At 37.8% G+C, this 57,671-nt stretch carries 53 protein-coding genes, 1 tRNA gene and 1 riboswitch (2 of these 55 only partly in view); of the genes, 37 read left to right on the top strand and 17 right to left on the bottom strand.

The genetic code is table 11. The features are described from left to right. Window positions 1-387 carry the 3' portion of a hypothetical protein gene (locus tag ACSLUO_RS04230; RefSeq protein WP_448246490.1) on the top strand. It extends 297 nt beyond the left edge of the window, so 387 of the gene's 684 nt are visible here — the last part of the coding sequence; its start codon lies off the left edge, out of view; the stop codon is at window positions 385-387. Here the strand turns inward: ACSLUO_RS04230 and ACSLUO_RS04225 are convergent. Continuing rightward, window positions 370-1,263 (bottom strand): GGDEF domain-containing protein, encoded by an 894-nt coding sequence (locus ACSLUO_RS04225; RefSeq protein WP_448246489.1) that lies wholly within the window; start codon window positions 1,261-1,263, stop codon window positions 370-372. The genes ACSLUO_RS04230 and ACSLUO_RS04225 overlap by 18 nt on opposite strands. A 248-nt stretch (window positions 1,264-1,511) precedes the next feature. On the opposite strand from ACSLUO_RS04225, the gene ACSLUO_RS04220 reads away from it, so the two are divergent. Continuing rightward, window positions 1,512-3,482: a monovalent cation:proton antiporter family protein gene (locus tag ACSLUO_RS04220; RefSeq protein ID WP_448246487.1), complete on the top strand. Its 1,971-nt coding sequence runs from the start codon at window positions 1,512-1,514 to the stop codon at window positions 3,480-3,482. Window positions 3,483-3,517: 35 nt separating this feature from the next. Here ACSLUO_RS04220 and ACSLUO_RS04215 read toward each other — a convergent pair whose 3' ends face one another. From ACSLUO_RS04215 to yhbY, 3 genes are all read right to left on the bottom strand, one after another. Continuing rightward, entirely contained in the window at window positions 3,518-4,666 is a 1,149-nt protein-coding gene (locus tag ACSLUO_RS04215) for a patatin-like phospholipase family protein (RefSeq protein WP_448246485.1), read from the bottom strand. A gap of 185 nt (window positions 4,667-4,851) precedes the next feature. After that, window positions 4,852-5,208 (bottom strand): DUF3718 domain-containing protein, encoded by a 357-nt coding sequence (locus tag ACSLUO_RS04210; protein ID WP_448246483.1) that lies wholly within the window; start codon window positions 5,206-5,208, stop codon window positions 4,852-4,854. 88 nt (window positions 5,209-5,296) lie between these two features. Then, window positions 5,297-5,383, bottom strand: a riboswitch (cyclic di-GMP riboswitch). Window positions 5,384-5,631: 248 nt separating this feature from the next. Continuing rightward, window positions 5,632-5,925: a ribosome assembly RNA-binding protein YhbY gene (gene yhbY / locus ACSLUO_RS04205; RefSeq protein WP_448246481.1), complete on the bottom strand. Its 294-nt coding sequence runs from the start codon at window positions 5,923-5,925 to the stop codon at window positions 5,632-5,634. Window positions 5,926-6,050: 125 nt separating this feature from the next. Here yhbY and rlmE point away from each other — a divergent pair, with 125 nt between their 5' ends. The 7 genes from rlmE (at window position 6,051) to ACSLUO_RS04170 (ending at window position 12,332) form a co-directional block, all read left to right on the top strand. Next, on the top strand, window positions 6,051-6,677 hold the full coding sequence (gene rlmE / locus ACSLUO_RS04200; protein ID WP_448246479.1) for a 23S rRNA (uridine(2552)-2'-O)-methyltransferase RlmE: 627 nt from the start codon (window positions 6,051-6,053) through the stop codon (window positions 6,675-6,677). 88 nt (window positions 6,678-6,765) lie between these two features. Beyond that, a complete protein-coding gene (ftsH, locus tag ACSLUO_RS04195) occupies window positions 6,766-8,706 on the top strand; it encodes an ATP-dependent zinc metalloprotease FtsH (RefSeq protein WP_448246477.1) in 1,941 nt (646 codons plus the stop codon). Between the two features lie 89 nt (window positions 8,707-8,795). After that, entirely contained in the window at window positions 8,796-9,617 is an 822-nt protein-coding gene (gene folP / locus ACSLUO_RS04190; RefSeq protein WP_448246476.1) for a dihydropteroate synthase, read from the top strand. A 17-nt stretch (window positions 9,618-9,634) separates the two neighbouring features. Beyond that, window positions 9,635-10,972 carry a phosphoglucosamine mutase gene (gene glmM, locus ACSLUO_RS04185; RefSeq protein ID WP_448246474.1) on the top strand — a complete coding sequence of 446 codons (1,338 nt, stop codon included), beginning with the start codon at window positions 9,635-9,637 and terminating at the stop codon, window positions 10,970-10,972. A gap of 100 nt (window positions 10,973-11,072) precedes the next feature. Further along, a complete protein-coding gene (gene tpiA, locus ACSLUO_RS04180; RefSeq protein ID WP_448246472.1) occupies window positions 11,073-11,828 on the top strand; it encodes a triose-phosphate isomerase in 756 nt (251 codons plus the stop codon). 7 nt (window positions 11,829-11,835) lie between these two features. Further along, complete coding sequence (gene secG / locus ACSLUO_RS04175; protein WP_448246470.1) at window positions 11,836-12,231, top strand: preprotein translocase subunit SecG; 396 nt, start codon at window positions 11,836-11,838, stop codon at window positions 12,229-12,231. Between the two features lie 16 nt (window positions 12,232-12,247). After that, window positions 12,248-12,332 (top strand) — tRNA-Leu (locus ACSLUO_RS04170). A 522-nt stretch (window positions 12,333-12,854) separates the two neighbouring features. On the opposite strand, the gene ACSLUO_RS04165 is transcribed toward ACSLUO_RS04170, so the two are convergent. After that, a complete protein-coding gene (locus tag ACSLUO_RS04165; RefSeq protein WP_448246468.1) occupies window positions 12,855-13,553 on the bottom strand; it encodes a 3-keto-disaccharide hydrolase in 699 nt (232 codons plus the stop codon). A 215-nt stretch (window positions 13,554-13,768) separates the two neighbouring features. Beyond that, window positions 13,769-16,555, bottom strand: coding sequence for a M16 family metallopeptidase (locus ACSLUO_RS04160; protein WP_448246466.1), 2,787 nt, complete (start codon window positions 16,553-16,555; stop codon window positions 13,769-13,771). Window positions 16,556-16,809: 254 nt separating this feature from the next. On the opposite strand from ACSLUO_RS04160, the gene ACSLUO_RS04155 reads away from it, so the two are divergent. Further along, on the top strand, window positions 16,810-17,334 hold the full coding sequence (locus tag ACSLUO_RS04155; protein ID WP_448246464.1) for a VC2046/SO_2500 family protein: 525 nt from the start codon (window positions 16,810-16,812) through the stop codon (window positions 17,332-17,334). A gap of 38 nt (window positions 17,335-17,372) precedes the next feature. Here the strand turns inward: ACSLUO_RS04155 and ACSLUO_RS04150 are convergent, their stop codons facing one another. The 3 genes from ACSLUO_RS04150 to rne form a co-directional block, all read right to left on the bottom strand. Beyond that, window positions 17,373-17,846 carry a YchJ family protein gene (locus ACSLUO_RS04150; protein ID WP_448246462.1) on the bottom strand — a complete coding sequence of 158 codons (474 nt, stop codon included), beginning with the start codon at window positions 17,844-17,846 and terminating at the stop codon, window positions 17,373-17,375. 81 nt (window positions 17,847-17,927) lie between these two features. After that, window positions 17,928-18,338 carry a hypothetical protein gene (locus ACSLUO_RS04145; RefSeq protein WP_448246460.1) on the bottom strand — a complete coding sequence of 137 codons (411 nt, stop codon included), beginning with the start codon at window positions 18,336-18,338 and terminating at the stop codon, window positions 17,928-17,930. 360 nt (window positions 18,339-18,698) lie between these two features. Further along, window positions 18,699-21,749, bottom strand: coding sequence for a ribonuclease E (gene rne, locus ACSLUO_RS04140; RefSeq protein ID WP_448246458.1), 3,051 nt, complete (start codon window positions 21,747-21,749; stop codon window positions 18,699-18,701). A 649-nt stretch (window positions 21,750-22,398) separates the two neighbouring features. On the opposite strand from rne, the gene rluC reads away from it, so the two are divergent. The 3 genes from rluC (at window position 22,399) to ACSLUO_RS04125 (ending at window position 24,511) form a co-directional block, all read left to right on the top strand. Continuing rightward, window positions 22,399-23,358 (top strand): 23S rRNA pseudouridine(955/2504/2580) synthase RluC, encoded by a 960-nt coding sequence (gene rluC, locus ACSLUO_RS04135; protein ID WP_448246862.1) that lies wholly within the window; start codon window positions 22,399-22,401, stop codon window positions 23,356-23,358. Between the two features lie 39 nt (window positions 23,359-23,397). After that, window positions 23,398-24,045: an HAD-IA family hydrolase gene (locus ACSLUO_RS04130; RefSeq protein ID WP_448246456.1), complete on the top strand. Its 648-nt coding sequence runs from the start codon at window positions 23,398-23,400 to the stop codon at window positions 24,043-24,045. 61 nt (window positions 24,046-24,106) lie between these two features. After that, complete coding sequence (locus tag ACSLUO_RS04125) at window positions 24,107-24,511, top strand: hypothetical protein (protein ID WP_448246454.1); 405 nt, start codon at window positions 24,107-24,109, stop codon at window positions 24,509-24,511. A gap of 68 nt (window positions 24,512-24,579) precedes the next feature. Here ACSLUO_RS04125 and ACSLUO_RS04120 read toward each other — a convergent pair whose 3' ends face one another. Continuing rightward, a complete protein-coding gene (locus ACSLUO_RS04120; RefSeq protein ID WP_448246452.1) occupies window positions 24,580-25,170 on the bottom strand; it encodes a Maf family protein in 591 nt (196 codons plus the stop codon). Between the two features lie 115 nt (window positions 25,171-25,285). Here ACSLUO_RS04120 and yceD point away from each other — a divergent pair, with 115 nt between their 5' ends. The 14 genes from yceD to ACSLUO_RS04050 all read left to right on the top strand — a co-directional run bounded on the left by yceD (window position 25,286) and on the right by ACSLUO_RS04050 (window position 36,231). Beyond that, window positions 25,286-25,798: a 23S rRNA accumulation protein YceD gene (gene yceD, locus ACSLUO_RS04115; RefSeq protein ID WP_448246450.1), complete on the top strand. Its 513-nt coding sequence runs from the start codon at window positions 25,286-25,288 to the stop codon at window positions 25,796-25,798. Window positions 25,799-25,837: 39 nt separating this feature from the next. After that, window positions 25,838-26,008, top strand: coding sequence for a 50S ribosomal protein L32 (gene rpmF / locus ACSLUO_RS04110; RefSeq protein ID WP_448246448.1), 171 nt, complete (start codon window positions 25,838-25,840; stop codon window positions 26,006-26,008). Between the two features lie 14 nt (window positions 26,009-26,022). Next, entirely contained in the window at window positions 26,023-27,051 is a 1,029-nt protein-coding gene (gene plsX / locus ACSLUO_RS04105; protein WP_448246446.1) for a phosphate acyltransferase PlsX, read from the top strand. A gap of 8 nt (window positions 27,052-27,059) precedes the next feature. Continuing rightward, window positions 27,060-28,019, top strand: coding sequence for a beta-ketoacyl-ACP synthase III (locus tag ACSLUO_RS04100; RefSeq protein ID WP_448246444.1), 960 nt, complete (start codon window positions 27,060-27,062; stop codon window positions 28,017-28,019). Window positions 28,020-28,067: 48 nt separating this feature from the next. Next, complete coding sequence (gene fabD, locus ACSLUO_RS04095; protein WP_448246442.1) at window positions 28,068-29,003, top strand: ACP S-malonyltransferase; 936 nt, start codon at window positions 28,068-28,070, stop codon at window positions 29,001-29,003. A gap of 9 nt (window positions 29,004-29,012) precedes the next feature. Next, window positions 29,013-29,747 (top strand): 3-oxoacyl-ACP reductase FabG, encoded by a 735-nt coding sequence (gene fabG / locus ACSLUO_RS04090; protein WP_448246440.1) that lies wholly within the window; start codon window positions 29,013-29,015, stop codon window positions 29,745-29,747. Between the two features lie 164 nt (window positions 29,748-29,911). Then, complete coding sequence (gene acpP / locus ACSLUO_RS04085) at window positions 29,912-30,145, top strand: acyl carrier protein (RefSeq protein WP_448246438.1); 234 nt, start codon at window positions 29,912-29,914, stop codon at window positions 30,143-30,145. A gap of 139 nt (window positions 30,146-30,284) precedes the next feature. Then, window positions 30,285-31,514, top strand: a complete 1,230-nt coding sequence (fabF, locus tag ACSLUO_RS04080; protein ID WP_448246436.1) for a beta-ketoacyl-ACP synthase II — start codon at window positions 30,285-30,287, stop codon at window positions 31,512-31,514. 102 nt (window positions 31,515-31,616) lie between these two features. Next, complete coding sequence (pabC, locus tag ACSLUO_RS04075; RefSeq protein ID WP_448246434.1) at window positions 31,617-32,411, top strand: aminodeoxychorismate lyase; 795 nt, start codon at window positions 31,617-31,619, stop codon at window positions 32,409-32,411. Then, complete coding sequence (mltG, locus tag ACSLUO_RS04070) at window positions 32,405-33,400, top strand: endolytic transglycosylase MltG (protein WP_448246433.1); 996 nt, start codon at window positions 32,405-32,407, stop codon at window positions 33,398-33,400. The genes pabC and mltG overlap by 7 nt, the downstream gene beginning before the upstream one ends. Window positions 33,401-33,419: 19 nt before the next feature. After that, complete coding sequence (gene tmk / locus ACSLUO_RS04065; protein ID WP_448246431.1) at window positions 33,420-34,043, top strand: dTMP kinase; 624 nt, start codon at window positions 33,420-33,422, stop codon at window positions 34,041-34,043. A 65-nt stretch (window positions 34,044-34,108) separates the two neighbouring features. Next, entirely contained in the window at window positions 34,109-35,089 is a 981-nt protein-coding gene (locus tag ACSLUO_RS04060; RefSeq protein WP_448246429.1) for a DNA polymerase III delta subunit-related protein, read from the top strand. Further along, window positions 35,082-35,408, top strand: a complete 327-nt coding sequence (locus ACSLUO_RS04055; RefSeq protein ID WP_448246427.1) for a PilZ domain-containing protein — start codon at window positions 35,082-35,084, stop codon at window positions 35,406-35,408. Before ACSLUO_RS04060 ends, ACSLUO_RS04055 begins: the two co-directional genes overlap by 8 nt. A gap of 52 nt (window positions 35,409-35,460) precedes the next feature. Then, on the top strand, window positions 35,461-36,231 hold the full coding sequence (locus ACSLUO_RS04050) for a TatD family hydrolase (RefSeq protein WP_448246426.1): 771 nt from the start codon (window positions 35,461-35,463) through the stop codon (window positions 36,229-36,231). Window positions 36,232-36,356: 125 nt separating this feature from the next. Here the strand turns inward: ACSLUO_RS04050 and ACSLUO_RS04045 are convergent, their stop codons facing one another. Both ACSLUO_RS04045 and ACSLUO_RS04040 read right to left on the bottom strand, forming a co-directional pair. Next, window positions 36,357-36,908 carry a manganese efflux pump MntP gene (locus ACSLUO_RS04045; protein ID WP_448246424.1) on the bottom strand — a complete coding sequence of 184 codons (552 nt, stop codon included), beginning with the start codon at window positions 36,906-36,908 and terminating at the stop codon, window positions 36,357-36,359. Window positions 36,909-37,105: 197 nt separating this feature from the next. After that, entirely contained in the window at window positions 37,106-38,107 is a 1,002-nt protein-coding gene (locus ACSLUO_RS04040; protein WP_448246422.1) for a LacI family DNA-binding transcriptional regulator, read from the bottom strand. A gap of 147 nt (window positions 38,108-38,254) precedes the next feature. Between ACSLUO_RS04040 and ACSLUO_RS04035 the strand changes: the two genes are divergently transcribed. The 4 genes from ACSLUO_RS04035 to ACSLUO_RS04020 all read left to right on the top strand — a co-directional run bounded on the left by ACSLUO_RS04035 (window position 38,255) and on the right by ACSLUO_RS04020 (window position 43,171). After that, window positions 38,255-39,298, top strand: a complete 1,044-nt coding sequence (locus ACSLUO_RS04035) for a UDP-glucose--hexose-1-phosphate uridylyltransferase (RefSeq protein ID WP_448246420.1) — start codon at window positions 38,255-38,257, stop codon at window positions 39,296-39,298. A 70-nt stretch (window positions 39,299-39,368) separates the two neighbouring features. Continuing rightward, window positions 39,369-40,529, top strand: a complete 1,161-nt coding sequence (gene galK / locus ACSLUO_RS04030; protein ID WP_448246419.1) for a galactokinase — start codon at window positions 39,369-39,371, stop codon at window positions 40,527-40,529. 88 nt (window positions 40,530-40,617) lie between these two features. Further along, complete coding sequence (locus tag ACSLUO_RS04025; protein WP_448246417.1) at window positions 40,618-42,180, top strand: sodium/sugar symporter; 1,563 nt, start codon at window positions 40,618-40,620, stop codon at window positions 42,178-42,180. A gap of 82 nt (window positions 42,181-42,262) precedes the next feature. Then, window positions 42,263-43,171, top strand: a complete 909-nt coding sequence (locus ACSLUO_RS04020) for a sugar kinase (protein WP_448246861.1) — start codon at window positions 42,263-42,265, stop codon at window positions 43,169-43,171. A 214-nt stretch (window positions 43,172-43,385) separates the two neighbouring features. Here ACSLUO_RS04020 and ACSLUO_RS04015 read toward each other — a convergent pair whose 3' ends face one another. Next, window positions 43,386-44,678 (bottom strand): Na+/H+ antiporter NhaC family protein, encoded by a 1,293-nt coding sequence (locus ACSLUO_RS04015; protein WP_448246416.1) that lies wholly within the window; start codon window positions 44,676-44,678, stop codon window positions 43,386-43,388. A 175-nt stretch (window positions 44,679-44,853) separates the two neighbouring features. Here ACSLUO_RS04015 and ACSLUO_RS04010 point away from each other — a divergent pair, with 175 nt between their 5' ends. The 6 genes from ACSLUO_RS04010 (at window position 44,854) to greA (ending at window position 52,129) form a co-directional block, all read left to right on the top strand. Further along, window positions 44,854-45,474 (top strand): FKBP-type peptidyl-prolyl cis-trans isomerase, encoded by a 621-nt coding sequence (locus ACSLUO_RS04010; protein WP_448246414.1) that lies wholly within the window; start codon window positions 44,854-44,856, stop codon window positions 45,472-45,474. Between the two features lie 63 nt (window positions 45,475-45,537). Beyond that, on the top strand, window positions 45,538-45,972 hold the full coding sequence (locus ACSLUO_RS04005) for a DUF6841 family protein (RefSeq protein ID WP_448246413.1): 435 nt from the start codon (window positions 45,538-45,540) through the stop codon (window positions 45,970-45,972). 26 nt (window positions 45,973-45,998) lie between these two features. Next, window positions 45,999-46,802: a 4-hydroxy-tetrahydrodipicolinate reductase gene (dapB, locus tag ACSLUO_RS04000; protein WP_448246412.1), complete on the top strand. Its 804-nt coding sequence runs from the start codon at window positions 45,999-46,001 to the stop codon at window positions 46,800-46,802. Between the two features lie 277 nt (window positions 46,803-47,079). Then, on the top strand, window positions 47,080-48,216 hold the full coding sequence (carA, locus tag ACSLUO_RS03995) for a glutamine-hydrolyzing carbamoyl-phosphate synthase small subunit (protein ID WP_448246410.1): 1,137 nt from the start codon (window positions 47,080-47,082) through the stop codon (window positions 48,214-48,216). A 37-nt stretch (window positions 48,217-48,253) separates the two neighbouring features. Continuing rightward, on the top strand, window positions 48,254-51,469 hold the full coding sequence (gene carB, locus ACSLUO_RS03990; RefSeq protein ID WP_448246408.1) for a carbamoyl-phosphate synthase large subunit: 3,216 nt from the start codon (window positions 48,254-48,256) through the stop codon (window positions 51,467-51,469). 183 nt (window positions 51,470-51,652) lie between these two features. Next, window positions 51,653-52,129 carry a transcription elongation factor GreA gene (greA, locus tag ACSLUO_RS03985; protein WP_448246406.1) on the top strand — a complete coding sequence of 159 codons (477 nt, stop codon included), beginning with the start codon at window positions 51,653-51,655 and terminating at the stop codon, window positions 52,127-52,129. A gap of 149 nt (window positions 52,130-52,278) precedes the next feature. Here the strand turns inward: greA and ACSLUO_RS03980 are convergent, their stop codons facing one another. The 4 genes from ACSLUO_RS03980 to sodB all read right to left on the bottom strand — a co-directional run. Beyond that, complete coding sequence (locus ACSLUO_RS03980) at window positions 52,279-53,835, bottom strand: SpoVR family protein (RefSeq protein WP_448246404.1); 1,557 nt, start codon at window positions 53,833-53,835, stop codon at window positions 52,279-52,281. Window positions 53,836-53,849: 14 nt separating this feature from the next. Next, window positions 53,850-55,127 (bottom strand): YeaH/YhbH family protein, encoded by a 1,278-nt coding sequence (locus tag ACSLUO_RS03975; RefSeq protein ID WP_448246402.1) that lies wholly within the window; start codon window positions 55,125-55,127, stop codon window positions 53,850-53,852. 45 nt (window positions 55,128-55,172) lie between these two features. Next, on the bottom strand, window positions 55,173-57,107 hold the full coding sequence (locus ACSLUO_RS03970) for a PrkA family serine protein kinase (RefSeq protein ID WP_448246400.1): 1,935 nt from the start codon (window positions 57,105-57,107) through the stop codon (window positions 55,173-55,175). A 301-nt stretch (window positions 57,108-57,408) separates the two neighbouring features. Next, window positions 57,409-57,671: the end of a superoxide dismutase [Fe] gene (gene sodB / locus ACSLUO_RS03965; RefSeq protein WP_448246399.1), read on the bottom strand. It continues 319 nt past the right edge of the window; the window shows 263 of its 582 coding nt (coding positions 320-582); its start codon lies off the right edge, out of view; its stop codon occupies window positions 57,409-57,411.

Raw genomic sequence — 57,671 nt, 5'->3', positions numbered from 1 at the left:
AATAGTGAATTTGAAGGCGGCAATTTTGAAGGATTTAAACGTAGCGCTTGGTTTATGTATGAAGTGGCCAAAATGCGCGTTAACTTTAAAGGCTGGCCGTTAGTTTTATCTGGTTTGTATATTGAAGCCGTTGATGAAAAAGAAGCTTTTATTTTTGATGGGGTAAGTTATCCCTCGGTTGATGAAGCAATTGAGCAATACACCAAAAACTTTGATTTACCAAGAGGCTACTTAAAACAAACTCTGCATAGTTTAGGTGTTGAACAATTTTCTAGGGCGGTGCGTTTTTGTCGGTTAATGGTTGGAACAACGCCTGCTGAAAGAAAGCAGGCGTTAAGAGAATTAGTGTTTACCGACGAGGTTATTCGCTCATTTAATCAAACGTAACTCAGCAGCACTGGCGGTTTTACGTTGATATAAAATACTATCAGCGCGCTCAAATAAACTATGCTCGTTGTCAGCTCGGGTCATAAACGTACTACCTAAACTACAAGCAACGCCATATTCTTTTAATGTTGGATCAATCGTTAATGCATGCTTAATTCGACACTCAATGAGCTCTAATGCATTGTTACTGGCTTGTTCAACAATAATGGCAAACTCATCACCACCAAAACGAAATACGCTGTCAGAATCACGGATACTTGAAAGCAACGCCTTCGCAAATTGGATCAAAATGGTATCACCCACTTTATGACCATGAGTATCATTAATTTGCTTAAATTTATCTAAATCGGCAACTATTAAACCAACATGCGTTTGTTGACGGTTAGCTTGATGCATAGCTCGTTTTAATTGCTCATCAAAATATCGGCGATTACCTAAACCGGTTAAAGCATCTTCCATAGCAAGCTGAAGTGCTTGATGATACATGATGGCATTTCTCATCGGGTAAGCTAAATAAGCATGTAGCTCTTTCAGTACTTTATGATGAGATAAACTGATCGGCGAATTAATGGCATAATTTAACACCCCAATAAACTCACCATTAATTTTTATATCATATTTACGTTCATTTTTTGCCGGTCGACTGCCAGGCATGGCAACTTTTAGCCCTGCTTTTTGAAAATACAGACCGCTAAAATCGGCAAATTTTGACGCTTGCAGAGCAAAAATATGTAATAGTTTACCTATATCTAATGTACTTTGAAGTTGTTCAAGTAACTGTTTTCCATGCTTTAATTCACCATTCTCGTGTTTATCAAAAACCCGAAAAGCGTTAAATTGTGAAAACTCGTTATCAAATATATTTAATGTTTGCATATGATCACCCGTATTATGAATACAGTGGTACAAAGCAATATATATGCCTATTGAATAAATAATCTTTTATTCACTATTAATCTATTGATTATTAGTAAAAAAATAAATGATGTATGTGTTTATTACGTCGTAAAACCTCGTCAAATAAATGTCATTCGATTTCATTTCATCGTAAAATAGTGTAGTTTTAAAGTATCTGTAGCGTAAGTTTTCGCTATGTTAATTACTTCACCTGATTAAGGAATTCTGTGACTAGTAATTTTGAAATATTAGCCATTTTAACTAGTGCCGTTGTGTTTGTTTTCTTATTTAGAAAATTAAACTTACCGGCTATTTTAGCTTATTTAGTTGCTGGCACTTTAGTTGGCGAGCACGGCTTAGCTTTGGCTGATGGCCACATTGATTATGATCATTTTGCTGAATTGGGCATTGTCTTCTTATTGTTTACTTTAGGTTTAGAGTTCTCTCTACCCCGCTTAATTGCGATGCGGCATCTGGTATTTAGTGTTGGTGGTAAACAAGTTTTAATTTCCCTTATCGTATTTACTTTAATTGCTATGTTGGTTGGGCAAAGTTTTGCTAGTGCTTTTGTCATTGCCGGTATTTTAGCCTTGTCATCAACGGCAATTGTTATTAGACAACTAAGTGAAAGCGGGGCGATGAAACGAAAATCAGGCCAAATCTCGGTTGCTATTCTACTGTTTCAAGATATTGCAGTTGTTCCCTTATTAATTATTATCCCTATGCTAGCGCAAGATGTTGGCCATGCCATGATTTATGAGCTGCTTTTTGCCTTGATCAAAGGCATATTTGTTGTAGCTTTATTAATGTTTGCGGGTAAATCTTTATTACCTCGTTTATTTAATTTAATTGCGCAAGTGCGTACTGATGAACTGTTTGTTTTAACCACTTTATTGGTGACGTTAGTGGCGGCAGCATTAACGCAATGGTTTGGTTTGTCGATGGCCTTAGGCGCTTTTCTCGCCGGTATGATGTTAGGTGAAAGCCAATATAAACATCAACTAGAAGCCGACATTCGGCCTTATCGAGATATCTTATTAGGTTTGTTCTTTATTACCGTTGGTATGAAGCTGGACGTTCGCTACCTTATTGATTCACCTTTGTTGATCTTAGGTGTCATGGTAGGTTTTATGGCGATAAAAATTATTATTATTAAGTTTTTAGCCGTTTCCGCTGGAGAAAGAGCAAAAGATGGTTTTGCCAGCGGCATTATGCTTGCGCAAATGGGCGAGTTTGGTTTTGTCTTAATCGCATTAGCTAATCAAGTTAATGTACTACCGGCGGAAACGGCATCTGTGCTGTTAGGTGCGGGGATTTTGAGTATGGCACTAACGCCATATATGATCGAAAACGCAAGGGCTTGGTCGTTGAAATTGACCAACGAAGAAGCAAAAAATAATGATGAAGCGTTACAAACATTGCCGGAAAATAAAGAGCTAAAAGATCATGTTATTATCTGTGGTTTTGGCCGGATAGGGCAAACGGTAAGCCGATTTTTAAAACAAGAAAATATTGATTTTGTTGCTATTGATATTGACCCTTTAAGAACGACTAAGGCGCGTAATGCTGGCGAAAATGTGTTGTTTGGTTCGTCTCGTCAATCAGAGTTATTACATGCGGCTCACCTTGATAAAGCTAAATTGGTGGTCATCGCTTTTGGTGAAGACAAGCAGTCGTTGGAAGTGATACAAAAAGTAAGGTCGTTAGCTCCAAAAGTGCCTATTTTGGTCAGAACACGTAATGATGATCAATTAGCTAACCTTAAAGCCGCGGGGGCTGATGAAGTGGTGCCTGAAAGTTTAGAAGGTAGCTTGATGTTAGTTTCACAAGTGTTATCTCTTACTGGCGTGCCTTTTTCTCGCATTGTTCGCCGTGTGCAAAATGAGCGAAAAAGCCATTATAATCATTTACATGGTTTTTTTCAGGGAGAGCACACCGATATGAGCCCTGATGCCATTGAGAGGATTGAATTTGCTCATGCGACATTGATCACCAGTAATTGTTATGCGCTTGGTAAAAGTATTGGTGAATTAAACTTAGCCCTTAAAAAGGTCCATGTGGTTGCTTTAAAACGTGCGGGCATTGAAACCGAGTCACCGGATGATTCCACAGTGTTAGAGCTTCAAGATACTTTGATTTTCCGTGGTAAACCAAGACGAGTAGAAAGAGCCGAGCGTTTTTTACAAGAAGGTATTTAACCTTAACTTGGGTTATTCAAATAACTCAAGCTATTTTATAGCGATAAAAATGCGCGAATTTCAGCTTCTTTTGCCATAGTATCTTCGAAACCTAATTGGATAAGATGCTGGCAAAAGCGTTTTTCGAATAATAAATAACTCACTAAACTTGAATCTGAGTCGTTAGTAATACCGATAGAGCGCAATAAAATTCGAATAGATAAAGGCAAATCATAAAAGTAATCGACAGCGATGTTATTAAAATCGTGACTTGGATTTAACACTAAGCTATCTATTTGTTTTAAGCTATGCGTTTTTTTATCTTCATTGTTAATTAAGGATAAAGTGTCATTTATTCTATTCATCCGTTCGAGATCACTTTGCAAGGTATCAGCAAAAATAGTATCTAATAAATGCCCTGCAATAGTGGACGTTGTTGGTGGATGAGGATTGTTTTCCATCTGATGCATTGGCTCTTTAGGTTGCTCAACCCCAATGATTAATAATTTTTCTGCTCCTAAATGAATTGCTGGGCTTAAAGGTGATAATTGGTGAATTGAGCCATCACCATAATGCTCTCGATTGATTTTAACCGATGGAAACACTAACGGGATTGCTGATGACGCTAATAGTATATCGCTATTAATTCGAGAACGTTTACCTATGCGCTTAGCACGTTGCCATGGCTTTATATCATTATTACCGTGATAAAAACTTATAGAATCACCACTTGAATAACTTGAAGCGGTAATTGATATTGCGGATAAATAACCTTTAATAATATTTTCATCTATTTTTCGATAGTTAAATTCGGCATTTAGTAATGCGCGTAACGGCGCATTGTTTAATAAACTACGGGCGGTTTTATTGGCATAATCGGCTTGAAAACTCGCCAACATACCTGAAAAAATATGACCAAAGGCACGAATACCATCAGAGCAATAAATTTTATTTGTTTTTAGATTTTTCCAAAACCACTCTAATTTTTTGACTCCAAGATGAAAGCAAGATGCATAACAAGCTAATGCGGTTGAATTAATTGCGCCAGCAGATGTACCACAGATAACAGGAAAGGGGATCCCATGATTACGTGGTATAAACTTGGTTATAGCTGATAATGCACCAACTTGATAAGCCGCGCGGGCACCACCACCGGTAAGAACAAGACCATGCTTACTGTTAATATAACTATTTTTATTTGGCATTAATGTTTATATTTTTTAACTGCTTACTATCAAATCTATAATTATGAGTGTAACAAATATGTAAGGGAATAATAGTAGGGAAGTGTCTTATTTGTGCAATAAAAAAAGCCAGCAATGCTGGCTTTTTAAATTGACAAAAATTATCAACCAGTAAAAAACTATTACTAGTGTCTACTGTTTAACAATTAGCTACTTACACGTTCGTTAGCAGCATCAAATAAAGGTGTGCCTGATTGAAGAAGCGCCAAGTTAGCAGAAACAACTTTCTTTGGTAATTTTGAAATCATCAAAGAACCTGTCTCAACTGAACCTGCAGTTTGCGCAAATTCTAACAAGTTCTGACCATTACATTGAATTCCATCAAAAATACTACGTATCTTTAATTTGTTCGATTTTAAGAATGAACGCATACGTTTTTTATCATCTGCTGCAACATACTCACAAATGCTCTGAGCAATATTGTTAGCCTGTGCAACCGGTGCTGTAAATGCAGACGTTAAAGTTAAAACTGTTATGGTAGAAGCTAGTAATAATTTTTTCATTTTATGAACCTTAATAAATAGGAGGATAAAAAAGAAAAAACCACAGTACCTTTTAACTAAATCCGTTTACGAAATAACATCCTGTCGGTTAGGTGACTCCGCTGTCATAGGTTAAAAAACCCTTAGACCGGTGGTTTTGCGTAACACATTTTCACGTGTCTTGCCTTTTCTTGTCACTTTCATTATTAACCGAGTAAAAGCTAATAGCAACCTTTTTTGCACAATTATGAGACAATTTGTAAAAATTAATGTCATTTGTTGTTTAAAAAAAATTCGGTTTGAGAGGGGGAACACTGATAAATAAAGGTATGTGAGGGATATGATGCGCTAACACATTAGTTGAAAAAAATTAATGTGTTAGCGTGAAAATAATTGTCTCATATAGTTCATACGTTAGTAGATTAACGTATCTGAATAATGATGTTATTTTGGAATTATTATTTTACGTTCTTCAGATTGACGGTAAATAATTAAGGTTTTTCCAATAACCTGAATCTTTATTGCATTTGTTTCTCGGCAAATGGCTTCTACGATCAGATTTTTTACTTCTTTATCATCCGTAGGGATTTTTATTTTGATCAGTTCGTGATGACCTAATGCATAATCGATTTCCGCAACAACCGCTTCGGTTAAGCCATTACTACCTAATAACACAACAGGTTTTAACGCGTGAGCTAAACCTTTTAAGTGCTGGATTTGTTTTTTATTTAAGTTCATTAACAATTTTCGTTACAAGTTTCTTGAATTCTCCCTATTTTACCCTCATCTAGTTTGTAATACTATGATTTGCTAAGTGCAATCGTAAATAATTATCAATAAATTAAAGGTTCAAAGGTTACCCATTGAGTAAAAATAAACACACCGCGAGTAGCACACGTTGGTTAAATGAACATTTTGAAGATGAATATGTAAAAAAAGCTAAAAAATTAGGCTTGCGTTCGCGTGCGGTTTTCAAAATTGAAGAAATTAATAATAAAGATAAATTAATTAAATCAGGCATGAAAGTTGTAGATTTAGGTGCTGCTCCTGGAGGGTGGTCAGAATACGCAACAAAAGTTGTTGGTGACTCAGGCCAAGTCATTGCTTGTGATATTTTGGCGATGGATCCCATTGCTGGTGTTGAGTTTCTTCAAGGTGATTTTCGAGAAGAAGCTGTGCTTGAGGCATTATTAAATAGAATTGATGGCAAAAATATTGATGTAGTTATGTCTGATATGGCCGCTAACTTTACCGGTAATGATAGTGCTGACTCAGCAAGAAGTATGTACCTTGTTGAATTAGCATTAGATATGTGTCATCAAGTATTGAAAAAAAATGGCGCATTTGTTGTTAAAGTGTTCCAAGGTGAAGGCTTTGACCAATTTATGAAAGATGTAAAGTCAGCCTTTAAAGTTGTTAAAACCCGTAAACCTGAATCTTCTCGTGCGAGATCAAGAGAAGTTTATCTTGTTGCTACCGGCTTTAAGTAGCTAGTACCGAGATTTTATAGTAAATTAGTCCCAAATAATTGGTCGCACCCAAAGTATTAAGTAACAAGAGGTTGTTAAATTGAGCGATATGGCAAAAAATCTTATTTTATGGTTGGTTATTGCAGTTGTGTTAATGTCTGTTTTCCAAAGTTTTAATCAAGGAAACAGTAACGAACAGCAAATAAATTACACAACGTTTATTGATGATGTTCGTTCAGGACAAGTTCGAAAAGCAAGTGTGGACAGAAACGGTGTTATTACCGGTGTGACTCGTAGCGGCGAACAATTTGTTACGTTAATTCCTGGTGGTTATGACCGCGATTTAATTAATGATCTCGTTAAACAGGGCGTTGATGCTTCAGGTAAAATGCCAGAAGAGCAAAGTTTATTAACGTCTATCTTAATTTCTTGGTTCCCGATGTTATTACTTATTGGGGTGTGGATTTTCTTCATGCGCCAAATGCAAGGTGGTGGCGGTAAAGGAGCTATGTCTTTTGGTAAATCTAAAGCACGTTTATTAAGTGAAGATCAAATTAAAACGACTTTTGCTGATGTTGCCGGTTGTGATGAAGCCAAAGAAGAGGTTTCTGAATTAGTTGACTATTTAAGAGACCCAACACGTTTCCAAAAACTTGGTGGTCGTATCCCTTCAGGTGTTTTAATGGTTGGTCAACCAGGTACAGGTAAAACTTTATTAGCAAAAGCTATTGCTGGTGAAGCTAAAGTGCCATTTTTCAGTATTTCGGGTTCTGATTTTGTTGAAATGTTTGTTGGTGTTGGTGCTTCACGTGTTCGAGACATGTTTGAGCAAGCTAAAAAAGCAGCACCATGTATCATCTTTATTGATGAAATTGATGCTGTAGGTCGCCAACGTGGTGCTGGTATGGGGGGTGGTCATGATGAACGTGAGCAAACCTTAAACCAAATGTTAGTGGAAATGGATGGCTTTGAAGGTAATGAAGGCGTTATTGTTATTGCCGCAACTAACCGTCCAGATGTACTTGACCCTGCACTATTAAGACCTGGCCGTTTTGACCGTCAAGTAACGGTTGGTTTACCGGATATCCGTGGTCGTGAACAAATTTTAAAAGTACATATGCGTAAAGTACCATTAGGTGACGATGTTAAAGCTGAAGTAATAGCTCGTGGTACACCAGGCTTTTCAGGGGCTGATTTAGCTAACTTAGTAAATGAAGCCGCGTTATTTGCCGCTCGTGGTGATCGCCGTTTAGTATCTATGGAAGAGTTTGAAAAAGCGAAAGATAAAATACTTATGGGTGCTGAACGTCGTTCGATGGTAATGGATGATGCAGAAAAAGAAATGACTGCTTACCATGAAGCGGGTCATGCAATTGTTGGCCGTTTAGTACCTGATCACGACCCAGTTTATAAAGTGTCAATTATTCCACGTGGTCGAGCTTTAGGTGTAACGATGTACTTACCTGAAAAAGACAGATTCAGCCACAGTAAAGCACATTTAGAAAGTAATATTTCATCATTATATGGTGGTCGTATTGCTGAAGAATTAATTTATGGTTTTGACAAAGTCTCTACTGGCGCTTCAAATGATATTGAACGTGCTACTCAACTAGCGCGTAAAATGGTAACACAGTGGGGCTTATCAGAAAAAATGGGTCCTATGCTTTTTGCTGAAGAAGAAGGCGAAGTATTTTTAGGTAGAACCTCATCTAAGTCATTAAATATGTCTGATGAAACTGCTCGTGCGATAGATGCCGAAATTAAAGAGTTTGTTAATCGTAACTATCAACGTGCTGAAAAACTACTTAAAGAAAATATGGATATTCTTCATGCGATGAAAGATGCGCTTATGCATTATGAAACGATTGATGCGTTACAGATTGATGATTTGATGGCTCGTCGTGAAGTACGTCCACCTTCAGATTTCCATGGTGATAATTCTAATAAAAAGAATGAACCACCTAAGGCAAGTACTAAAAAACCAACGGATGATGTTAAACCGGAAGTAAAACCGGATTTAGACACACCGAGTGACGCTTCCGCAGAATAAATTAAAAGCCCCGTCAGTCGGGGCTTTACTTTATGCTCTTTATATATTCAAACCAAGTGCCAGCTAAAGTCAGCTGTTAATTTATTGTTATGACCGAACACAACACTTCTTTTATTCAAATGCCCAAGGTGATGGGGATTTTAAATGTTACGCCAGATTCATTTTCTGATGGCGGTAAGTTTTTCAACACCAATGATGCCTTAACTCAAGTAGAACAAATGATTGAACAAGGCGCGAGCATTATAGATATTGGTGGTGAATCAACTCGCCCAGGCGCGGTAGAAGTTTCTATACATGACGAGATTAATCGCGTTATTCCGCTTTTAAAAGCAATTAAACAGCGCTTTAACATTCAAGTTAGTATTGACACCAGTAAAGCACAAGTTATGGCCGAAGCCATAGCGTATGACGCTGATATTATTAATGACGTACGGGCTTTACAGAATGAAGGCTGCTTAGATGTTTTAGCACAAAGTAATGTGCCAGTTTGTTTAATGCACATGCAAGGTTTACCAAGAACAATGCAAGTAGCGCCAAAATATGAAAATTTAATTGAAGATATTAAAAGCTTCTTTGAACAGCGTATTTGGGCTTGTGAACAAGCGGGGATTAATAAAAAACGCATTATTTTAGATCCTGGCTTTGGCTTTGGTAAAACCCTAGAACAAAACTATCAGTTATTGGCGCATTTAAGTGCCTTTGATTGTTTCAAATTACCGCTATTGTCAGGTACTTCAAGAAAATCAATGATAGGTAATTTACTTAATAGACCTGTTGACGAACGATTAGCGGGTAGTTTAACTACCGCTATTGTAGCTGCTCAACAAGGGGCAAGTATTATTCGTGTTCACGATGTCAAAGAAACCGTGGATGCCTTAAAAGTTTTACAAGTTTTAGCTGTTAATCGCTAACGTTACAAGGAGATATTATGTCAGCAAGAAAATACTTTGGTACAGATGGTGTACGAGGTTTAGTTGGGAAAAGTCCTATATCACCTGATTTTGTTATGAAGCTAGGTTATTCCGCAGGAAAGGTTTTAGCCGGTCAGGGCACCAAGAAAGTATTAATTGGTAAAGACACGCGTATTTCAGGCTATATGTTGGAATCGGCATTAGAAGCAGGCTTCTCTGCGGCAGGGATTGATATTGGCTTAATGGGGCCAATGCCAACACCTGCGGTTGCATATTTAACCAAAACATTTCGTGCTGAAGCGGGCATTGTTATCAGTGCATCACATAATCCGTTTTATGATAATGGTATCAAGTTTTTTTCAACCACGGGTGAAAAATTACCTGATGATATTGAGTTAGCGATTGAAGCTCAAATTGATGAAGAAATGGAATGTGTCCATTCAGCAAAATTAGGTAAAGCGGTTCGAATTGACGATGCTGCGGGTCGTTATATTGAATTTTGTAAAAGTAACTTTCCCTCTGAATTATCACTCAGTGGTTTAAAAATTGTTGTCGATTGTGCCAACGGGGCTACTTATCATATTGCGCCAAGTGTTTTTAGAGAATTAGGCGCAGAAGTTGTTGAATTTGCTTGTTCACCTAACGGTATCAACATCAATGACGAATGTGGTGCCACCTCAATGAAAAATATCAGTAAATTGGTACTAGAACACCAAGCTGATTTAGGGATCGCGTTAGATGGAGATGGCGACCGTTTAATGATGGTAGATCAAAACGGTGATGTGATTGACGGTGATGAGATTATTTTTATCATTGCTAAAAATGCCCAAGAACGCGGTAAATTAACCGGCGGTGTTGTTGGCACATTAATGAGTAATATTGGTTTAGAGTTAGCCTTAAAAGAGCTAAATATTGACTTTGTTCGTGCTAAGGTGGGTGACCGTTATGTTATGCAAGAGCTAAAAGCATATAATTGGCAACTAGGCGCTGAAAATTCAGGTCATATTATCAACCTTAATTGTACGTCTACCGGTGATGGTATTATTGCCGCCTTGAATGTTTTAGAAACTATTTGTTATAGCGGTAAATCTCTTGCCCAATTACGCAAAGGCATGAAAAAACTGCCACAAATTTTAGTGAATGTTCGTTTTAGCGGTGATAATGATCCTTTAGCCAATGAAGCTGTTTTAGCAAGCGTTAAAACGGTTGAAGCGGAGTTGGCTGGCAAAGGTCGAGTACTGTTAAGAAAATCTGGTACTGAGCCGTTAATTCGTGTCATGGTTGAAGGGCCAGACCTTGAAACAGTCACGCTTTTAGCTAATCAAATTGCTGATAAAGTGAAAGAAGTTTGTTAGCAGGTTGTTATTTGACCAACTAATCAGCTTATTTAGGGAAATGCTTGTATCTTTCTTACAGGTTCGTTAATATCTCGCCGCTTTGAGATAGGAAAGTTTGATGAAAAGAAATGCTATTGTTGTAGCCAACTGGAAAATGAACGGCAATTTAGCCTTCATTAACATGATGGCGGAACATTTAAATAGCCTAAATATTCAATCAAATGTAAAAGTATTACTGAGTCCTAGCTCGCCGTATTTACAATTTTCTGAGCGTATATTTAACCATCAGCAAATTAGTATATGCGCACAAAATATGAGTGAATTTAACTCAGGTGCGCATACTGGTGAAATATCAGCTGAAATGTTGAATGATCTCGCCGTTAATTATGTTATTTTAGGGCATTCAGAACGCCGTAGTCTTTATCAAGAAACGAGCGAGTTGGTTGCCAAAAAAGTAAAAACAGCTTTAGCTGCTGGTTTAAACCCCATTCTTTGTATTGGCGAAACCGAAACAGAGCGTGCAGCAGGGCAAACAGAACAAAAATTAACTTCACAACTTCAAGCGGTTATTGATGTTGTTGGAATTGCAGGTTTTGAAAATGTGATTGTGTCATATGAGCCTCTTTGGGCAATAGGCACAGGAAACACCGCATCACCTGAAATGGCACAAGAAACTCATCGTTTTATTCGTGGTTTCTTAGCGCAATTAAATAGTGATATTGCTATCAAACTTCCGATATTATATGGCGGTAGTGTTAACGGTAGTAATTTTAAAGAATTATTTGCTCAACCTGATATTGACGGTGCGTTGATTGGTGGAGCTAGTTTAAAAGTTGACGAATTTTCTATGATTTGTTCAACAGTCAAAGGATAAGCTTAAAATGTTATATGAAATTTTAATTGTAGTGTATTTACTTGTTGCTCTTAGTCTTATTGGCTTAGTGTTAATTCAACAAGGTAAAGGTGCTGATATGGGCGCATCATTTGGTGCTGGTTCATCTGCTACCATTTTTGGTTCAAGTGGCTCAGGTAACTTTTTAACCAAGTCTACTACTTACTTAGCAGTTGCATTTTTTATCATCAGTTTAGTTTTAGGTAACTTAACAGCTAATCGTGTAAAAGCGACTGACGAGTGGAATAACTTAGCGCCAGGTGCTGAATTATCTATTCCTGATGAAAGTGCTGAAGCTGTTGTAACAGACTCGTTACCAGCGAATGATGACGTACCTGCCTCATCAGAGCAAAAAGTTACTGAGCAAAACGACGTACCACAGTAACAACATACCAAATATTGCGGATATGGTGGAATTGGTAGACACGCCATCTTGAGGGGGTGGTGCTTAACAGCGTGCGAGTTCGAGTCTCGCTATCCGCACCAACACAAGGTTCATTAAGAACCAATAAAGACCGGAAAGCCTTTAAAAGTAAAGGATTCCGGTTTTTTTATGTCTATAATATGGCAATATAAAGTAACGTCATTTGAAATTTTAGAGGTACAGTTAGTAGTACTAAAAAGTATTTAGAAAGTTGCTACCACTAAAATAGGTATTTTAGTGGTTTGAGCTAGAACTCGCCTGTGGAAGACTGAGCTAATACTTGACGTTGCTATTAAAGCTTCAAATTGACAAAAAGGGGAAACATTTTAACTATTTTCTTTTCCTGCTATGGCCGCTTTTATTTTAGTTTGTTTCTATCTAGGGAAAGTATGGTGATGTTAAGAAGGAAGAGCTGGCGTTCAAGTTTAACTGTGATGTAGGGGCTTAGGCTGTTAACACATTATCTTAAATAGTGATTAAATATTGTCTTAATAGGTTTTGTGAGTATTTTACTTTCACGCCACGTCAAATAAGCATTGAAGTGGCGTGAAAGGTGTCAATTTATAAGTTAACGTGACAATTTTTTATAGTTCAGTCACACGAATATTTCTAAACTTAATGGTGTTTTTTCTACTACCTGTTTGCTTAAACTCTTTACTGCCATGATGTTGAATACCTATATAGCCTTCGCTATCTTTAACATCAATAACATGTGTGGTGAGTACATTATTTACATAAATTTTAATATCACTTCCTTGAGCGACTATGCGGTAAGAGTTCCATTGTAAATGTTTGTAAGCGTTTGATTTTTCAGGTGTCCATTGCGGTGATTTGTTTTCTTTAAAATCGGCATCAGGGTTTGAACGTTTTTCATGTAATGGGTTTAACCATTGACGACGACCTTGATCGTATAGTCCACCACTCCATTTTCGGTTACTTGGATCAACTTCAGCTTGGTAGCCATAGGCTTCTTGTGCTGTGCCTTTTTTGTTTGGACGAACTTGTGCTCTAAAAATAAAACCTGAATTTGAGTATTCAGTAACGTCAGGCATTAAAATGTCAGCTTCAAAAATAAAGTCGCTATACTTTTTCTTCGTTAAATAAAACCAATTGCCTGTCGAAATAAGGTGAATTTCGTTATCAACTATTTTGGCTTCACCATCATTATAAACATTTTGCCAATTTAATAAGCTAGCGTTTAAGTTTTCACTGCTTTTGTTATCGGTTAATGCACAAGCCGATAAAATAGTGAATAAGGAGATTAAAAGGATATTTTTTATCATGATATTATAGGTATTCCTGGTAAAGTGGTAAGGTAGATTATCCTATTCTCTGACAATTTATAAAAAAATACCAGTTATCTATAATTTATTTTGTTATATAAACTACAGACAGCTGGTATTTTATTAACTTTATCGAGCCGCTTTATTTTTACAAAACGGCTTTTCAATTAGCTATATAAGTTACTTATTGCTAATTAGTTGATGATTACTCGCTATTATTGAGCAAGCTTGGCAAAATCGCCGGCGGTAAAAACATTTATTTTTTTATCGGCAATATGCTTAATAAATGCTTGGTTAACTTCGCTCAACGTTAGGTTTTTTACCGCGTTAAGTTGCTCTTCATAATAATCTAAATCATGTTGATATTTTTGGCTGTCAATTAACACGCCGGCAATTCTGCCATCTTCGGCCCACTGGCGAGCATGCTTATTGATAAAGCCTTCAATAGCGTTATCTAATTCTTGTTGAGTGAAGCCGGTATCAACCACTTTTTGTACTTCTTCTTGGTAGGCTGTGATCACAGAGGCCATATTTTCAGGAGCGGCAATTGCTTGTGCGTAAAAGATACCTTGTTGCTCATCTTCTGAAATTTGTAAGCCTGAGCCAACCGAGTAACTAAAGCCTTCTTTAACGCGAATACGAGCGCCAATTCGAGAAGTGAAAGGATCACTACCAAACATTTGATTAGCGATTGTTAAGGCTAAATAATCAGGATGGCTTTTATTCATGCTGAGCACATTGACAATAAATAGCTGAGCGTTGGCTTTATCAGGTGTTTCGGCACTAATGTTTAATCCTTGCTTGTTGTGGTACTGGCTTTGAATTTTTTGATAATTTGTATCAAGGTTGAATTGTTTAAGTGCGGCATGTAACTGCTGTGAAATGTCATCGCTATTAACATCACCAATAACGGCAATATAGCCATCAGTGATTGATAAATGTTTTTGATATATATTTTTCAGGGTTTTACTGGTTAATTTTTTAATCGCGTTAATTTTTTCATCGGCTGATAATGCTTCATTAGGATGACCAGCAGGGTAGTTGTAGAGTGCTTTTCTTAAATTATTCAGTGCAACAGAACCTGGGTCTTTACGGTTTGATTCAATGGAAGCAATACTGCTACGTTTGAGTACCGCTAATTCAGTTTCAGGGAAGGTTGGGTAAGCTAACAAGTCGTTTAATAACGTTAAGGTGTCGGCTAAATGTTTTTTATCGGTTTTGATATTAATATGAAAGGTACCTGCATCGGTAGAAAAATCAATGCTACTTTTAAGCTCATCTAATTTGCCAGAAATAACTTCCTTGCTATATTTTTTGTTGCCTAAATCTAACATTGGCGCAATATAATCAAAGGCGGTACCAGCATTGGTTAATGAGTTAACATTACCTGTTGGTAAGTTAATTTTAATTAAAATTTCTTCACCGCGACGTTTTTTCGGGTAAATACTGAGTTTTGTACCTTCAGGCCAAGTAGTTGTTACTAAACGTTGTTTAATATTTGCTACCGTGTTGTCATAAACTTCACCTTCGCTGACCGTGGCTTTGCCAATATAATCTTTTAGTAGTGTATTTAAATCAGGGGCTGGTGGTAATTCAGCTCTTTTAGGTTCATCGGTTGGAATAAATCGGCCTAAGGTTCTATTACTTTGAATTAAATATTTTTCAGCTGCGGCTTGTACTTGGGCTGTGGTCACATTTTCTATTTGATCCCGAAAATAAAAGTTATGTCGGTAGTCACCTTTGGCAATATATTCAGATAATGCCATGCCAATGCCGGTAACATTGCGCATTGCTTGCTCTGAGTCTTTAGCTAATTTTAATTTAGCGAGTTTTACTTCTTCATCTGTGACTTTGTTGTTTTTGATATTTTCGGCGATGTCTAATAATTTAGCTTCCATTTCATCGGTAGCTTGGCCTTTGGCACCTTGAGCAATAAAAATAAATTGTGAGCTATCTTTTAGCATGAATGAAAAGGCGCCGGCACCGGTTGATAATTTGCTTTCAACTAACTGTTTCTGTAAGCGGCCACGAGTGTAATCTGACATGATAACTTGAAGAACTGTCATGGCTGCCGCATCTGGGTGTAAACCTGAAGGTAAGTGATACATTAAGCCGATAACTGGAATATCACCACTGCGACGTAGATTAACGATACGTTCACCATCTTGGGTGGGTTCTTGGGTATATAAAGGTTCAATTGCTTGTTGTGGTTTTTCTAATACACCAAAGTTTTGTTCGATAAGTTTAATGGTTTGTTCTTTATCAAAACGTCCTGCAATGGTGAGAACGGCATTATCAGGTCGATAATGTTTTTTGTAAAACGCACGTAGTTTGGCAAAAGGAAAATTTTCAATATCAGAACGAGCGCCAATGGTTGAGTTACCGTAGTTATGCCATAAGTGCGCCATTGATGACATTCTACTGATTAACATCCGCACAGGATTATTTTCATTTTTTTCCATTTCATTTCTAACAACCGTCATTTCGCTTTTTAATTCAGCTTCGGTGAATGTTGCGTTTACCATGCGGTCGGCTTCCATACCTATGGTCCAAGCTAGTGTTTCTTCATTAGCATCAAAAACACCAAAATAATTAGTGCGATCTAACCAAGTTGTAGCGTTTGTTTGCATTCCGCGTTTTTGAAATTCAGTGTCAATTTTTGGATAGTTTGTTGAGCCTTTAAATAACATATGCTCTAACAAATGCGCCATGCCGGTTTCACCGTAATATTCATTTACTGAGCCTACTCGATAAGTAATATTCACTAAGGTTTTAGGTTGGGCTTGATCTTGAACGAATAAAACTTTTAAGCCGTTTTCTAGCTGGTATTCTTCAATGCCTTCAACGGTACGAACATAAGTTAAGCTGTGATCAGCGGCATTGGTAATAGCGGGCTGCTGATTTTCTTGGTTTATTTGTTTGGGTTGAGAGCTAACACAACCGGTCAATAAAGTGGTTAATGCTATTGAGATAGATAATAAAGCGGGGCGAGTATTATTCATATTTTTCAAATTCCTTGAAATTTGTTCGGAAGTTAATGCGAATGAAGCAATTTTTTATTCACTCAATGCTTTTGATAATGCGCATTAAATTGGACAATATTTTTATGATTATTGACGTTACCGCTAAGAATATAACAAGTAAATAAATTATGTGAGTTTGACTGATATTAAATTTGTAAATATTTTTACTTTTTTACTAAATTTTTCAGTTACTTTGCCGATATAGAAGTTAACCAGCTAGTAGAGGTTATATTTTGGTAGAAAATCACTTAGTCATCAATGAAATTCAATTAGGCACTCAGCTTAATGAATGTGTTCATAGTCAACGACGTTCAGACTTTAGTTTGATGTTAGCTATGTTAACGGATGACGCGAGAGAATTTAGTGAATTTTTATTACCAGAAGGTAAAGAACAAACTAATTTACCTGCTGAAAATCAGCTGAGAAAGCACTTTGATCTGCCTAAACAAGCGCCGCTTGCTATTGATGAACTCTCTGAGATAGATGCTTTTAATCAAGCAACATTGGCAAATAACGATAATATGGCGGCTATTCATTTAGCTAATGCCTTACAACCTAAAGCAATAGCATTTCGTGATAACGCTAAGTATATTGCGGCCAATATTGTTAATAACACCAACTTACATTGCCAAAAGCGTTATCAACGTAGTCTTGAACAAAACGAGAATAATTCGCCATCGGTAGCTAAATTAAGTTTTAATGCTAAAGCCTGGCTTAAAACAGTTCAGCAATCGATTGTTACAACCCAAATAGCTTAATTTAGTTTTTTGGTCTTACTTTTTGATACGGCTAACTTTTAATTTAATAAACGACCACAGCACTGTTTAAATTTTTTATGCTGCTGACAGGGGCAAGGATCGTTACGTTTCACTTTGTTTAAAACTGCGTTTTCGATGATCTCACCGTTATGATAAAACCATTGCTCTACACCGTTTACATTCTCAAATATAAACTTTGATTTTTCTCTTAAAATGCAAAGTTGATTATCTTCAATAAAAAAAGCTGAAAACTCGACCGTATTGTGATCACTATAATGAATGATCAAATTAACCCATTGGCATTGTTCAGCCCATTGTTGGATGTCATGTAAGTGTTGCTGTTGTGCAGACTCAACACTATAGGTTTTTAAAATATATTCGCCATTTGCTACAGCATAAGCACTATAACGTGAACGCATTAATTGCTCGGCGCTTAGCGCTTTTTTATGGCCTAAAATAATTGGCTGGCAACATTGTTCAAACGGTTGATTACTTTGGCAAGGACAGCGCATTGCTTCTCTCATCTAGCTAAAAACTGAATTGCAATATAACAAAAAATTGCAGCGATATTATCTGTTATTTTAATTTTAGGGTTAATGTAATCCACTGACCTTATCTAACACTACAAAGGCGGTATTTGATAATTTTGCACAATCACTTAGGTATGATAGTTGTTCCGCTTGAAAATTATTTCTACCTAAAACAATCGCCGAGCAATTTCCTTTGGTTAATGCTGTTTCAATATTGTTAGCATTAACTTTAACTTTACGATTATTGATATGTAATATTTTTGAGGTATCAATAATTTTTTGGCTCGATAATTCAGACAAGGTGTGTTTTTCATCATCAATCACTAAGATCCATTTTTTATTGTTTTGATGAGTTAAACATAATTCGCTTAACTCTTTTGTAAAGTTTTTGTCATTACTTACTTCATTATCAAACACCATAGGGGTGATCGCTTGGCTAATAGATATAACTTTATTTTGGTAGATAGTGCTCATAAATAAACGCCTTAACATATACTGTATAAATAAACAGTATATGTTTTATGAGTGTAAATCAAGCAGATCTTTAAATTATTTTTTCGTTATTTTTTGAATGTGCGAAACTCATTTATTAACAACCTCTGTTTATACGAAGGAAATAGGCTCATAGTTTATGTGAGTGTATGAATTAAAGAATATGTTGCATGAGTAACTTGGGGTGCTTGTTAGTTAGGAAAATGAGAAGTGGATAACTTGAGGGGTATCAGATCGAGAGTTCAGGCTAAATATCGTGTTCAAAAATAAAAAAAACGGCGATGTTATCAATAACATCGCCGTTTTTAATTGTTTTGCTATAAATCTATATGGATATAAGGTTTATAGCGATACGCTTGGTTTAGTTGGGCCTGCTGCTGCTTGGTTAGTGGCGTGGCTTACTAATGCATTTTTCCCTGAAGATTGATGTAAAGGGCGTTCAGCTTTTGTCATAAAGGCAGCAGGTAACTCACTTGATGTGTGTACTGTTTCTGCTTTTGTCATTGGCGCAGATGCTTTACCTTTAATTAAACGAGCAACTTTTGTTGCTGGTTTTGCTACTTTTTTGGCAGCAGGTTTCACTTTACTTTTTACTTCAGTAGTTTCTGCGACTACATCTTTCGCGTCAGCAGCTACTTTAACTTCTTCAACAACTTTGGTTGATTCAGCAACGGTATCTTCTGTTTTAGCCTCTGCAGCCGTATCAACAGGTTTTTCCGCGGTTTCTTTGCTTTCTGCCGGCTTAGCTTCAACTTTTACTGGCTCGCTATTATCAACTACAGGCTCTTGCTCAGTAACTTCTAAAGAAAGTTCTTGCTGTTGTTCATTCTTAACAGGAACTTCAGCAACTACTTGTTCTTCCGTATCAGGAGTGTCAGTTTTCACTGCTTCTTTAGCCACTACAACTTCTGTTGTTTCTAATGGTAAATCTGCTTGCTGTTCAGTTGAAGCTTCGCTTGGTTGTTTAACATCTACTACTGATGCTTCAACTTTAGTTTGTGCTGTTTGCTCAGCATTTACTGCTGGTTTAGTTAATTTAGCTTCAGCTTCTTCATTATGAGGATAACGCGCTTCTACTGGATCATTGGTGATCTCTTCAGAAACGTTGTCTGCTGATTGAGCTTCGTCATTGTCATTACGACGTTTTGGTCCTCGAGTACGTAAATGTCTTGGCGAACGACGACTTCTGGTACGCTCTTCACGTGCAGGTTTTGCTTCATCAGTTGCTGTTTCAGCTACTTGAGCATCAACTAATTTAACCTCTTCTTTTGTTGTTGAGGTTGTATCATTTGATTTTACTTTTGCGTTGGCTTTAGTTTCAGCTACCGCTTTATTTGCCGCATTGTCAACAGATTGCTCTGTTGCTTTATTTTCATTAACACGTACTTTTTTACGGTTATTACGACGTTGTCTACGTTCAGCAACTTTTTCCTCTTTTGGCTTTTGCGTGTTGTCATGCTCAGGCTTGCGAGGTTTACGGTTTCTGTTTTGTTGACGGTTGTCAGCATCGGCATTGTTGTCGCGAGTATCGTCACGTTTGTCATCACGTTTATCATCGCGTTGTTGATTACGATTACGGTTTTGATTACGCGGCTTACGTGGGCCTCGGTTATTATCCGAACGTTGTTGGCGTTTCGCAGGAGCTTTTGGTTTTTCTTCTACTTTAACTTCTTCAGCAAATAAAGCTTTAAACCATTTCACAATGCCAGCAAATAAACTTTCACTTGGCTGTTTTTCTTCAACTTTAACCGGTGCTGTATTCGGTTTTTGTTTTGCTTGAGGCGCTCCATTTTTAGGTGCAGACATACCTTGTAAAGCAGGTTCATCACGTTTAACCGCATCAACGTCGAATTTAGGCATTACTGCTTCTTCAACCTTGGCTTCGGTAATGGCAATGTCGTAACTCGCTTCAGCAACGCTTTCATCTTTACGAACACGCAATACTTCATATTGCGGGCTATCCATATGCGGATTAGGAATGATTAACACATGCACTTTATGATGTTTTTCAATGTGCATTACACTGCGGCGTTTTTCATTTAATAAATAAGTCGCCACAGGTACAGGTACTTGTGCTTGTACATGTAAGGTGTTTTCTTTAATGGCTTCTTCTTCCATTAAACGTAAAACAGATAAAGCTAATGATTCAATACCACGAACATGGCCGGTACCATTACAACGAGGACAAACCCCTTGGCTTGTTTCACCAATTGAAGGGCGCAAACGTTGGCGTGACATTTCTAATAAGCCAAAACGTGAAATACGTCCTAATTGAATACGCGCTCGGTCTTGACGAACAGCATCACGCATACGGTTTTCAACTTCACGTTGATGACGAACTGGTGTCATATCAATGAAATCAATAACCACTAAACCACCTAAATCACGTAAACGCAATTGGCGAGCAACTTCATCAGCCGCTTCTAAGTTTGTGTTAAAGGCGGTTTCTTCAATGTCGCCACCTTTGGTCGCACGTGCAGAGTTAACATCGATTGATGTCATCGCTTCCGTTGGATCAATAACAATTGAACCACCTGATGGTAAGCGTACTTCACGTTGGAAAGCAGATTCAATTTGCGTTTCAATTTGATAGTGAGTGAATAACGGTACGTCATTAGTATAAAGCTTAACTTTACTTAAAAAGTCAGGGCGTACTAATTCAATATGTTGTTTAACACTTTCATATATTTTTGGACGGTCAATTAATACTTCACCAATATCACGACGTAAATAATCGCGAATAGCACGTAAGATGACGTTACTTTCTTGATGAATTAAAAATGGCGAAGGGCGTTCAGCGGCAGCTTCTTCAATGGCTTTCCAATGTTGAAGTAGAACGTTTAAATCCCACTCTAATTCTTCATAAGCTTTACCAACACCAGCGGTACGAACAATTAAGCCCATGCCTTTAGGTAAGGTGAGTTTGCTTAATGATTCTTTTAAGTCAATGCGCTCATCACCTTCAATGCGACGAGAGATACCGCCAGCACGAGGGTTGTTTGGCATTAATACTAAATAACTACCCGCTAAAGAAATGAACGTTGTTAAGGCTGCGCCTTTTTGACCACGTTCTTCTTTATCAATTTGAATAACAACTTCTTGGCCTTCAGTTAAGACATCTTTGATGCTTGGGCGACCTTGGAAGGTATAACCTTTTGGAAAGTATTCTCGAGCGATTTCTTTCATCGGTAAGAAACCGTGGCGTTCGGCGCCATAATCAACAAAAGCAGCTTCTAATGAAGGTTCAATACGAGTGATTTTACCTTTGTATATATTCGCTTTCTTTTGTTCGTGTCCTGGGCTTTCTATATCTAAATCATATAGACGTTGACCATCGACAAGCGCTACACGTAATTCTTCTGATTGTGTAGCATTAATTAACATTCTTTTCATAGTTTGAGTGACCTAATTTTAGCCACAGCACACTATTTGCTTAGAACACAAAGCAATCGGTTGTTGCGTTAACAGCGATTTGTCAGCCTCACGGGTGTCAATCTTATACGACCATGTTGCCGCATAAGCTGTTAGAAATCTGATTGTATTTTCTTACGCTATGAAGGGTGTCTTCATAGTCTAAAACTTTATGTGCTCAGCTTTTTTTCGTGCTGTGCTAGTTTGAAAGTGCTGCAAAACTGGAATTGCTCAATTTTATTTGTTGATGCGATTATTTCAGTTTTTGAAAATTGCAGTGAACTTTCTAATTTCCTAATTAATAATACTGTTACGCTGGACTATCTGTTTATGTTACTTAGCTAACAAATTACACACGTTGCTTGTAAACAATAGGCCGTACTTAACTTAATGTATCTATACTGAAATTGTCAGTAACAGTTATTTCTTTGCACATTAAGATGGCCGCAGATGCCTCTTACATTTCGCTGAGTATCTCGTTTTTTCTAGTGTTACAGGTATAAATCTTCCGTAACCTTAGCATTATCCCACTATATTGCTATAAATGGCAATTAAATCAGATGTTTTATTTATTAATAAGTTCATTTTATATGTTAAACTGCGCGATATGAAAGAATCTCCTAAACCAGCCATGACCGAATCTCCTAAGCCTAAAGTAACGTTTTATACCATTGACAGTGATGAAGCTGGCCAACGTATAGATAACTATTTATTAAAAACCCTCAAAGGTGTCCCTAAAAGCATGATTTATCGTTTGCTTAGAAAAGGGGAGATCCGAGTGAACAAAAAGCGCATTAAGCCAGAATATAAAATTCAGGGGGAAGATCTTATTCGTGTTGCGCCTATTCGGGTATCAGAAAAACCAGATGGCGTTTCAACACATTTAAATATTGTCGCTAATTTAGAAAAACAAATTATTTTTGAAGACGAGCTTTTTATTGTTCTAAACAAACCGTCAGGTATGGCAGTACATGGTGGCAGTGGTTTAAGTTTTGGTGTTATTGAAGCTTTACGCGCCTTAAGACCACAAACTAAAATGTTAGAGTTGGTACATCGCTTAGACCGAGATACCTCTGGCTGTTTAGTGATTGCCAAAAAACGTTCAGCCTTACGCTTTTTACATGAACAGTTGCGTAATAAAAAGGTACAAAAACTTTATCAAGCGTTAGTAAAAGGTTCTTGGTCAGCTAAGTTAACAAAAGTAACCGAAGGGCTGAAAAAGAATGATCTGCAATCGGGTGAGCGCGTTGTTGTGGTAGATAATATTAACGGTAAAGAATCTGAAACTCGCTTTAGAGTGTTACAAAATTATCATGGTGCAACCTTAGTTCAAGCGTTTCCGGTAACGGGTCGCACCCATCAAATTCGTGTTCATTGTTTATGTAAAGGCCATCCTATTGCTGGCGACCCTAAATATGGTTACGAAGACTTTGATGCCGAATTAAAAGAAAAAGGTCTTAAACGCTTATTTTTACATGCTGCTAGTATTGAGTTTGTTCACCCAAAAACAGAGCAGCGCATTAAAATTGAAGCGCCTTTAGAGCCAAGCTTACAAAAAGTTTTAAATAAATTAACCAAAGTAGGTCAATAAACAAAGTTTATTACTGACCTTAAATAACTTGAGTTGTCGATGAATAATTACAAATTATATATTTTTGATTGGGATGGTACTTTGATGGACTCGGTTGGTCGTATTGTGTCATCAATGCAAGCTGCCGCTTTAATGAGTAACTTAGCCAAACCGAGTAGTGAAGATGCAAAAGGGATTATTGGTTTAAGTTTAGCAACCGGAATTCAACAGTTATTTCCTGAGGCCAATGATGAGCAAAGAGAAACTATTTTTGCTAATTATCGCAAACAATATTTAGAGTTAAATGAAACACCGAGTGTTTTGTTTGAGCATACAATAGAAATGTTGACGGCGTTAAAAGCGCAAGACAAGTTTGTGACTATTGCTACCGGAAAGGCCCGAGAAGGTTTAGAACGAATGTGGGCAGCAACAGATACTAAACATTTTTTTCACGGCTCAAGAACGGCTGATGATGCTAATTCAAAACCTCATCCTGAAATGATCGAACAATTATTAGCTGAGTTTAATGTTAAGCCGACAGAGGCTGTGATGATCGGCGATTCAGCGTTTGATTTACAGATGGCACAATCGGCGGGTGTTGATCGCATTGGTGTGACTATGGGCGCAGGTTCTAAAGCGATGCTAGCGGCATATCAGCCAAAAGCGATTGTTGACTCAATTAAAGAATTAGCTGAGTTGATCGTTTAAAGGTTGCCGTTATCTATTTTAGTATTATTGATGTTGGAAGTTGTAATCAAAGGAAGGAAGTATGCAGGAGCACGGTTATTTTACCATTGAAATTAACGAACAAACTTTAATTGTGAATTGTTATGAGTCATGGAATATTGAAACCGTATTACGACTTTGTCAGGAATACAAAGAACAAGTAGCTCAAATATACGATAAGCCTTGGGCTTGTTTAGTCGATTTAAGCCAGTGGGAATTGGCTACGCCTGACATGTGGGATGAAATCAATAAATTAAATCATTGGGGCAATTGGCATAATCAAAAATATGAAGCCGTTATTTGTAATATGTCGATTCAAAAAAAATTGATGGTAGATTCCCATGCTGCGTTAACAAATGTGGAAACTGCTTTCTTTGAAAATAAACATCAAGCACACCAATGGCTAAGTCAACGGGGTCTGTTTTCAATGGCAACAGCTAAATGTTAACTACAACAAAGTGCTATTCGACAATAGGCATTGCCATAACCGCAATGCCTTAAACGATAAGTATGGCGTTATTGTTGCGCTTGTAACACATCTAAACCGAGTGTTTTTAACATTTCGGTTAATTTAATCAGGGGTAAACCAATTAATGTGTTGGGATCATCGCCACTGAGTTTTTCAAATAAACAAATACCTAAGCCTTCACTTTTAAAACTACCGGCACATTGATAAGGCTTTTCTGCTAATAAATAGTTGTTGATGGCATCAAAACTTAACGACTTAAAATGTACATTAAAAGGCTCCACTAAGGATAAATGTTGTTTTGAGGCACTATCGTAAACACAGAGCCCAGTATAAAAGGCAACTTTGTTACCACTAAACGATGTCAGCTGCTTAATGGCGTTGTCATGGGTATGAGGTTTACCTAAGATAGTATTGTTATGCATAGCGACTTGATCTGAACCAATGATCAGCGCATCAGGAAACTGCTCAGCAACAGCTTTTGCTTTTTCTATTGCTAAGCGTTCAACTAATGCAATAGGACTTTCATTTTCAAGTGGGGTTTCGTCAATATTTGGCTTAGCGCACTCGAAAGCTAAGTTTAATTTTGTTAGAATCTCTTTTCGAAATGGTGAGGTTGAACCTAGCACTAATTTTCTCATGGGTTACCTTAATTTGTTACTTTATAAGCAATATTGGGGTTAACTTGGTTTTTTAAAGAAATTTGATCATATTTCTTTTGACACAGCCCGTATTGGGCTTTATTATGCGCGCCTTATGAAGAATCTTAAACTCCCGATAACGATAGACCCATACAGAAGCGCAATGCGCCGACTTGTATGTGAAGGGTATTTTGAAACATCGGGAATGAATAGATTGCTCGCCGCAACAATTAGTTGTAGTGAGCAAATCAATGTTAGTGTAAAATTTAGCGTTGATGAACTTGGTCTTAAAGTTATACATGGACAAGGTTCATTAATGGTTACATTAGCATGTCAGCGTTGCAATGAAGCATTTGAACACGAGCTGGCTATCGATTTTACGTTTAGCCCAGTTAAAAATGCTGAAGCAGCTGATGATTTGCCGTCATATTATGACGCAATAGAATTCGACGAAAATGGTGAAATTAACTTGTATGAATTAGTGGAAGAAGAGTTGTTACTCGAAATTCCATTAATTCCAAAGCATTCTCTTGACGATTGTTCAGCATCTGCTGACACTACTTGGGGTGAATTGCCAAAAGAGCAAGATAAACCGAATCCATTTGACGTGTTGAAACAACTCAAGTAGATATATTTTAGTTACCAACAATTTTAGGAGTTTGGCAAAATGGCAGTTCAAAAGAGCAAAAAGTCTCGTTCAAGACGTGGCATGCGCCGTTCACATGACGCATTAACAACAGAAAACTTATCAGTAGACCCAGTGTCAGGTGAAACTCACCGTCGTCACCATGTAACTGCTGATGGTTTCTATAAAGGCGTTAAAGTAATCGCTAAATAAGCGACCTTTGAACATTGAATAATCTAACCTTAGCGTTAGATATTATGGGGGGCGATCAAGGCCCCCATATTATTGTACCCGCTGCAATATTGGCTGTTAACACAATGCCAAAGCTTCACCTCATTCTATGTGGTGACCAAGCTATTATTTCTCAAGAACTTGCAAAACATCAAATCACGGTACACCCACAATTTTCTATTGTTCATACAACGCAAGTTGTTGACATGGATGAAAAACCTTCTGTTGCGTTAAGAACCAAAAAAGACTCGTCAATGCGCGTTGCGTTAGATCTTGTTCAGCAAGGTAAGGCACAAGCTTGTGTCAGTGCGGGTAATACCGGGGCTTTGTTTGCAATGGCGCATGTTATTTTAAAAACATTGCCAGGGGTTGAACGCCCAGCATTAATTAGTTCATTACCTACCCATGATGAAAATAAACATGTGTTTATGCTCGACCTCGGCGCAAATGTTTTTTGTGATGCAGAAATGTTATATCAGTTTGGTGTTATGGGCTCGGTGTTAGCGGAAGAAGTAGACGGAGTTAAAAACCCAAGAGTTGCTTTACTTAATATGGGTGAAGAAGATAACAAGGGTAGCGATCATATAAAATTAGCGGCAACCAAATTACAACAAAACAGTGAAATTAATTACACGGGTTTTATTGAAGGTAATGATATTTTCAACAATAAAGCCGAAGTTATTGTTTGTGACGGTTTTGTTGGTAATGTGGCATTAAAAACCTGTGAAGGTGTTGCTAGGCTGCTATATGAAAAGCTAAAACATATTTCAAAACGTAACTTATTCGCAAAAATAACTGGTAAATTACTCACATCTACGATAAAAAAGCTGCTTAAACCGTTGAACCCCGACCAGTACAATGGCGCAAGTTTGATAGGATTGCGGGGCATTGTCGTCAAGAGTCATGGTAATGCTAGTACAAAGGCTTTTTTTGCAGCAATTATTGAAGCAGTAAAAGAAACAGAAAGACAGGTTCCAGATAAGATCACAACGAAATTGGAACAGGGTTTATTGCAAAGGCCATAAAATTAATTATGTATTCAAAAATTATTGGTACTGGGAGCTATTTCCCAGAACAAGTAAGATCAAACGCCGATTTAGAACATATGGTAGAAACCACTGATGAGTGGATCACTGAACGTACCGGCATAAAAGAACGTCGTATTGCCGCAGAACACGAAACGTCTGCTTATATGGGCGCAGAAGCAGCTAAAAAAGCTTTAGAAATGGCAGGGTTAAAAGCGACTGACCTTGACATGATAGTAATGGGAACTGCTAGTTCAAATGCTGCTTTTCCAAGTGCTGCTTGTTATGTTCAGCAATATTTAGAAGTGCCAAATATTCCTGCCTTTGATGTGGCAGCTGCTTGTTCAGGCTTTATTTATTCATTAAGTATTGCCGATCAATATATTAAATCAGGTATGGCTAAACGTGTGTTAGTGATTGGCGCTGATGCGTTATCTCACATGTGTGCACCTGATGATCGCTCTACACTTATCTTATTTGGTGATGCTGGTGGCGCATGTATTTTAGAAGCCAGTGAAGAACAAGGTATTTTATCAACCCATTTACATGCTGATGGTCAATTCCAACCGTTATTAGGTTGTGATGCTCCTAAACGAGGTGATGCTCAGTCGGTTGATGAAAGCTACATGTATATGAAAGGCAATGAAGTTTTCAAAGTAGCCGTAACACGTTTAAGTGAAATAGTTCAGCAAACGCTTGATCATAATAACTTAGCTAAGTCAGATGTTGACTGGTTAGTACCACATCAAGCGAACTTACGTATTATTAAAGCAACGGCTAAAAAATTGTCGATGTCGATGGATCAAGTTGTCGTTACGCTTGATAAACATGGTAATACTTCAGCGGCAACTATTCCTACTGCGTTAGATATTGCAATCCGCGATGGCAGAATACAACGTGGTCAAACATTATTATTAGAAGCATTTGGTAGTGGCTTTACTTGGGGCTCAGCCTTAATTAAATATTAATATTGAATGTTTATTACTCCTTATTTTAATTATTTAGGTTAGTTAAAAATGCAAGAAAATTTAGCCTTTGTTTTTCCAGGTCAAGGTTCTCAAACGGTCGGTATGTTGAGTGACTTTGCTGAGAATGACATTGTTCAAGCAACGTTTAAAGAAGCATCTGATGCTATTGGCTACGACATGTGGCAACTGATCAGTGAAGATGCTGATGGTAAGTTAAATCAAACAGATTACACTCAGCCGGCATTGTTAACTGCTAGTGTTGCTATGTATCGTTTAATTCAAGCAACAAGTGCGGTAACGCCAAAAGCGGTTGCCGGCCATAGCTTAGGTGAATATTCAGCTTTAGTATGTGCTGGGGTTATCTCGTTAGCTGATGCTGTTGTTTTAGTTAAAAAGCGCGGTGAATTTATGCAAACATCAGTACCTGCTGGTGTTGGTGCTATGTACGCAATTATCGGTTTAGCCGATGAGCAAATTATTCAAGCTTGTGCTGATGCAGCGCAAGGAGAGGTAGTTTCAGCGGTTAACTTTAATTCGCCAGGTCAAGTGGTTATTGCTGGTCATAAGGCGGCAGTAGAACGTGCTGGTGAATTATGTAAAGCGGCAGGTGCTAAGCGCGCTTTACCATTACCAGTGAGCGTACCATCGCATTGTGCCTTAATGAAAGATGCTGCCGAGCAATTAGCACTTGAATTAGACAAAATCACTTTTAACACACCAACGATTGATGTCATTAACAATGTTGATGTTGCGATTGAAAGTTCAGCTGAGGCTATTAAAACGGCATTAGTTAAACAATTATACAGCCCTGTGCGTTGGACCGAAACCGTTGAAGCATTAGCACAAGCGGGTGTTGAAAACTTAATTGAAACAGGACCTGGTAAAGTATTACAAGGTTTAATCAAACGCATTGATAAATCACTTGTTTGTGTAGCTGCTAATTCAACAGCAACTGTCGAACAAGCCATTGAACTCGTTAAATAGGTTAGAAATATGTTTTCATTAGAAGGAAAAGTAGCATTAGTTACTGGTGCTAGCCGTGGTATTGGCCGAGCAATTGCAACCCAATTAAAAGAATTAGGTGCTGTTGTTGTTGGTACTGCAACGTCAGAAAGTGGCGCTGAAAAAATCAGTGATTATTTAGGTGCTGGTCGTGGTTTAGTATTAAATGTGACATGCAATGACTCAATTGCCGCATTATTTGAAACGATTAAAGCTGACCATGGTGGCATTGATATTTTAGTAAATAATGCTGGCATCACGCGTGATAACTTATTTATGCGTATGAAAGATTCAGAATGGGACGATATTATTGATACTAACTTATCGTCAGTATTCAAAATTAGTAAGGGTGTGTTACGCCCAATGATGAAAAATCGTTTTGGCCGTATTATCAACATTGGTTCTGTTGTTGGTACTATGGGTAATGCAGGCCAAGTAAACTATGCTACTGCAAAAGCTGGTTTAATTGGTTTTACTAAATCATTAGCACGTGAAGTTGCTTCACGCGGTATTACCGTTAATACAGTAGCACCAGGCTTTATTGATACAGATATGACACAAACATTAACAGACGAGCAAAAAGAAGGTATCTTTTCACAAGTACCAGCTAACCGTTTAGGTAAGCCTGATGAGATTGCGAGTGCCGTGGCATTCCTAGCTTCTGATGCTGCAGCCTATATTACGGGTGAGACGCTTCACGTTAATGGTGGCATGTACATGGTTTAATTTCGGAAGCTTAGCTGAGCAATTTTAGCTAAGATTTTGGATTTATTACAGGTTATACAGGTTAGACCAGCTAAAAAAATAAGATTACTTACTTGCATGGCGGCCAGTTGACGAATAAACTACACGCAATTTGAAAAAATGCACTTTCTAGTAAAGGAAAAAAAATGAGTACTATTGAAGAACGCGTAAAAAAAATCACTGTTGAGCAATTGGGCGTAAGCGAAGAAGAAGTTACCATCTCTGCTTCTTTTGTTGACGACTTAGGTGCTGATTCTCTTGATACAGTAGAATTAGTTATGGCGTTAGAAGAAGAATTCGACACAGAAATTCCTGATGAAGAAGCTGAAAAAATCACTACTGTTCAAGCAGCAGTTGATTATATCAACGCTAATAGCTAATCAGTAATTGATGGTTAATCAGGCGGTATAACCGCCTGTTTTTTTATCAGCTGTTTAAAAATTGAAAATAATTAGACAATCGTAAACATTTGATTACGACATCTATTCCAACCCCTTATCTATCGGAGGTACCTCACGCATGAGACGTGTTGTAGTTACCGGTCTTGGTATGTTAAGTCCGCTTGGCAATACCCCAGAACAAACTTGGCAAAATTTATTACTCGGCAAAAGTGGTATCAGTAATATTGAGCACTTTGATACGTCTGAGTTTCCAACTCGTTTTGCAGGCCTTGTTAAAGACTTTGATGCAGAAGCATATATGGCGAAAAAAGACGCCAAAAAAATGGACCTATTTATTCAATATGGTGTTGCCGCTGGCGTACAAGCTATTAAAGATGCAGGTCTTGAAATAACCGCTGAAAATGCCGAACGTATTGGTGTTGCCGTTGGTTCAGGTATTGGTGGTTTAGGACTAATTGAAGAAAACCATGAAAAAATGTTGGCTTCAGGTCCTCGTAAATTGTCACCATTTTTTGTGCCTTCAACCATCATTAATATGATCTCGGGTCATATTTCGATTATGTTTGGCTTAAAAGGCCCTAATATTTCAATTGTTACGGCTTGTACCAGTGGGGTTCATAATATTGGCCATGCTGCACGTATGATAGCGTACGGTGATGCTGATGTTATGATTGCTGGTGGTGCTGAAAAAGGCTCTACTCAATTAGGTATGGGCGGTTTTGGCGCAGCACGTGCGTTATCAACCCGTAATGATGATCCTCAAGCGGCTTCACGTCCTTGGGATAAAGACCGTGACGGTTTTGTCTTAGGTGATGGTGCTGGTGTTGTTGTACTTGAAGAGTACGAAACCGCTAAAGCTCGTGGTGCCAAAATTTATGCTGAACTTGTTGGTTTTGGTATGAGTGGCGATGCTTATCATATGACCTCACCACCGGCTGATGGTGAAGGCGCTGCTCGCTCGATGAAAAATGCCATTAATGATGCGAAAATTGATCCTAGCTTAATTGGCTATATCAATGCGCATGGTACATCGACACCAGCAGGTGATATTGCTGAAACCAATGCAGTGAAAACTATATTTGGTGCCGACACTAAAGTACTAGTTGGTTCGACTAAGTCAATGACAGGTCACCTATTAGGCGCTGCTGGTGCGGTTGAAGCGATTTTCAGTATTCAAGCATTACATGAGCAAAAAGTACCACCAACAATTAATTTAGATAACCCTGATGAAGGCTGTGATCTTGATTATATTGCCGATGGCGCACGTGACGTAGAACTTGATTATGTTTTATGTAACTCGTTTGGTTTTGGTGGTACAAACGGTTCGTTAATTTTCAAAAAAGTTTAATCAATTTACTTAAAGAAAATTAGCGCTTGAAAAATCAGATATAAGCCTGAATACTGGCAACAGTATTCAGGCTTTTTTATAGATAATAGATTGGCATAATATATGGAATTTCTCTCAATTAACGGCCGTCAAGATCTTGATATATCGGTGACAGATAGGGCGTTAAACTATGGTGATGGGTTATTTACCACAGCTAAAATATCACAAGGTAAAATTGAGTTATTAGCCGAGCATATTCAACGGCTAGAGCAAGGTTGTGCCCAGCTTTTTATTGAAGGTGTGAACTTTGCTTGGCTGCAAGAACATATTATTGAGGTTGCAAAAGCGTTTCCGTTAGCGGTTTTAAAAGTAGTTATTTCTGCTGGCGCTGGTGGCCGAGGTTATTCTCGTACTGGTGTTGCTCATCCGAATGTTATTGTTAGTGTGCATCCATATCCTACACACTACCAACATTTGCAAAAGGTAGGTATTAACTTAGGTGTTGCTAATACTATGTTGGGGATTAACCCGCAATTAGCAGGCTTAAAGCACTTAAACCGTTTAGAGCAGGTGTTAGTGAGGAAAGAGCTTGATGGCCGTGCTGAAGATGATTTGTTGGTGTTAAATATTCATCAGCATATTGTGGAAACTTCTAGCGCTAATATTTTCTATCAAGTAAATAAAAAGTGGTTCACACCAGATCTAAAAATATCAGGTGTTAATGGCATTATCAGGCAGCGCATCTTAAAAGCACAACCTGATGTTGTTTTAAGTAAAGATAATATTAGTGCATTAGCTGATGTCAGCGCGATGTTTGTTTGTAATTGTGTTTTTGGCATCACGCCCGTTCGATGTTTTAATAATACTGAATTAGATATGCAAGCGGTACTCAGCTTTAAGGAAAGTTGTTTGTGTTAAAAAAAGGATTAATGGCCGTATTTTTGTTATTTTTATTGTCTATTTATGGCGGTAAAAACCTGTTTCAACATCAGGTAGAAAAACAGCTGAAAATTAACCAAATGGAAATGCTGACGATAAAACCTGGTATGAGCTTTAGCCATTTTTCAAAATTATTAGAGCAAAAAGGCTGGTTGGATAATCGTTTTTGGATCCGTAATTATGTCCGTTTTTATCCTCGTTTTGCCCAATTAAAAGCCGGAACTTATCAAGTTTTGCCGAATACTAGTATCTTAGCTTTGGTTGAAAAAATTAATCAGGGAAAAGAGCATCAATATCAATTAACTTTTATTGAAGGTTCAACTTTTAAAGAGTGGTTAGCGTTATTATCGGCGCAACCGACGATTAAACAAACATTATCCGGCTTGTCTGTTAGTGAAATTGCTGCGCAATTAGCCATTAATGAATCGAATCCGGAAGGGCTGTTTTTTCCTGATACTTATGCTTACACCGCTAATGAAAGTGATCTAAATATTTTAAAGCGTGCTCATTTTAGAATGAAACAAGTACTGGCAGAAAATTGGCAAAAAAGGCAAGTCGATTTACCTTATCAAAATAGCTATCAAGCACTGATCATGGCGTCGATCATTGAAAAAGAAAGTGGTGTTTTAGCGGAGCAAGCCGTGATCTCAGCGGTATTTGTGAATCGCTTGCGCAAAAAAATGCGTTTGCAAACTGATCCAACTGTTATTTATGGTTTAGGTGAGCGTTATCAAGGTGACATAAAATATAAACATTTAAGAGAAAAAACACCGTATAATACCTACCGTATTAATGGCTTACCGCCAACCCCTATTGCTATGCCGGGTTTAAAAGCGATTGAGGCGGCAATGCAACCTGCTAACAGTGAGTATTTATACTTTGTCAGCAATGGTAATGGTGAGCATATCTTTTCAAAAAATTTAACGGATCATAATAAGGCCGTTAGACAGTATCAATTACGCAAATAATAATTAGGTTTAAAAGTGAATGAATAAAGGAAAGTTTATTGTTGTTGAAGGCCTTGAAGGCGCAGGTAAATCATCAGCAATTAAAGTGATTGAACAAGCACTTAAGGAAAAAAATATTGATTTTGTTAATACCCGTGAGCCTGGTGGTACTGTATTAGCTGAGCGTTTACGAGAAATTGTTAAATCGGCTGATCATCAAGAAACCTTAACGCAAGAAACTGAATTATTATTAATGTACGCAAGCCGTAGCCAACTACTAGCAAATGTGATTCAACCTGCGTTAAGTCAAGGGCAGTGGGTGATTGGTGATCGTCATGATTTATCATCACGGGCATATCAAGGTGGTGGTCGTCAGTTTAATAATGAAGTGATGGACGCGATAGCTGATGTGACTTTAAAAGGTTTTAAACCTGATTTAACGCTCTATTTAGATTTAGATCCTGAAATAGGTTTAGCTCGTGCACAAGCGCGTGGTGAATTAGACCGCATTGAAGTTGAAAAGCTCGATTTTTTTCAGCGGGTACGTGCTAAGTATTTAGAATATGCCAAGCAAGATGAATCGATCATTACCATAGATGCAGCACAGCCTATGGCTAAAGTACATGATGATATCTATACAGCAATGACTAACTATTTGAAATAGTATTAATGGGCGGTGAAGCATTCATGTTAAATTTTTCTAACGAACAGTCAGATCCAAAGTAATTTATGATCCCATCTTGGTTAATTGAACATCAACAGCTGTTATCAAGACAAATACAGCAACAGCAATTACCACATGCCATATTAATTTCAGGGGTAAGTGGCGCAGGTAAGCAGGCGTTAGCCACGTGGTTAACGCAAACTCTGTTATGCCAACAGCTACAACTTGATGAACAACATATATTACAGCCTTGCCAGCAGTGTAAACAGTGCCAATTATATCTTGCTGGTAATTTTCCGGATCATAAATATATTACCAGTGAAAAAAATAATATTGGTGTTGATGAGATAAGGCTAGCGAATCAGTTTTTACAAAAAAAAGCTCAGTTATCGGGTAACAAAACCATTGTTATTCCTAATGCACAAGCGATGACCGAATCGGCCGCAAATGCGTTATTAAAAACCTTAGAAGAACCAAGCGACTACAGCCATTTAATTTTATTATCTTCAGATCCTGATCGCTTGTTAGCTACGATCATTAGTCGTTGCCGCTTAATTGTGATCCGTCCTCCGGTCGGTGAGCAATTAAATCAACAAATCAGCGGTGTGCAAGCTGACGCTTATCAAAACTTAAGCCATTACCCAGAATTATCATCACTAGAAGTTAATAAAGAATATCAATCATTTGTAAATGATTTTACCCAGTTTGTTGTGAACAATGAAGCAAGGCAAGCGCTATTTGAACACTTGCTTAATAATGAACATGGCTTACGGTGGTTAGAAAAAGGCTTAACGGATTTGATGCGACAGGTAAATTCTTGGCCAGCTAAAAGTGATGAACTATTACAACAAGCATTTGCACAGGGCTGGTTAAATCAAACAAATATTTACGCGTGTTATAAAATCTTTTTACAAAGTCATCAACAACTTGTAAATTTAGTACAAGTGAACAAAAATTTTGTTATAGAAAAAATGTTAATCGATATGCAAAACATATTGCGCCGAACAAAAATAACATCAAAACAACTTGAGGTAATGGATGAGTAGTATTTTATTAGATTATGTTTCTGAGCGAGAATTGTACTTATCTTACATGCCATTTTTAAAAAATGGTGGTTTATTTGTAAGAACAACAGAAACCTATGCAATAGGTACTGAGGTTGTTCTAGATATTACCTTACCTGACTCATTAGAGTCATCAGAAGTTAAAGGTGTTGTTTGTTGGCATACGCCGCCAGGCTCTCAAAGTGGTACTCCTATTGGTATAGGGGTGAGTTTTGAAGACGATCCTGATAAAATTCGTCATCAAATTGAAAAGGTTATCGGCCGTTTATTAAATAGCTCAGATCCCACCTTAACTATGTAATAGTTGTAATAGTAATAAGCTTTATTTCATTTTTTTCATCTTAGGAATTTTTGTGTTTATCGATTCTCACTGTCATCTAGACAGGCTTAAACTTAGCGATTTTGACAACCAACTTGATACTGTTATTGATAATGCTGCGGCAGCTAAGGTTAATCAATTATTATGTGTCAGTGTTACCCTTGAAGAATTTCCATCGATGGTAGCTGCAACAGCAAGTTACCCGCAGGTTTTATTATCTTGTGGTGCTCATCCGCTTAACCAAGATGAAATGATCGATGAAGAAAACCTTTATCAATTAGCGCAGCATGAGCGTGTTATTGCAATAGGTGAAACTGGCCTTGATTATTTTTATGCGCCAGAAACGCGGACCGTGCAGCAAGATTCATTTCGTAAACATATTCGGGTGGCACAACGAGCAAATAAGCCGTTAATTATTCATACCCGTGATGCGCGAGAAGATACGTTAGCTATTATGAAAGAAGAGGGCGCGGATAATATTGGTGGTATTTTACATTGTTTTACCGAAAGTTTAGCAATGGCAGAAGCAGCAATAGAAATGGGCTTTTACATTTCGTTTTCAGGCATTGTTACTTTTAAAAATGCACAAGAATTACGTGATGTTGCCAAATTGATCCCCGATGACCGTTTGTTGATTGAAACAGATTCACCTTATTTAGCACCCGTACCTCACCGAGGTAAACAGAACCAACCTGCTTATGTTGTTGAAGTGGCAAAGCATTTGGCGAGTATTCGTGGTCAGTCAGTTGAGCATATTGCCCAAATCACCTCAGAAAATTTTAATCGCTTGTTTAAGCTAGGCTAGAAATAAGCTACAAGATATGAGCTACAAGTGGCAAGATACGAGCTACAAGAAATAAGTTACTAGCGGCAAGATACGAGATACAAGAAATAAGCAAGATTAAGCTAGAGTGAGAAGGTATCTCTAGCTTAAAACAGTAAAAATTTAAAGCCGATAACGATTAGTACGACCCCACCTAATATTTCAGCTTTGCTTTCAAATTTACTACCAGTTTTTATACCAAGGTAAACGCCACCATAGCTAAAAGCAAATGTGATCAAACCAATAATTAAACAAGCGAGGTAGAGATTGACTTCAAGTAAGGTTAAAGCAAAACCTGCAGCCATAGCATCAATACTTGTGGCAATGGCGAGCATTAGCATAACACGGTGAGTAATTTGCTTAATATCATCTTCAATACCTTCCGAGCAGGCTTCATAGATCATTTTACCACCAATTAAGAGCAGTAAAATAAAGGCTAACCAAGGCGCATAACTTTCGATCCAACCGCTTAGGCCTTGGCCGGCTAAATAACCGAACAAGGGCATTACCCCTTGAAATAAGCCAAAATAGATTGCTGCCATTGCGGCTAATTTTTTAGCCGATACTTTTTTTATTACATGTTGCTTAACACCTAAACCGATTGACACGGCAAAGGCATCCATACTCAAGGCTAAAGCGAGGAAAATGACATCAATCATAGAGAACCTAAAAAGTTATGTGAATAAACGGTTTTTTATCAAAGCGAATTATGACAAAAAATACGATCTAATATCTAGCGTGATGAACTAGTTAAGGTGAATTTAGTTTATTTAAAAAACTGATAATCGTGCATCGATTTTATTTTATGCAATTCTCGTTGAGAACTTCAACAATATTAAACCTTAAGCGCGAACACTTATTTTGCATTGGTTGATTCACGCTTAACTAATCTAGGCACGTATTTCAAACCGTTATTATTATAGTTTGCATCTGTTTTTAATAATTCAAGCGATAACAGAGTTGCGTGTTGAGCCATTTCTTTGATCGGATAATGTAACGTGGTTAATTTGGGTCTGGAATAACGAGACAATAAAACATCATCAAAACCAATAACCGAAATATCATTTGGCACATTAAAGCCATTATCTTCCAAGGTCGAAATGGCACCAATCGCCATAGCATCGTTATACACAAAAACTGCTGAAAATGGCTTACCTGTGGCTAATAAATGTTGGGTTGCTATTTCGCCACCTTGTAAGTTTGGCTCGGCATATTGAATTAGCTGTTCATCTAATTCAATACCATTATTTGCTAATTCTTGTGTAAAACCTTTTAACCGTAAAGCAGGATCTTCAATTTTAAACTTACTACTGATACACGCTACTTGTTGATGTTGTAATGATAACAAATGGCGAGCCGCAATTTTACCACCTTCAGCATTATCTATCCAAACGCATTTATGTTTAATTTCTTCAATAACGCGGTCAATTAATACTAAGCCCGGTATTTTTTTGCATAAAACTAATAATTCTTCGTCAGATAATTTTTTACTATGAAAAACGATAGATTGACAGCGCCGTTCGATTAATAAATTAATTGCCGCTCGTTCAGACTCCGCGCTTAATAGGGCGGTACTTAATAAAAGTTGCATGTTTTTTTCACGGGCAACTTTATCAACACCACTGGCAAGTGATGCAAAAAAGGGGTCGGTTAATTCAGGAACCACAACACCAATAGTTGAACTTTTTTGTGTCACTAAGGCACGCGCATTAGCATTGGGGGTAAACCCTAAGTCGTTCATAACTTGGGTAACTTTTTCTCGGGTTTTCTGGCCAACTTTAGGACCATTGTTGATCACACGAGAAACGGTGGCGATAGAAACGCCAGCAACTCGGGCAATATCTTTTATGGTAGACATATGTAAACGTTTTTATTTTTAGTGAATCTATCATAACGTCAAATAAACTCAGTGTTAATAGCTTAGATAAAAAACATTTAAATATTTCTTGCAAGAAAAAGTGGAAACGTTTACCCTTTTTGTAATATTAATTATTTAGGACACTTTATGGATACTGTATTTGATCCCACTGAACATCCTCATCGTCGTTATAACCCACTTATTAATGAATGGGTTTTGGTTTCTCCGCATCGAGCTAAAAGACCATGGCAAGGGCAAGTTGAAAAGTTAGATGAAGAACAAAAGCCAGCCTACGATGAAAGCTGTTTTTTATGCTCAGGTAACACCCGTATCAATGGTGAAGTTAATCCTAAATATACGGAAACGTTTGTTTTTAAGAATGACTTTGCTGCCTTAAAAGCAGATACACCAGTAGTAAAAAGTGATGATCCTTTATTTAAAATGGCAACGGAGCAGGGGGAAAGCCGCGTTATTTGTTTTTCACCTGATCATAGCAAAACCTTGCCAGAATTATCTGAGCCTGAAATTGTAAAAATTGTGCAAACTTGGCAAGAACAATGTGAAGAATTATCACAGAAGTATTTGTGGGTACAAGTTTTTGAAAATAAAGGTGCGGTGATGGGCTGCTCAAACCCTCATCCTCATGGCCAGCTTTGGACTCAAAATCAATTACCAACGCTAGTGTCAAAAAAACAAAACGCACTTTCTGCTTATAAAGAAAAGCATGGCTCGACCCTATTATTAGATTATGTCGCGCGTGAAGCTGAAAGTGGTGAGCGTGTTGTGGTTAGTAATGATGATTGGTTAGTGGTGGTTCCTTATTGGGCTGCATGGCCATTTGAAACGTTATTATTACCACGCTTTGCTGTGCAACGTATGACTGATTTAACGCCTGAACAAGCTGAAAGTTTGGCTGATATTTTGAAAAAAATCACTATTAAATACGACAATTTATTTAATACTTCATTCCCATATTCTATGGGTTGGCACGGCGCTCCATATGATGGTGAAGATCACAGTGAATGGACATTACATGCGAGCTTTTTCCCACCGTTATTACGCTCGGCTACGGTTCGTAAATTTATGGTTGGTTATGAAATGATGGCGGAAGCTCAGCGTGATTTAACCGCAGAGCAGGCGGCTGAACGATTACGTTCGGTATCCGATGTTCATTACAAATCACAAAAATAACCTTAAGTGAAAATATTTAACACCAAGTTCTGTACTTAAAAGGTGTTCAAGTTTAGAAAAGAGATAAATTATGTCAGCAGAATTAATAAACAATGTGACAAAGGCATTTAATGACGTTTTTCATTATGCGCCAACGCATATCATACAAGCGCCAGGTCGGGTTAACTTAATTGGTGAGCATACCGATTATAATGACGGTTTTGTTCTACCGAGTGCAATTAATTATCAAGCAATTGTGGCGGCTAAACCGCGTGATGATCAGCAGGTGAATGTCATTTCAGTTGATTATAACAATGCCCAAGACAGCTTTTCTTTAGCTGAGCCGATTGTGGCAACAGAGCAAGATTGGGCGAATTATATTCGTGGTGTTGTTAAGCATTTACAGCTTCGTGGTTATCAATTTAATGGTGCAGATATTGCTGTCAGTGGTAATGTCCCTCAAGGTGCGGGCTTAAGCTCATCTGCTGCTTTAGAAGTGGTTATTGGCCAAACCTTTAAAGAATTATTTGGTTTATCAATCAGTCAGCAAGATATTGCGTTAAATGGCCAAGAAGCTGAAAATCATTTTGTTGGTTGTAATTGTGGCATTATGGATCAGTTAATTTCGGCGGAAGCGAAAAAAGATCACGCCTTATTAATTGATTGTCGCAGCTTAGAAACTACACCGGTTTCATTACCTCAAGGTATGAGCATTGTTATTGTTAATTCTAATAAAAAACGTGGTTTGGTTGACAGCGAATATAATACGCGTCGCGAGCAATGTGAGGCGGCAGCGCAATTTTTTGGTGTTAATGCCCTGCGTGATGTTACTATCGACATGTTTAAAGCACGTGAAAATGAATTAGACGAAATGACAGCAAAGCGTGCTCGCCATGTTATTACTGAAAATGATCGTACTGTGGCGGCAGCAACTGCTATGCAAAATAATGATATTTCAACATTACAGCGTTTAATGGCTGAATCTCATGCTTCAATGCGTGATGATTTTGAAATTACTGTGCCAGAAATAGACAGCTTAGTTGCTATTATCAAAGGGGTTGTTGGTGAACAGGGCGGTGTTCGGATGACCGGCGGTGGTTTTGGTGGCTGTGTTGTTTCAATTGTGCCTGATGCTATGGTTGAACAAGTGATCGCAACAGTTGAAAAAGACTACCCCGAAAAAACGGGCTTGCAAGCGAGTGTGTTTGTTTGTTCAGCGGAAGAAGGCGCGAGCTTAATTTCGGTAAAATAATGTAAAATTAACCTCAATATACAAGCTAACATAAGGCTTGATGTTGAGGTTTTAAATAACAATAACGAAAAAAAATCGGGAAAAGAAAATGAAATTAGAAACACTAGATATTGGTGTCTTTATTGCGTATGTATTGGGTTTGCTCATTCTTGCATTATGGATATCTCGTGGTGAAAAAAATCACGAACGTAATACAGAAGATTATTTTTTAGCCAGTAAAGCATTACCTTGGTGGGCTATTGGTGCTTCACTTATCGCTTCCAATATTTCGGCAGAACAAATTATTGGTATGTCAGGCTCTGGCTATGCCATGGGGTTAGCGATTGCATCATATGAATGGATGGCAGCTATTACCCTTATTTTAGTGGGTAAATATTTATTACCTATTTTCTTAAAAAATGAAATTTATACCATGCCGCAATATTTAGAGCAGCGCTTTGATAGTCGTGTAAAAACGACGTTAGCGTTATTCTGGCTTGCGGTTTATATCTTCGTTAATTTAACTGCGGTGTTATGGTTAGGTGGCTTAGCCATTGAATCAGTCGCTGGGGTTGATGCTATGTTTGGTATGATCTTCCTCGCAGTTTTTTCTATTGCTTATTCAATGTATGGCGGCTTAAAAGCGGTTGCTTATACTGATATTTTACAAGTGGTATTGTTAGTTTTTGGTGGTTTATTATTAAGCTATTTAGCACTTGATGCGGTTGCTGATGGCCAAGGTATTTTGGCTGGTTTTGGTATTTTAACTGAGCAGTTACCGGGTCATTTCGACATGATTTTAAGCCCTGAAAACGAGCATTACATGAGCTTACCGGGTATTACGGTTCTTGTGGGCGGATTATGGGTTATGAATTTCAGTTATTGGGGTTTTAACCAATACATTATTCAACGTGCATTAGCGGCTAAAAATATTGGTGAAGCACAAAAAGGTATTGCCTTTGCTGCTTACTTAAAATTATTAATGCCAGTGATTGTTGTCTTACCAGGTATCGCAGCGGTTGTACTTTACCCTAACTTAACCCAACCTGATTTAGCCTATCCGTCAATGATGGGCTTAATGCCGATTGGTATTAAAGGTTTGATTTTCGCGGCATTAGTGGCAGCGATTGTTTCCTCTTTAGCATCAATGACTAACTCTATTTCGACAATCTTTACCATGGATTTATATTCAATTGTTAAACCTGGTAAGTCACAAACGCATTATGTAACTGTTGGTCGTATGGCAACATTGATTTCTTTAGCGGTAGCGTTAATTATGGCTAAGCCGTTATTAGGTCAATTTGATCAAGCATTCCAATACATTCAAGAATTCACCGGTTTATTTACCCCAGGTATTGTTGTTATCTTTGTTATGGGTATGTTTTGGAAACGAACAACATCAATGGGGGCGTTATCTGCGGCTATTGGTTCTGCGGCATTATCGGTGGCGATGAAAGTTTGGCTCCCTGAAGTACCGTTTATGGATCGTGTTGGTTTAGTGTTCTTATTATGTGTGGCATTAGCCGTGGTAGTTTCATTAATTGATAAGCCATCTGATCATGATAAGAGTGTTAGCTTAGACGAAGTAAGTTTTGCTACACATAAAGGCTTTAATTTAGCAGCTATTGGTTGTATGATCATCCTCGTGATTTTCTATGCCACTTGGTGGTAATAAATTAACTTTTTAGTTAGTACATTATTTATTAAAGGCTAGCGCAAGCTAGCCTTTTCGTTTGAGGAGAAAGACATTGTCGATGTTAGTGATCGGTGAGTGCATGATGGAACTTCGTAACCAGTCGAGTACCAGTTTAGTCAAATCATTCGCTGGAGATACTTATAATACAGCGGTTTATGCTAAACGCTTTGCGCCAAGTACCTCAGTGAGTTACTTAAGTGCTGTTGGCCAAGATATATTTAGCGCGGAGATGATCGCTACTTGGCAAAGTGAAGGCTTAAGTGCTGAATTTGTTGCTAAATCTGCAGAATTACCATTAGGGGTTTATGCGATAAGTACAGATGCTCATGGTGAGCGTAGTTTTACTTACTGGCGTAAAAACTCTGCCGCTAGTCAAATGATGAAATTAATTGATACCGATAATGTATTAGCGAATGCGAATACTATTGATACGGTTTATTTTAGTGGTATTAGTTTGGCAATTTTATCTGATGAAGATAAAGGCGCATTAATTGAATTTGTTTCTGCTTTACGTGCGAAAGGCGCAAGGGTTGCTTTTGATCCTAATTACCGTCCTAGAATGTGGAATTCACTTGAGCATGCTGTGTTATGGACTGAAAAAGCGTATGCCATTTCGGATATTGTTTTCCCTGGTTTAGAAGATCATCAAGATATGTTTAACCAGCAAACTAAAGAAGAGATTTTTAGCTATTTTGAACAGTTTTCAGCAAATGAAATTGTTGTAAAATGTGGTAATGACGGAGTATATGGTTTAGATAACGGTGTTAAATCGCATTTACCATTCACACCAGCGCCAAAACAAGTTGATTCAACAGCCGCAGGTGATTCTTTTGCCGGTACTTACCTTGGCGCTCGTAGTCTAGGTAAAAGTGTTGCTGACTCTGTAATTGAAGCCGCAAAAATAGCGAGTTTAGTAGTACAACATCCTGGTGCTATTATCGATAAAGAGGTTTATGCTTCGGCATAAATGAAAAGTCGCTTAAGCGCTTTATAAAAAAACTTTATAAAAAACTTTACAAAAACCTTAGTAGCATAAGTTACTAAGGTTTTTTTATGGGCTAAATTTAGATGTTCCTTTCAATTCCAATTTCAGTCCCAATTGCCAGCTATTGCTCAACCAAGCACCTTGCCATGATTTATTTTTCCTACGCACAAAAACTTATAAACTTAATGAATTGGTATTATTTGATCATTTTTTTAAAGCCAACAAGTACTACCAACAATAATACCATGGGGTAGTAAGCATGCAGGACCACATCAACAGGTGATATTTTCATGGTAGCGCCTAACAACAACGCTTGTGCGCCATAAGGAATAAGGCCTTGGTTAATACAAGCAAAAATATCTAATAAACTAGCCGATTGTGCCGGCTTGAGTTTGCCTTCTTCGGCAAGCTCTTTTGCTGTTTCTCCCGAAATAATAATGGCGACTGTATTATTGGCGGTGAAAAAGTTACTAAAAAAGGCTAAGCCACCAATACCAATACCGGCAGCCATTTTGTTATTGTGGCCAGCTGAATTTTTAACGAGTTTGTGGGTGATGTTTGCAATTGCTTTGGTTAACGCGGCTAAACCGCCTTGACGTTTCACTAATTCACTTAAGCCACCAATAAATAAGGCCAGAATAAAAATATCCTGCATGGCACTAAAACCTTGATTTATATCGCTTAGCCATAGGGTTAATTGATAGCCGTTAGTGATAAAACCAATAGCTGCAGCGGTAATAATCCCCACCAATAAAACAATAAAAACATTCACACCCAATAAAGCTAACAATAAAATAAGCAGATAAGGTAGTAAACCGGTAATGGCAATATCAGTACTTGCTTGGTGACTAATAGGCTCGGCTAATAAAGTAAATAACACTAAGCAAATAATGGCCGCAGGCACTGAAATTTTAAAGTTAGCCTTAAATTTATCTTTCATTTCCGCACCTTGGCTACGTGTTGACGCGATGGTGGTATCTGAAATAATGGATAAGTTATCGCCAAAAATAGCGCCCGACATAATTACTCCAGCAATCAAACCGGCATTTAAATCGGTTGCCTCAACAAAGCCTAATGCAATCGGGGCGATAGCAGCTATGGTACCCATGGATGTTCCCATCGCCGTTGCTAAAAAAGCGGAAACTAAAAATAAGCCAGGTAATAACAAATAATCAGGAAACATGGCTAAGCCTAATTGCACACTTGCATCAACACTTCCGGTTGATTTTGCCACCGTTGCAAAAGCACCCGCTAATAAATAAATCAGGCACATGGTGATAATATTTTCGTGACCAGCGCCTTTAATAAAATGGTTGATTTTTTCATTGACGGTGCCGCTGCCCATCCACACCGCTAAAATAATAGCGGGAATAATTGCGATACTGGCGGGCAATTGATAAAAAGCAAATTCCACCCCTTGTAGGGTAAAAATGATACCGGTGCCTAAAAAGAGTAATAAAAAGAGGGTAAAAGGTAATAGGCTTTTCATATAAATTCTTCTTGTTAGAATGATAGATGGCTGTTTGCCATGATTATGTTGATAAATAAACGCGATAGCAACAAGCGAGCGAATTTTGCGTAAGGTAAATATATTTTTAGCACTACAGATCGAACAATGAATATGCTAAACTTTCGCGCGAATTTTTACTACTTAAGAAGAAAGCATGTCTGAAAATAAATTTGAATCAATAGAACAACGTGTAAGTTATGGTGTCGGTCGTCAATTAGGTGATCAATTACGTAATAACCCTTTTAAAGATTTCGACGTTACTGCTGTTCAAGCTGGCTTAGCTGATGCTTTAGCGGGTGCTGCTAGCCAAGTAAGTGAAGAAGCATTAAACGAAGCGTTTTCTGTTATTTCTAAAAAATTACAAGAGTTAGAATTAGCTGCAGCGAAAGAAAAATCAGCTGAAGGCGAAGCTTTCTTAGCTGAAAATGCAAAACGTGACGAAGTTACAGTGACTGAATCAGGTTTACAATATGAAGTATTAGCGGCTGGCGAAGGCGAAAAACCAACAGCAGCTAGCACTGTTCGTACGCATTATCACGGTACTTTTATTAACGGTGACGTTTTTGATAGTTCTTACGATCGTGGTCAACCTGCTGAATTCCCTGTAGGTGGAGTTATCGCTGGTTGGACTGAAGCTTTACAATTAATGCCTGTTGGCGCTAAATACCGTTTATACATTCCGTATAACTTAGCTTACGGTGAGCGTGGTTCTCAAGGAGCAATACCTCCTTATTCAGCATTAGTATTTGATGTTGAATTATTAGATATTTTATAATTATCTAAATTAAAGCCGGGTTTCCCGGCTTTTTTATGGCAAGAATTTACTTGGCGAATTTTTATGAATGTTTCATCAGTAACAGCGCAGCTACTTGAATTATTTCAAACGCTAGCGCAAAGTTTAGCGCAGAGTGATTTAGCGAAAGCTCGCAATTGTTACCATTTGCCTTGTACGCTATCAACGCCTGATCATGTCATGCTGTTAACCACAGAAGCTGAATTTAGTGACGCTTATCAAGCCATATTTACGCAATTAAAAGACCAGCAATTCAGCGCTTTTAAAATGCTAAATAGCACTTATCAAAAGCTAACCCAAACGGTATTTTTGGTGAATATCGACTGGCAATTTTTTTCAGATGATGAACAGTTAATTACCGAGTTTGCCGCGATTTACCATGTTAGTGTTATTGATCAGCAAGTAAAAATAATTAATGCCGTTTCACAAGATATCAGTCAATCTTTGGCGTTAAGTCAAAGTTTAATTTTTACAGCATAAAACGTTTAAAGAATAGAGAAAATATAATGACAATTAAAGTTGCTATTTTAGGTTGTAGTGGTCGTATGGGCCGCAATTTAATTCAAGCTGCAGCAGAGCATGAACAAATAACCTTAGTAGGAGGCACTGTTCGTGCAACTTCATCATTTGCTAATTTTGATTTAGGGCAATTAGCCGGTATTGGCGCGTTAGGTTTAAATACTTCAACATCAATACAAGATTTAGCCGACGCTGATGTGTTTATTGATTTTACTTCAATTGAAGCTACCCTTGATAACGTAAAATGGTGTGCAGAACATCAAAAAGCGATTGTTATTGGCACAACTGGTTTTGATGACGCACAAGTGGCGAGCATTAAACAAGCAGGGCAGCAGTGTCCCGTTGTGTTAGCACCGAATACGAGTGTTGGTGTAAATTTATTATTTAAATTAGTTGAAATGACCGCGAAAGCGATTGGCGATTACACCGATATTGAAATTTTAGAAGCGCATCATCGCTTTAAAAAAGATGCACCATCAGGTACTGCGGTAAAAATTGGCCAAGTTATAGCCGATACTTTAGATCGTGATTTATCGCAATGTGCTGTTTATGGTCGAGAAGGCATTACCGAAGAACGTGATCGTAATACCATAGGTTTTGCAACCGTTCGTGCCGGCGATATTATTGGTGAACATACCGCTTTATTTGCTGATTTAGGTGAGCGTATCGAAATCACTCATAAAGCAACATCTCGTATGACCTTTGCTTTAGGGGCAATGCGAGCAGCATTATGGTTGTCAAAAGCACCGGTTGGTTATTACGACATGCAAGATGTACTTGGTTTAAAATAAAAGTTTTAAATAAAGGCGTTGAAATAACCTTAATTCGTTGAGGTTATTTATAGAAAACTATTACTTTTGGGTGTTTTAGATGATTTTTCATTTAAACACTGAGTTTTTACAATTATTACTAGACGAAAGAAAGCTTCGAGCGTAAAATAAGTGGATTTTGTCAAAAATTTACCGATAGTTAGGTTTTTGACATTTTTGTATGCATTACATTTGTGCTTAAGATAACGACGGCTTAGCCTATTATTCTTGAGTTTCTTTCTTCTTTTCGGAGGTTAAATTGACTAAATCTGCTATTTTAGTGCTAGAAGACGGCACTGTATTTAAAGGCACCGCAATCGGTGCAGAGGGATCAGCAGTTGGTGAAGTTGTGTTCAACACTTCAATGACTGGTTACCAAGAAATTCTTACCGACCCTTCATACGCAGAACAAATTATTACTCTAACGTATCCGCATATCGGTAATACGGGTACTAACTCTGAAGATGAAGAAGCGGGCGAAATTGTTGCTAAAGGCTTGGTTATTCGTGATTTGCCTTTATTAGCAAGTAACTTTAGAAATGAAGAAAACTTAAGTGAATACTTAATTCGCCATAACATTTTAGGTATTGCCGATATTGATACCCGTAAATTAACCCGTATTTTACGTGAAAAAGGTGCACAAAACGGTTGTATTTTAGCCGGTGAAGTTACCGAAGAAAGTATCGAGCAAGCGTTATCACAAGCAAAAGGCTTCCCTGGCTTGAAAGGCATGGATTTAGCCAAAGTTGTTTCAACTAAATCAAGCTACGAATGGACAGAAGGTAGCTGGGAATTAGGCAAAGGTTTTGTTACGCCAGCTGAAAAACCTTTCCATGTTGTTGCTTATGACTTTGGTGCGAAACGTAACATTTTACGTATGTTAGTTGACCGTGGTTGTAAATTAACGGTTGTTCCTGCACAAACACCTGCTGCCGAAGTATTAGCTATGAATCCAGATGGTGTCTTTTTATCTAATGGCCCAGGTGACCCAGAGCCATGTACTTACGCCATTGATGCAATTAAAGAAATTTTAACAACAGATATTCCGGTATTTGGTATCTGTTTAGGTCATCAACTACTTGGTTTAGCGAGTGGCGCTAAAACCATTAAAATGAAATTTGGTCATCATGGTGGTAACCACCCAGTAAAAGATTTCGCACGTGATGTAGTGATGATCACAGCTCAAAACCATGGTTTTGCTGTTGATGAAAATAATTTACCGGAGAATATCAAAGTAACGCATACATCATTATTTGATGGCACGATACAAGGTATTCACCTGACTGATAAACCAGCATTTAGTTTTCAAGGTCACCCTGAAGCGAGCCCTGGTCCTCATGATGCAGCACCATTGTTCGACCATTTTATTGACCTTATTAAAGCCGCTAAAGCTTAAGCCCTTAATCAAGATAAACAGAGAGAGAATTTAGAAAATGGCAAAACGTACTGATTTAAAAAGTATCTTGATCTTAGGCGCAGGTCCAATTGTTATTGGCCAAGCCTGTGAGTTTGATTATTCAGGCGCACAAGCATGTAAAGCCTTACGTGAAGAAGGTTATCGAGTTATCTTAGTTAACTCTAACCCAGCAACGATAATGACAGATCCGGAAATGGCCGATGCCACGTATATCGAGCCAATTCATTGGGAAGTTGTTCGCAAAATTATTGAAAAAGAGCGTCCTTGTGCTGTATTACCAACCATGGGTGGTCAAACGGCATTAAACTGTGCTTTAGAATTAGAAGCAAAAGGCGTATTAAAAGAATTTAATGTTGAAATGATTGGCGCAACAGCCGATGCAATCGACAAAGCTGAAAACCGTGAGCGTTTTGACCAAGCCATGAAAAATATTGGCCTTGAATGTCCGCGTGCTGAAATTGTTCATACCATTGAAGAAGCGCACGAAACGTCAAAGCGTATTGGTTTCCCATGTATTATTCGTCCATCGTTTACCATGGGTGGTACCGGTGGTGGTATCGCTTATAACCGCGAAGAATTTGATGAAATTTGTACGCGTGGTTTAGATCTTTCTCCAACATCTGAATTATTGATCGATGAATCATTAATTGGTTGGAAAGAATATGAAATGGAAGTGGTTCGCGACAAAAATGACAACTGTATCATTATTTGTTCTATTGAAAACTTCGATCCTATGGGTATTCATACGGGTGATTCGATCACTGTTGCTCCAGCACAAACGTTAACCGATAAAGAATACCAAATCATGCGTAACGCATCGATTGCCGTATTACGTGAAATTGGCGTTGAAACAGGTGGTTCAAACGTACAATTTGGTATTTGTCCTAATACTGGCCGTATGGTGATCATCGAGATGAACCCACGGGTATCTCGTTCTTCAGCATTAGCGTCAAAAGCTACGGGTTTCCCAATTGCTAAAATTGCAGCCAAGCTTGCGGTTGGTTATACCCTTGATGAATTACAAAATGACATTACCGGTGGTGCAACACCAGCATCATTTGAGCCGACTATCGATTACGTAGTTACTAAAATTCCACGTTTTAACTTTGAAAAGTTTGCCGGTTCTGAAGACCGTTTAACAACTCAAATGAAATCTGTTGGTGAAGTAATGGCGATTGGCCGTAACCAACAAGAGTCAATGCAAAAAGCATTACGCGGCTTAGAAGTTGGTGTTAGTGGTTTTGACCCGATTGTTGATGTAACGAAAAAAGGTGCTAAAACTAAGATCATGCATGAGCTTCAAGAAGCCGGTGCCGATCGTATTTGGTATGTTGCTGATGCCTTCCGTTTAGGTTTAACCATTGAAGATGTTTTTAATGCAACTAAGATTGACCGTTGGTTCTTAGTACAAATTGAAGATTTGATCAAAGAAGAGCAAAAAGTTTCTGAAGGCGGCATGAAGTCGTTAACACCAGAATATTTAAGACAGTTAAAACGCAAAGGTTTTGCTGATTCACGCTTAGCGGATGTGATTGGTGTTAGTGAAGCTGAAATTCGTAAAAAGCGTGAAAAATCAGGTATTTTCCCTGTTTACAAACGTGTTGATACTTGTGCTGCTGAATTTAGCTCTGACACTGCTTACATGTATTCTACTTACGATGAAGAGTGTGAAGCTAACCCGACAGATAATGACAAAATCATGATCTTAGGTGGTGGCCCTAACCGAATTGGTCAAGGTATTGAATTTGATTACTGTTGTGTTCATGCTGCATTAGCATTACGTGAAGACGGTTATGAAACCATCATGGTTAACTGTAACCCTGAAACGGTTTCAACTGATTACGATACTTCAGATCGTTTATACTTTGAATCGATCACCTTTGAAGATGTGCTTGAAATTGTTCGTATTGAAAAGCCTAAAGGGGTTATCGTGCAATATGGTGGTCAAACACCACTTAAATTAGCACGTGCATTAGAAGCTGCTGGTGTGCCAATTATTGGTACTTCTCCTGATGCTATTGACCGCGCAGAAGATCGTGAGCGTTTCCAACAAGCGGTTGAGCGTTTAGATTTATTACAGCCAGAAAATGCGACAGTAACTTCACTTGAAGAAGCAATGGCTAAAGCAGAAGCAATTGGCTTCCCACTAGTTGTTCGTCCTTCTTACGTATTAGGTGGTCGTGCAATGGAAATTGTTTACGACTTAGAAGATTTACGTCGTTACATGACTGAAGCTGTTAGTGTGTCGAATGACTCACCAGTATTGCTTGATCACTTCCTTGATGATGCGATTGAAGTTGATATCGATGTGGTTTGTGACGGTACTGACGTGGTTGTTGGTGGTATTATGCAACACATTGAACAAGCGGGTGTTCACTCGGGTGACTCTGCATGTTCATTACCTGCTTATAGCTTAAGCCAAGAAGTTCAAGATGTAATGCGTAAGCAAGTATCAGACTTAGCATTTGAGTTAGGTGTTATTGGCCTAATGAATACACAAATGGCAGTAAAAGGCGACAAGGTTTATTTAATTGAAGTTAACCCTCGTGCTGCACGTACAGTACCATTTGTATCTAAAGCGACCGGTGTTCCTTTAGCGAAAATTGGTGCTCAGGTTATGGCTGGTAAAACCTTAAAAGAATTAGGTGTGACTAAAGAAATTATTCCACCTTATTTCTCAGTTAAAGAAGTGGTTATTCCGTTTAATAAGTTCCATGGTAGTGATCCATTAGTTGGCCCTGAAATGCGTTCAACGGGTGAAGTTATGGGTGTTGGTAATACTTTTGAAGAAGCTTTTGCTAAAGCTAACTTAGGTGCCGGCGTTTCTGTACCAAAAGATGGTCGTGCGTTAATCTCTGTTCGTAACAGCGATAAAGGTCGAGTTGTTGACTTAGCTAAACAAATGGTTGCTTTAGGTTATGAGTTAGATGCTACCCACGGTACTGAAATTATATTACGTGAAGCGGGCGTTCCGGTTCGTCGTGTGAATAAAGTACATGAAGGTCGTCCTCATATTCTTGATAGAATCAAAAACAGTGAATATAGCTATATCATCAATACAACGGAAGGTCGTAAAGCGATTGAAGACTCTAAAGTATTGCGTGGTGGCGCACTTCGCTATAAAGTAGCTTACACAACAACGTTAAATGCGGCATTTGCTGCTTGTCAGGCACACTCTGCCGATGACAGAAACACGGTAACTTCAATTCAAGAGTTACATAAACGCTGTTAATACGCTAAATAAAGACAGCAGCTTAGGCTGCTGAATTTGACAATTAGACAAATTTAAATGGTTTTTTCGTTTGAAAAAACCATTTTTTATTAAGTGCTTTAGAAGCTGATGTCAACGGTAAAAGCCAACATCAATTCGCTTTATTATTTTCATAGCACATAAAAACAAGGTAAGAAGAAAACCATGACAAAATATCCAATGACACTTCTTGGTGCCGAACAGTTAAAAGAAGAACTTAAATATTTAAAAACAGTAAAACGTCCTCGCATTGTTAAAGATATTGCTGAGGCGCGCGAACATGGTGACTTAAAAGAAAACGCCGAATACCATGCTGCGAAAGAAGAACAAGGTTTTTGTGAAGGGCGTATTCAAGACATTGAAGGCCGTCTTTGTAATGCGCAAATCATTGATGTAACTAAAATTCCTAACACAGGTAAGGTTATTTTTGGCTCAACCGTTACCTTATTAAATATTGACACTGAAGTTGAAGTGACTTATCAAATTGTTGGTGATGATGAAGCTGATTTTAAAACTGGCCGTATTTCATTAAACTCGCCAATGGCTCGTGGCTTAATTGGTAAAGAAGTTGATAGTGAAATTGAAATTACCACACCAGGCGGCGTGGTTGAATATGAAATTATCTCGGTAGAGCATAAATAATTTAAAAATTATATTGCTCTGCTACTATTTGATATTTGATAAAAGTGGTTCAATCTTGAACCACTTTTTTTTCGGTGAATTTTATATCAATTCCATTAATACCAATCCGTATAAGTGGCAATAATTTAATGAAATTGGTATTACTCAAATTAAACCGTTTCTTCTTTTATTGAAGGAACTTCAGGGCAACTAGCAATCGTTTCAAATTCATTTTTTTCATCTCTTTGTACCAGTTTTACGTCAAATTGCCATAAATAATGTAAGTGTTTTAAAACTTCATCTTTTGACTCAGCTAATGGAATGCCATTATGTGGGGTATATTCTAATGTTAGAGAACGATCACCCGAAATGTTTGCTTCAATAACTTGAATATTCGCTTCTAAATTACTTAAATTGTATTGCTCAGATAAGGCACTTCGAATTTTTTTATATCCTGCTTCGTTATGAATAGCGGCAATTTCTATATAGTTTTCTTTTTCATCATCATGAATATGAAATAACTTAAAATCACGCATCAGTTTTGGAGATAAAAATTGGCTAATAAAGCTTTCATCTTTGAAGTTATGCATAGCAAAGTGTAGGGTTTCAAGCCAGTCACTGCCAGCAATATCAGGAAACCAAGCCTTATCTTCTTCAGTTGGCTCTTGGCAAATACGTTTAATGTCCATAAACATGTTAAAACCTAAAGCATAGGGGTTAATCCCTGAATAATAAGGGCTATTATATTCTGGTTGGGCAACAACATTGGTATGACTGTGAAGAAATTCTAAAATGAATTTATCAGTGACTAAGCCCTCATCATATAAATGATTTAAAATGGTATAGTGCCAAAAGCAAGCCCAGCCTTCGTTCATTACTTGTGTTTGTTTTTGTGGATAAAAATACTGTGATATTTTACGAACAATGCGAACTAATTCACGTTGCCAAGGTTTTAATAAGGGGGCATTTTTTTCAATAAAATAAAGAATGTTTTCTTGCGGCTCAGCAGGGTATTTAGGTTTGCGTGTTTGCGTGTCTTTTTGATCACTAGGTACGGTTCGCCACAAGGTGTTAACTTGAGATTGTAAATAAGCTTCACGGTCTTTTTGACGTTTTAACTCTTCTTCAAGTGAAATTTTTTGTGGTCGTTTGTAACGATCAACACCATGGTTCATGAGCGCGTGGCATGCATCTAAACAGGTTTCTACTTCATCAATGCCGTATTTTTGCTCGCAGTTAGCAATATATTGTTTAGCAAATAATAGATAATCAATGATAGAGCCTGCATCTGTCCATGATTGAAATAAATAATTGCCTTTAAAAAAAGAATTGTGGCCATAGCAGGCATGTGCCATCACTAACGCTTGCATTGTTAGCGTATTTTCTTCCATCAAGTAGGAAATACAAGGATCAGAATTAATGACAATTTCATAAGCTAAACCCATTTGACCACGTTTATAGGTTTGTTCGGTTTGGATAAATTTTTTGCCATAAGTCCAATGGTTGTAGCCAATTGGCATACCAACGCTGGCGTAAGCATCCATCATTTGCTCAGCAGTGATCACTTCAATTTGATTTGGGTAAGTATCTAATTTATATAATTTGGCAACCCGGGCTATTTCGGTTTGGTATTGCTCTAATAATGGAAATGTCCAGTCAGCACTATCACTTAATGGTGTTGTTTTTTTATGGGTACTTTTAGGCGTACTGTCTTTAAAATTAGTCATGCAAACTCCACTACTTAAGCTGCTTGCTCGGCAGATTTCTTGAATAAATCACGGAAAACTGGGTAAATATCGTGGACGGATTTTATATGGCGCATGGCAAAACTGTCGTTAAGGTTTGCAACTTCTTGATATTGATGCCATAAGGTTTGATGGGCATGTTGAGTGATCTCAATGTAACTAAAATAACGAGATTTAGGTAAAATATTCTCCAATAATAGTTTTTTACACTGAGGTGAATCATCAGCCCAATTGTCACCGTCAGAGGCTTGAGCACCATAAATGTTCCATTGCCCGCCGTCATAACGCTCTTTGATAATTTTATCCATTAAAATCAGCGCAGAAGATGCGATAGTGCCACCGGTTTCTTGAGAATAAAAAAACTCTTGCTCGTCAACTTCTTTAGCTTGGGTATGATGGCGAATATAAACCACATCGATAGATTTATAAGTACGGGTTAAAAATAAATAAAGTAGAATATAAAAGCGCTTGGCAATATCTTTGGTTGCTTGATCCATAGAACCGGAAACATCCATTAAACAAAACATTACGGCTTTTGATGTTGGCACTGCTTGTTTGGCATAATTACGATAATGTAAGTCAAAGGTATCAATAAAAGGCACCTTGGCTATTTTTGCTTTTAGCGCTTCTATCTCTAATTTCAACTGTTTAATGGCTTTAGCATCAATTTCAGGCGCTGCTTCCATAACAATTAAAGCTTCTTCTAACTCTTTTAATTGTCGGCGTTTGCTCGCTGTCATGGCAATTCTGCGGGCAATCGAGCCTTGTAATGATTTGACAATATCAATGTTTGATGGATTGCCCTCGGCACAATAACCGGCACGGGTAGTTTTGTATTCAATAAGTTTATCTAATTGATTTTTTTCTAAATTAGGTAAGGCTAAATCTTCAAACAATAAGTTTAAATATTCTTCTTTACTGATCGAAAAAACAAAATCATCATCACCTTCGCCTGAGTCGCTAGCATCTCCTTGACCACTGCCGCCTTGCTGTCCTTGCTCTGGGCGAGGAATACGATCCCCTTGGCTAAATTGGTCATTGCCCGGATGAACACGATCACGCACGCCGCCTTGACCTTGATGAAAAATAGGCTCAGATAAATCTTTGCGGGCGATAGTAATACTTTCACCCGATTCAACATCCGTTACCCCGCGATGATTAATGGCGTCGGAAACCGATTTTTTGATCTGGCTTTTATATCGGCGAATAAATCGCTGACGATTAACAGTACTTTTATTTTTACTGTTTAATCGTCTATCAATAAAATTCGACATATTTCCTCCTTTTAATGCAGTGGCTGTAACTACTCAAATAACCACTTATGAGGATTTTCTAACGCGTAAATACCATTCCGATAATAATCGCACTTGTTTTTGGGTATAACCTTTAGTCATCATGCGTTCAACAAAGTCGTCGTGTTTTTGTTGATCTTCGGTTGATGTTTTGGTGTTAAATGAAATAACTGGCAATAAGTCTTCGGTATTTGAAAACATTTTTTTCTCGATCACCGTGCGTAATTTTTCATAACTGGTCCAATTCGGGTTTTTACCGTTATTGTTTGCTTTTGCCCGTAAGACAAAATTGACAATTTCATTACGAAAATCTTTCGGATTACTAATACCTGCCGGTTTTTCAATTTTTTCTAATTCGTTATTTAGGGCGGCGCGATCAAATAGTTGCCCAGTTTCAGCATCGCGATATTCTTGATCTTGGATCCAAAAATCAGCATAAGTAACATATCGGTCAAAAATATTTTGACCATATTCAGAGTACGATTCTAAATAGGCGGTTTGAATTTCTTTACCAATAAATTCAATATATTGCTGAGTTAAATAACCTTTAATAAATTCTAAATAACGCTCGGCGGTTTCTTTGGGTAACTGCTCACGTTCAATTTGTTGCTCAAGTACATAAAATAAATGTACGGGGTTTGCGGCAACTTCCATATGATCAAAATTAAATACGCGCGATAAAATTTTAAAAGCAAAACGAGTTGATAAGCCCGACATGCCTTCATCAAGCCCTGCATAATCACGATATTCTTGGTACGATTTTGCTTTAGGATCGGTGTCTTTTAAGCTTTCGCCATCGTAAACTCGCATTTTGGAATAAAGGCTTGAATTTTCAGGCTCTTTTAAACGAGACAACACTGAAAATTTCGCCAATGTTTCTAAAGTATCAGGCGCACATTGCGCGTTATTGAGTTCACTGTGTTCAAGTAATTTTTTATAAATTTTAACTTCTTCAGAAACCCGCATACAGTAGGGCACTTTGACAATATAAACACGATCTAAAAAGGCTTCGTTGTTTTTGTTATTACGAAATGTTTGCCATTCGGATTCATTTGAATGCGCTAATAAAATACCATTAAAAGGCAAGGCAGATAGCCCTTCTGTTGGGTTATAGTTACCTTCTTGTGTTGCGGTTAATAATGGATGTAACACTTTAATTGGTGCTTTGAACATTTCAACAAATTCCATTACCCCTTGGTTTGCACGGCATAAGGCACCTGAATAGCTATAAGCATCGGGATCATTTTGAGCAAAATGTTCTAATTGGCGAATATCTACTTTACCGACCAAGGTTGAAATATCTTGATTGTTATCGTCACCAGGCTCGGTTTTAGCAATGGCAAGCTGATCTAAAATTGAAGGGTAGACTTTAACGACATCAAATTTAGAAATATCACCACCAAACTCATGTAAGCGTTTTGACACCCAAGGCGACATGATAGTACTTAAATAGCGAACCGGAATGTTGTACTCGTCTAATAATATTTTACCGTCTTTACTGGCGTCAAATAAGCAAAAGGGGTGATCATTGACCGGGCTACGGACACCATTAGCACTTAACACATAAATGGGCTCTAGCTGCATTAAGGCTTTTAGTTTTTCAGCAAGAGAAGATTTACCCCCACCAACAGGGCCTAATAAATAAAGAATTTGTTTTTGTTCTTCTAAACCTTGTGATGCATGTTTTAGGTAAGATACTATTTGCTCAATGGCTTCTTCCATGCCATAAAAATCAGCAAAAGCGGGGTAACGAGCGATAACACGGTTAGAAAATATGCGGCTTAAGCGTGGATCGTTTGCGGTATCAATCATCTCAGGCTCGCCAATTGCCGTTAAAAGACGCTCTGAAGCACTGGCATAAGCCTTTTTATCTTGTCGGCAAAGGTCAAGAAACTCTTGGATAGAAAATCGCTCTTCTTGGGCTTGGTCGTAGCGCGATTGATAGTGCTGAAAAATACTCATAACCTTCTCCAAATTCACAATAAAGAATAAAAACTTTCAGTAACCTACTTGTTATTGAAATTAATAAATAACAAGTTTTACAGCGGTAACCGTGAAATTAATTTATCTATTATTAAGTTTAGCCAAGAATTTCAGAACTAGATGATTAATTTGGAATTATTTTTAAAATATTTCACTTTAGGGGCGTAGCAGAGGGATATGTTATGATTAAATCTGAAAGGTTAACGACAGAATTTAAAATTGAAGAAATAAAAAAGCCAACACTAAAGTTGGCTTAATAATACCTGTTTAGGTGATTAGCTTATGCGAAGTTTGCTGAAGCAAAATCCCAGTTAGCTAATGCCCAGAAACCTTCCATGTAGCTTGGACGAAGGTTACGGTAATCAATGTAGTAAGCATGTTCCCATAAATCTACTGTTAATAAAGGAGTAACACCTTCATCAGTTAATGGCGTAGCAGCGTTTGAAGTGTTAACAATAGCTAAGCTACCGTCAGCGTTTTTAACTAACCAAGTCCAGCTTGAACCGAAGTTGTTAATTGCACTGTCAGTGAATTTTGCTTTAA

This window comes from Thalassotalea agariperforans (assembly GCF_053470345.1).
The sequence above is the reverse complement of the archived record's forward strand: the minus strand, read 5'-3'. Positions and strand labels throughout refer to the sequence as shown.

Coding starts and splice junctions, on each gene's coding strand:
- ACSLUO_RS04225 (WP_448246489.1), bottom strand. CDS start 1,263: ATGCAAACATTAAATATATTTGATAACGAGTTTTCACAATTTAACGCT.
- ACSLUO_RS04215 (WP_448246485.1), bottom strand. CDS start 4,666: ATGCCAAATAAAAATAGTTATATTAACAGTAAGCATGGTCTTGTTCTT.
- ACSLUO_RS04210 (WP_448246483.1), bottom strand. CDS start 5,208: ATGAAAAAATTATTACTAGCTTCTACCATAACAGTTTTAACTTTAACG.
- yhbY (WP_448246481.1), bottom strand. CDS start 5,925: ATGAACTTAAATAAAAAACAAATCCAGCACTTAAAAGGTTTAGCTCAC.
- ftsH (WP_448246477.1), top strand. CDS start 6,766: ATGGCAAAAAATCTTATTTTATGGTTGGTTATTGCAGTTGTGTTAATG.
- folP (WP_448246476.1), top strand. CDS start 8,796: ATGACCGAACACAACACTTCTTTTATTCAAATGCCCAAGGTGATGGGG.
- glmM (WP_448246474.1), top strand. CDS start 9,635: ATGTCAGCAAGAAAATACTTTGGTACAGATGGTGTACGAGGTTTAGTT.
- tpiA (WP_448246472.1), top strand. CDS start 11,073: ATGAAAAGAAATGCTATTGTTGTAGCCAACTGGAAAATGAACGGCAAT.
- secG (WP_448246470.1), top strand. CDS start 11,836: ATGTTATATGAAATTTTAATTGTAGTGTATTTACTTGTTGCTCTTAGT.
- ACSLUO_RS04165 (WP_448246468.1), bottom strand. CDS start 13,553: ATGATAAAAAATATCCTTTTAATCTCCTTATTCACTATTTTATCGGCT.
- ACSLUO_RS04160 (WP_448246466.1), bottom strand. CDS start 16,555: ATGAATAATACTCGCCCCGCTTTATTATCTATCTCAATAGCATTAACC.
- ACSLUO_RS04150 (WP_448246462.1), bottom strand. CDS start 17,846: ATGCGCTGTCCTTGCCAAAGTAATCAACCGTTTGAACAATGTTGCCAG.
- ACSLUO_RS04145 (WP_448246460.1), bottom strand. CDS start 18,338: ATGAGCACTATCTACCAAAATAAAGTTATATCTATTAGCCAAGCGATC.
- rne (WP_448246458.1), bottom strand. CDS start 21,749: ATGAAAAGAATGTTAATTAATGCTACACAATCAGAAGAATTACGTGTA.
- rluC (WP_448246862.1), top strand. CDS start 22,399: ATGACCGAATCTCCTAAGCCTAAAGTAACGTTTTATACCATTGACAGT.
- ACSLUO_RS04130 (WP_448246456.1), top strand. CDS start 23,398: ATGAATAATTACAAATTATATATTTTTGATTGGGATGGTACTTTGATG.
- ACSLUO_RS04125 (WP_448246454.1), top strand. CDS start 24,107: ATGCAGGAGCACGGTTATTTTACCATTGAAATTAACGAACAAACTTTA.
- ACSLUO_RS04120 (WP_448246452.1), bottom strand. CDS start 25,170: ATGAGAAAATTAGTGCTAGGTTCAACCTCACCATTTCGAAAAGAGATT.
- yceD (WP_448246450.1), top strand. CDS start 25,286: ATGAAGAATCTTAAACTCCCGATAACGATAGACCCATACAGAAGCGCA.
- rpmF (WP_448246448.1), top strand. CDS start 25,838: ATGGCAGTTCAAAAGAGCAAAAAGTCTCGTTCAAGACGTGGCATGCGC.
- ACSLUO_RS04100 (WP_448246444.1), top strand. CDS start 27,060: ATGTATTCAAAAATTATTGGTACTGGGAGCTATTTCCCAGAACAAGTA.
- fabD (WP_448246442.1), top strand. CDS start 28,068: ATGCAAGAAAATTTAGCCTTTGTTTTTCCAGGTCAAGGTTCTCAAACG.
- fabG (WP_448246440.1), top strand. CDS start 29,013: ATGTTTTCATTAGAAGGAAAAGTAGCATTAGTTACTGGTGCTAGCCGT.
- acpP (WP_448246438.1), top strand. CDS start 29,912: ATGAGTACTATTGAAGAACGCGTAAAAAAAATCACTGTTGAGCAATTG.
- fabF (WP_448246436.1), top strand. CDS start 30,285: ATGAGACGTGTTGTAGTTACCGGTCTTGGTATGTTAAGTCCGCTTGGC.
- pabC (WP_448246434.1), top strand. CDS start 31,617: ATGGAATTTCTCTCAATTAACGGCCGTCAAGATCTTGATATATCGGTG.
- tmk (WP_448246431.1), top strand. CDS start 33,420: ATGAATAAAGGAAAGTTTATTGTTGTTGAAGGCCTTGAAGGCGCAGGT.
- ACSLUO_RS04060 (WP_448246429.1), top strand. CDS start 34,109: ATGATCCCATCTTGGTTAATTGAACATCAACAGCTGTTATCAAGACAA.
- ACSLUO_RS04055 (WP_448246427.1), top strand. CDS start 35,082: ATGAGTAGTATTTTATTAGATTATGTTTCTGAGCGAGAATTGTACTTA.
- ACSLUO_RS04045 (WP_448246424.1), bottom strand. CDS start 36,908: ATGATTGATGTCATTTTCCTCGCTTTAGCCTTGAGTATGGATGCCTTT.
- ACSLUO_RS04040 (WP_448246422.1), bottom strand. CDS start 38,107: ATGTCTACCATAAAAGATATTGCCCGAGTTGCTGGCGTTTCTATCGCC.
- ACSLUO_RS04035 (WP_448246420.1), top strand. CDS start 38,255: ATGGATACTGTATTTGATCCCACTGAACATCCTCATCGTCGTTATAAC.
- galK (WP_448246419.1), top strand. CDS start 39,369: ATGTCAGCAGAATTAATAAACAATGTGACAAAGGCATTTAATGACGTT.
- ACSLUO_RS04025 (WP_448246417.1), top strand. CDS start 40,618: ATGAAATTAGAAACACTAGATATTGGTGTCTTTATTGCGTATGTATTG.
- ACSLUO_RS04020 (WP_448246861.1), top strand. CDS start 42,263: ATGTTAGTGATCGGTGAGTGCATGATGGAACTTCGTAACCAGTCGAGT.
- ACSLUO_RS04015 (WP_448246416.1), bottom strand. CDS start 44,678: ATGAAAAGCCTATTACCTTTTACCCTCTTTTTATTACTCTTTTTAGGC.
- ACSLUO_RS04010 (WP_448246414.1), top strand. CDS start 44,854: ATGTCTGAAAATAAATTTGAATCAATAGAACAACGTGTAAGTTATGGT.
- ACSLUO_RS04005 (WP_448246413.1), top strand. CDS start 45,538: ATGAATGTTTCATCAGTAACAGCGCAGCTACTTGAATTATTTCAAACG.
- dapB (WP_448246412.1), top strand. CDS start 45,999: ATGACAATTAAAGTTGCTATTTTAGGTTGTAGTGGTCGTATGGGCCGC.
- carB (WP_448246408.1), top strand. CDS start 48,254: ATGGCAAAACGTACTGATTTAAAAAGTATCTTGATCTTAGGCGCAGGT.
- greA (WP_448246406.1), top strand. CDS start 51,653: ATGACAAAATATCCAATGACACTTCTTGGTGCCGAACAGTTAAAAGAA.
- ACSLUO_RS03980 (WP_448246404.1), bottom strand. CDS start 53,835: ATGACTAATTTTAAAGACAGTACGCCTAAAAGTACCCATAAAAAAACA.
- ACSLUO_RS03975 (WP_448246402.1), bottom strand. CDS start 55,127: ATGTCGAATTTTATTGATAGACGATTAAACAGTAAAAATAAAAGTACT.
- ACSLUO_RS03970 (WP_448246400.1), bottom strand. CDS start 57,107: ATGAGTATTTTTCAGCACTATCAATCGCGCTACGACCAAGCCCAAGAA.